This is a genomic window from Flectobacillus major DSM 103 (assembly GCF_000427405.1).
In the GTDB taxonomy this organism is placed as follows: domain Bacteria; phylum Bacteroidota; class Bacteroidia; order Cytophagales; family Spirosomataceae; genus Flectobacillus; species Flectobacillus major.
In genome coordinates, this window is record NZ_KE386491.1 from 1 (window position 1) to 57,671 (window position 57,671).

The following is a 57,671-nucleotide window of genomic DNA, read 5'->3' on the forward strand; positions in this document are numbered from 1 at the left end:
TTTCTAATTTTTCCCTACAATAAATTTTACTATTTTTGTGGCTTGAATTGGCCCAAATCCAGTCATTACTTTTTTAAAAAAGTTAAATGATTCATTAACAGAGGTTTGCCTTTCAGACGTCTGAATTATCGCCATTACTTTTAAAATTTTACCCCAACCATGCAAACCGAAACAAGGCAAGTGTGGGCTAAGTGCCTCGAAATAATACGCCATGAAGTAAACGAGCAAAGCTTCAAGACGTGGTTCGAACCCATAGTTCCTCTTAAAGTAGTAAGTAACACATTAACGATTCAAGTTCCTAGCCAGTTTTTTTATGAGTGGCTAGAGGAGAACTATGTGCATGCCCTTCGCAAAGCTATTGATTATACGCTTGGCCGAAATGGTATGCTAGAATATTCTATTATTGTAGACAAAGGAGACCGTAAAAATCCTCCTATTGCCTTGAATGTTCCTAATCAAAAATCTACTACACCGCCACCTGTACAAAGACGACCAGAACCTAACCTGTACGAAAGCCCATTTCAGTTAAAGGACTTGGATTCACTGGAGTTAGATTCGTATCTGAATGCACATTATATATTTGATAATTTTGTGGAGGGCGATTGTAACCGTCTAGGGCGGTCGGCTGGTATGGCTGTAGCACAGCGTCCGGGGGTAACGTCATTTAACCCTCTGATGATTTATGGAGGGGTTGGTTTAGGAAAAACGCATTTGATTCAGGCGATTGGTAACTATATCAAGGATACGCAAGCCAATAAGTTTGTTTTGTATGTATCGTCCGAAAAGTTTGTGAATCAGTTTATCAATGCCATTCGGAACAATACCTTGCAGGCATTTACCAATTTCTATATGCAAATAGACGTATTGATTTTGGATGATGTGCAGTTTTTGGCAGGAAAAGAAAAAACCCAAGAATCATTCTTTCATATTTTCAACCACTTGCATCAGTCGGGAAAACAGATTATTATGTCGTCCGACCGCCCGCCTCGTGATTTGGCAGGTATGCAAGACCGTTTGCTGTCACGTTTCAAGTGGGGCCTTACGGCAGATTTGCAACAGCCTGATTTTGAGACACGTATTGCAATTATTCAGAAAAAATTACAGGCCGATGGTATTTATATCAAAGATGAAGTTATAGAATATTTGGCTCATAGTATAGATACAAACGTCCGTGAAATGGAAGGTGTGATTGTATCGTTGATGGCACATGCATCGCTTAACCGCCGTGAAATAGATATGGAATTGGCAAGGGCTACCCTCAAAAATATTGTGGTCGACAATGAAAAGGAAATTACCGTTGACAACATCCTCGATGCTATTACAAGTCATTTTGATGTTACTTTAGCAGATTTGAAGGGAAAAAGTAGAAAGAAAGAAACTGTATTTCCAAGGCAAGTAGCGATGTATTTGATGAAGGAATTTACAAGTTTGCCGCTCAAGTCTATTGGGTATCATTTTGGTGGTCGTGACCACAGTACGGTAATCCATGCGGTACAAAATATTAGTGTATTGATAGAGTCGGATAAAGAAGTAGAGAAAACTATACAGAAGTTATATAAACATTTTAACAGAGTACGAGTAAGGTCATAATCCTATTTTGTAGAGAAACAACAAAAGCCGTTTGGTGTGAAGATTCCACTAAACGGCTTTTTATTTGGTAAGAGCTAGCAACTTTTCAGATATAGTGATTATTTTTGTTATATTCCCACAAGTGTAAGATATTATATAATGTTTGCTCTGAAACTATGAAGAATATGACTACCTATTTGAAATATAGAATAAACACCAAAGTACTAATTGGTAGTTTGGTGGTATTGACTTTGTTCAATGACAAACTTTTGGCCAACGATGAGGCCGTACCTCAGCCTGTTGAGGTTATGAATATGCTGGATAATCCTAAGAAAAAACTCAGGATAAAGCTGGTATTGCGTGAAGAAGAAAGAGGCGATTCTACTCAAAAAAAAGGTATTTTTGCCAAAGCCAAAATGATTCTAAATGCTATCTTAGATTTTTCGGACAACCCGCCTCTGAAGCTACAAGTAGGCTATGAAGACAAAGTAAAAAAACAATAGCATTCGCTACTCTTACCTACATTGGGTAAATCCATGTGCCAATATATTCCTATTTAAGAATTCAATTGAAAAAACTCCTCTTTAAAGCTTAGCAGCTTTAGCTGAAATTGTTAATTTTGCAGACCCAAAGGGTGCAATATGGCATTTTTGGGTAATACTAGCAAAATCGATGGAGTAGTTTTAAACTTCAGTAAAAGGGGTTTAGAATATCAAATATTATAAGTACATGGCCTTTTTGTAAGGTTAATTATAGAGAAATAATGCAAGAGAAAATTCAAGAAATTCATCAGCAAGTAGCTGATTATCAAATCGACAATAAGGAACAGCTTGAGGCTTTTCGTATTGCTTATGTTGGTCGTAAAAGTGTTATTGGCGAGTTGTTTGATGGCTTGAAAAATGTTCCAGCCGAGCAACGTCGTGAGGTAGGACAGCAGCTGAATACCTTAAAGGATTTTGCACAAAATAAATTCAATGAATTTCAGGCATTGGTCGAAGCTGCTTCTGAAAGTGCAGTAAGTGTTGAGTTTGATTTGACATTGCCTATTATTCCGCAAGAAAATGGAACATTGCATCCGTTGAGCGTAGTACGAGCAAGAATCATTGAGATTTTTGAGAAAATGGGCTTCAATGTGTCGGATGGCCCCGAAATCGAAACCGATTTTTATAACTTTACTGCCTTGAATTTTGCTGAAAATCACCCAGCAAGAGAAATGCAGGATACCTTTTTTATCGAGAAAAAAGGCGGAAATGTTGCCGACGATGTATTGTTGAGAACTCATACTTCAAATGTACAGATTCGTTTGATGCAAGATAAAAAACCGCCTTTGCGTTCGATTATGCCAGGGCGTGTATACCGCAACGAAGCTATTTCGGCCAGAGCCCACTGCCTTTTTCATCAGGTAGAAGGCTTGTATATCGACAAAAATGTAGGTTTCAAAGACCTGAAAGATACCTTATATCACTTTGCCAAAGAAATGTTTGGTAAAGATACCAAAGTGCGTTATCGCCCTTCGTATTTCCCTTTTACCGAACCTTCTGCCGAAATCGACATTACTTGTTTGATTTGTAAAGGAAAAGGCTGTAATGTTTGTAAATATTCGGGCTGGGTAGAGATTGCTGGTTCGGGTATGGTAGACCCTAATGTTTTGGAAAATTGCGGTATAGATTCAAAAGAATATACAGGATTTGCCTTTGGTATGGGTATTGAACGTATTACGATGCTAAAATACCAAATCAAAGATTTAAGATTATTTACCGAAAATGATGTTCGTTTCCTTCGTCAATTTGAAGGAATCTAAGGGATATTTTTTTAAGTAATAACTTAAAAAAGACCTCGCAGGAATAAGCCTGTGAGGTCTTTTCATGTTTGCGAATAATCAGCAATTTACTTTTCTAACTCGGAAATTTACATGAAAAACAGATTAAAATATCGTTTTTAACACATTTTAACGGATAGAAGGGCAATTTCACCAAGGGTTTTCGCTATTTTTGATTTTTAAACAAGCGTATAATCCCGTTTATTAGGTGTAGTATAAAAATTATCAACACCATTGACCCTATAACAGATAACGTATTCCCCAATGAACAACTTTAAAAAAATTAATGACCTTGTAGGTTGGGTCGTTTTTGTCATTTCATTAATTATCTTTTCCGCTACTGTCGAACGAACCGCCTCTTTCTGGGATTGTGGCGAGTTTATAGCTTGTGCTTATAAACTTCAAGTACCTCACCCTCCAGGTGCCCCCCTTTTCTTGTTGCTAGGACGTTTGTTTTCGATGTTGGCTGGTTCAGACAATACACAAGTAGCCTATTGGGTCAACATGATGTCTGTTGTTTCGAGTGCTCTAACAATTTTATTTATGCACTGGACAATTGTCCTGATTGGTCGGAAAGTATTAAATAAGAAATTTGATGAACTTACTTTTGGCGAAGCTATTACGCTGTTAGGTGCTGGTGTGATTGGTTCTCTTGCTTATGCTTTTACCGATACATTTTGGTTTTCGGCTGTCGAAGCAGAAGTATATGCTATGTCTTCATTTTTTACGGCATTGGTAGTATGGGCTGCTTTTAAGTGGGAAATTATCGAAGACGAAGCCACAGCCAACCGTTGGTTGATTTTGATTGCTTATTTTGTAGGTTTATCAATTGGCGTTCACTTATTGAACTTGGTAACTGTGCCAGCTTTGGCTTTATTATATTATTTCAAAAAATATCCAAAACCTACTTATGTGGGTGGTTTTGCGGCCTTGTTGATAGGTTTGGTAATATTGGGTGTTATCAACTCAGGTATTATTCCGGGTATTCCATCAATTGCCTTTAGCTTTGAATTAGGCTTTGTTAATGGCTTGGGCTTACCTTATGGCTCGGGTGTAGTTGTATTTTTGGTACTTTTTGTAGGGGCTTTAGTAGGTGGTATTATTTATTCACACAAAAAAGAAAAAGTGGGTTTAAATATCTCATTATTAGCCTTGTCGTTTGTTTTGGTAGGGTATTTGTCTTATGACTTAGCGTTGGTTCGTTCTACTTATAATACGCCTATCAACGAAAACGACCCAAGTAATATCCTTAACTTCCTGAAATACCTTCGTCGTGAACAGTATGGTGAGCGTTCGTTGTTGTTTGGCCCTATTTTTACGGCCGAAGTAGAAAGCGTTGACCAAGGTGCTCCTGTGTACAAAATGCAAGATGGCAAATACGTTGTGTATGACCACAAGCAAAAAGTAAGCTATGCCAAAGATGGCCAAATGTTATTTCCTCGTATTTATTCAAATGCACCACAGCACGTAGAATTGTATAAGGAAATGTTGGGCTTGGCAGAAGGACAAAAACCGACTTTTGGCGACAACCTTCGATTCTTGTTTACCCACCAAATGGGGCACATGTATATGCGTTATTTGCTCTGGAACTTTGTTGGCCGTGAAAGCGACATTCAGGATGCTGGAGTAATAGATTATACCCGTAAGGGCGAGTTGCCAGAGTTGCTTGCTCATAACAAAGCTCGTAACAATTATTTCTATTTACCATTAATACTGGGTTTGTTAGGTTTCTTCTTGTTGTATCGCAAAAATGAGAAAGATTTCTTAGTAACCATTCTGATGTTCTTACTGACGGGTTTAGCTTTGGTTGTTTTCTTGAACTCGCCACCAACAGAACCACGTGAACGTGACTATATTTATGTTGGTTCGTTCTATTTCTTTGCTATTTGGATAGGTTTAGGCGTAATGCAATTGGCCGAATGGTTGTTGAAATTCTTGAAAAATACCACTTCTAGCGGTATTGCTGCTACAGCTCTTTCGGCAATAGTACCTGTTATTTTGATTCAGCAAAACTGGGATGACCACGACCGTAACCACCGTTATCATCAGATTGATTTTGCCAAAAATATGCTTAACTCGTGTGCTCCAAATGCGATTTTATTCACAGGTGGCGACAACGATACCTTCCCACTTTGGTATGTACAAGAAGTAGAAGGTTTCCGTACCGATGTACGTGTTTGTAACTTGTCGTTATTGGGTACAGATTGGTATATCGACCAAATGAAACGTAAAACCTATGAATCGCAGGCATTGCCTATTTCATTGTCTAAAGACCGTTTTATGGAAGGTATCAACGACCAGATTTTATTCTACGAAAACCCTAACGTAAAATCGGGTATTAATTTGTTGGAATACATGAAGCTCGTAAAAGATGACAACGCTGCTATTAAAGTACCTTTGCAAGATGGTACAATGATTAATACAATGCCATCGGAAACGGTATTCTTGCCAATCAATGTAGAGGAAGTGAAAAAATCGGGTATTGTTTCAAAAGAACTAGAACCATTCTTGACAGATCAGATTAGTTGGAATGTAGGTAAAAGTGGTATTATGAAGCCAGAGTTGATTCAGCTTGATATTATTGCTCAAAACGCGTTGAATGGCTGGAAAAGACCGATTTACTTTGCTACAACACTTGCAGGAGGTAGTTATTTGAATATGAAGGAGTTTATGCAGTTAGAAGGGTACGCTTATAGATTGATGCCTTTCAAAATACCAGGAGCAAAAGATGGTTTTGTAAATACAGATTTGATGTATAAAAACATGACTACCAAAATGTTCTGGAGAGACTTAGACAATCCTAAAACGTATTATCACTCAGACTTCTATTTGGAAGTACCTGTAGTAACAGCTCGTTTGAGTTTCTTGCGGTTGGTTGACCAGTTGGTAAGAGAAGGTAAGCTTGCTAAAGCAAAAGCTGCATTGGATTATGAAATGAAGGTATTGCCAGATAAAACAATTCCTTACGACCAGTTGAGTGCCAATTATGTAGCATTATATTTGGCTGCAGGTGATAAGAAAACGGCTCTGCAAATAGCCGATACAATGATGAATCGTAACGATAAAGCCTTGAATTATTATTTTGAAGACCGCCGTGCTAGCGATACCCGTGAAATTCAAAGTGCTTTGTACGAAATGCAGATTATCGTAAATGGCTTGAAAGAGGCAAAATTACCTGAGGCTGTCAAATACGAACAAATGTTTAATCGTCAATTGCAGAAAGCTAGCTCGTAAAGGAGTTCTTGCTGAATAGCAAGTGCGAAATGTTGATTTCAATTACTGATTACATACCAAAGCCCTTGAGCCTAGCTTCAAGGGCTTTTTGTATGCAACGATGCTCGGTATAAAAACTTGTTCAGAAATTGGCAGAGATATTGCTTGAAAAATGTATTTATTCCTAAACAGTATTTTCCGAAATTATTGGTAATAGGGATTAATCAGAAATAGCTTTTCCTGCAACAAAAAAAGGTCATAAATTAAACCCTTAATAGGCAAAATTTATGACCTTTTATTATAGCAACTACCTGAATAGGAGTTGCTTAATTAAAAAAATCTTTCATTTTTTCAAAAAATGATTTGTCACTTTTACTTGGTTTTGGGGCAAAGTTAGGTGAGTTTCTCATTTTCTCTAACATATCCGACTCTTCACGGCTCAGGGTTTTAGGTGTCCAAATATTCACATGAATTAATTGGTCGCCAGTACCATAGCCATTGAGTTCTTTAATACCTTTTCCCTTCAAACGCAATATTTTACCAGCCTGTGTACCTGCCTCAATGGTAATACGGGCTTTTCCACCAATTGTAGGTACTTCTACGCTTGTACCAAGGGCTGCATCTGCAAAATTGAGGTATAACTCATAAATGATATTATTGCCATCACGGTGCAATATCTCATGAGCTTCTTCTTCAATTACAATCAATAAATCGCCAGCAACGCCACCTCTTGGCGGAACATTACCTTTGCCATTCATAGAAAGTTGCATACCTTCGGCTACACCAGCAGGAATACGGATTGGAATAATTTCTTCTTCCAAGACACGTCCTTCGCCAAAACAAACTTCACAACGAGTTTTAATCATTTTGCCTTCACCATTACAAGTAGGACAAGTTGAGCTTGTTACCATTTGGCCTAGCATAGTTTGTTGAACACGACGAACTTGGCCAGCACCGCCACAAGTTTGGCAAGTTTGTAATTCAGTACCATTTTTGGCACCGTTTCCACTACAAGCCTTACAGGTTACATGGCGTTTTACTTTGATTTTTTTCTCGACACCGTTGGCTACTTCGTCTAGGTTGAGCTTTAATTTGATACGCAAATCCGAGCCTTTTCTTGTACGACGACCGCCACCGCCGCCGCCACCAAACATACCGCCAAAAGGACTTCCATCGCCAAATATATCACCAAACTGGCTAAATATGTCTTCCATATTCATACCTGCACCGCCATTGAAGCCACCTCCAGCAGCCCCACCCATACCAGCATGACCAAAGCGGTCGTATTGCTGACGCTTTTGCTGATTAGAAAGTACCTCGTAAGCTTCTGCGGCCTCTTTAAAATTCTCCTCGGCTTGTTTGTCGCCAGGGTTTTTATCGGGGTGATATTTAATTGCAAGTTTGCGATATGCTTTTTTGATTTCTTCCTCGGTTGCTCCCTTGCTTACCCCCAACACCTCATAATAATCTCTTTTTGCCATGATATTCAATAAATAGTGAAAGAATAAGTACTATGCCTTAATTTTCACAGTGGTTTGTTAATTAGCAACTACGACTTTTGCAAAACGAATTACTTTTTCGTTTAGGTAATACCCTTTTTCTACTACATCAAACACTTTACCTTTGTCGTCTTCACTCGGAGCAGGGAACTGCGTAATGGCTTCGTGCAAATCTGGATTGAAAACCTCGCCTTTGGCATTCATCGGTTTCAAGCCCTTGCTCGAAAGCGTATGTTGCAATTTGTTGAAAATCAAGGTAACACCTTCCGAAATCTCACCTTCTTGTGCATTGGCAACGGCACGCTCAATATCGTCAACAACAGGAAGAATATCAGTAATGATACCTGCCGATGCCGATTGAATCATATCGAGTTTTTCTTTCGCTGTTCTTTTACGGAAATTGTCGAAATCCGAATAAAGACGTAAATATTTATCTTTCAATTCTGCTAGCTCGTTGGTTAATGTTTCAATCTGACTAGCTTCTTTATTTTCTACTTCGCTGATAAGCTCTTCTGCTTGGACTGTCTGATTGTCAGTCTCTTGTTGTAAAATTTGTTCTTCTGCCTGTAATTCCTCTTTATTTTCCATGTTAAGTGAACTTTTCGCTTTATTTTTTAACTTCTCAAAAATGCTCAATTTTTTTGCCATTTGATTTTTTCTGCCAAGTTGACAGATTTTAGAATTACAAAGTTAGGGCTTTTATCCTGAATGTCAGAAATCAAAATAGGCTCTTTGCGAAATTTCACGGTTTTAGATAAAATAAGCCTAAGAATAAAGGATTATTTTTGAATAATTTGGATTTTTTCAGAGAAATTACCGGTATTATTTCTAAATATCAGTATATATAGGCCAGATTGAAAACCTCGACAGGCAATACTATGCTCTGTCACCTTTTCTAGGCTGGTTTGGTGTATTGTTTTGCCTGTTAATTCATACAGATGGAGGTCGCCTGTAAAGGGTTTTTTAAACTGTATTTTAATAAAATCACTGGTAGGGTTTGGCGAAATACTAACTAAATCGTTCATTTCTTGTTCGGTTGCCAAAATTGTAAAGGTTTTGGCAGATGCAAGGCTTGTCTGCGATTCGCTAATGCTCGAATATGCCCTAATGCGGTATTGATAAGTGGTTTGGTCTTTGAGTGGGGTATTCAAATACTCCAGCTCTGGGCTATTTACTTGGGCTATGGATGTATAGTTGGTTTCATTTTCGGCCATACGTTCAATAGTATAGTAAGTAGCATTTGCAATATTGTTCCAAGTGAGCTTGATGGCCTCGTGCGAAACCGCTGTTGCTGCCAACGTTGGAGTATTTAATAAGGCTGGAGTTTTGATTTCTATTGAAGCATAAGCCGACTCAGTTTTACTATTTTGCGACTTTAGTCTGTAGGAATAAGTTGTATTGGCCGATAGCCCTAGGTCTTTGTACGTAATAGTGGGTACACTTAAACGGGCTATTTGTGTATATTTGGTATCGCTCGCTGTTTTTCTTTCCAACACAAAAGTACTAGCATTGGTATCGTTATTTGACCAATTGAGACTAATGCTATTATAATAATTGACAGTGGCTGTTAATTGTGGCGTAACTAGCGGGCTGAAAGTTTCGGCTGTCACTTGCACAGATTCCGATTCGGCTTGTTCACCAATAGCCTTTATCTGAATAAGGTATTCGGTATTGTTAGATAGGTTCTTGATTTGGGTTTTGAGGGTACTTGTATTGAAGGTAGTGGTTACAATGAGCGACAAGTCATTTTTTTTCAATACCTGCAAAAGATATGAATTTGCCCCTGTTACAGATGTCCATGAAATATCAATCGTACTAGCCGAATTACCAAGTATCGTAACAGTAGGTGTATCAAGGCTGTTCATGATTGCTACTTCATGAAAAGAGAAGGCTTTTTGCCCAGTAGTATTACTTAAAAAAGGGCCATTAAAAATAGTTCTTGGGTCTTTTGGAAAGTTATTATAAGCGAAATAAGGCGGTAGGTATGTAATGGTGTTTGCCTGCCCTGTGTTTGCTCGCTTTAAATAAACTCTGTTACCCTCTGCTCGGCCTGAAAGGAATTGCTCTGAACTTTGGCCTAAATAGAAAAAGTCTTTTAAGGTAAGGCTAACCCCATCATAACTAATTTCATTAGGCCATTTGAGGGTTTGATTATCGTCAAAAATGAGGGCTATTTCATCTTTTTTAGCACTGGTAAAAAACGCCCTTTTGAGATTAGGGTTACCTGCAATCGATACTTTGTTGGTAGTGTAAAAGTCATTTTCAACCCAGCGAAACGTTTCTGAAGCAATTTCTAAGTAGCCAGTAGTGGCGTAATAGTAACCATAAAAATCAGTAGCTCCTAAAGGTGTGATAGCTTGAATCAAAGGGTAGGTGTTTGCCAACGTTCGCTGAAAATTGCGTAAAGCCCCAGCGTCGTAATTAGGAGTTTTATAAATATCGTTTTGGTAGCAGTAAATTCTAGTAATAGAGGGAAAATCCTTTTGCCAAAGCTTATAAAGTTTGTCAAACTCGCTTTGGTAAATATTAGGGTCATTGGTAGCCTCGATTTCGCCACCCCACCAAAATAGGGCTTTGATGGCGTTACTTGCACCCGCCTTATTCACCTTGTATAATAATCGCCCATAAATACTGCTAATATCGCTAGACCCCGAGCTGATATTCTGGGTTTTGATGCTACCATTTACTTCTGCAACATTGATAATACAGCTTGGAATACCATATTTTTCGGCAATAAGCCTTTGTATTTCAATACCCCAAACGCTAACATAAGGAGCAGCTGTATTGGAAATAAGCCAAGTGGTGTCGGCCAATTGATGTTTTGTGGCGTCGACCATACCCCCAAAACTTCGACAATATTCGTTGGTATAAGCATAAGTAGGAGCAGTACTATTGATGGTTCGCCAAGCTTTGGCATTGCCCTGTCCTTGAATCACAAAAAAATCGCCCGCTACCAATTGCTTGCGTTCGGCCAAAAGTACCGAATCTTTGCCCCCGACAGCATAAAGTTGAATACTATACTCTGCTAATTCAGCTTTGATAGTGGTTGACAATTCAAAATTACTAGCACCAGAGGCATAAGTAATAGCCGTTTTTTGATACTTGTAAGGGCTACCGTTTCGCAGGGTCATCAACGACACATAGTTGTATTGTATAGGCTTTTGTTGTAAAGTAGCCTTTACAGTTATATTTGCCTGATTTTGGGCATTTCTAGCAAATAATTGTAGATTTTGGGGTATTTTACTGAAAGTAACAACAGGGGTGTTATCTTGAGGAATAACATTATTTGCGTTGTATGCTCCAATAGGGTATTGATAAAACGACAACGCTCGCATCCCCGTTTTGTTGGTAACATAAGGCCCAGAATACGGCCATAGTGGGTTACCTTGTGGAATTAGAGATGGTAAATAAGAAATATCTGTAAAGTTGGCACTAGAGGTTAGGTTGAGAATAACAGCATTTTTCTGTACAAAACCATTTTGTATCCAACCGCTATTATTATTGAGGTAAAAGAAATCTTTCATCTGGGCATCTCGGTACACCTCAGGCCATTTTAATACTTGATTATCCTGAAAAATTAAAGCTATTTGAGTTCGTTCGGGATTGGTAAAAAAGGCTTTTTGAATATTAGGAGCATCAATATTGTCGGTACCGGTACTATTATAAAAATCTCGGCCGATGAGGCGGCTAAATTCTCGGGCATTTTGCTGATACCCTTCAGCTGAATAATGTAAGCCATCAAAACCAATCGTTCCAACCGAAGGCACCACCGAAATATTGGCGTATTTAATCCCCAATCTACGTTGTTCTTCACGTACCATTGGAGCTGCGGCTACGCCATTATCAATAATATCTATTTGAAAAAGGTAAAGTTTTTGAATAGAAGGAATATCTAGTTTTAGGTTATTATAAAATTGTTCAAAGTACAAGCTAAAATTGCCACCTTCGCCATAGGCTTCGCTTTCACCCTGTCTGTATATCAATGCCTTTACGTTATTGGCAACGCCAGCTTTTTGTAATCGGTAAAGCATTCGACCGTACCCGTTATTGAGGTCGGCAGGATTTGTTGCTGTACGCGTAGCATGGTGTTGGGCACTCGACCAGTGAAAGCCCCCGTTGATTAAGCAGGTAGGAATACCGTATTTTTCTTGGATAATTTTCTGAAATTCAAAACCCATTGTACCAACACCTGTGCTGTAGGAGTTTTCGTTTGATAAGGCCCATAGGGTATCGGCAGGATTGTAAGGGGTTGTATTGAGTTCGTCAGTGATTTTACCAAATGTTCTGCAAAACTCGTTGGTACGGCTATCGTTGAAAAATGCTGTAGAGTTTGACTGCCCTGTGAGTACATAAACATCGCCACAAACCACATCACTAATGCCCCGAACAAACACAGAATCACCCGTTGTTTTCTTTAGGTAGATTTCAAAGTAATACTCGGCTAGTTCGGCTTTGATGGTGATGGGAGAAAATGCAAATGTCCCCGAATTGGCAGATTGATAAGTAATATTAGCTTTTTGATAAGCATAGCGATCAGCATTACGGTACACCGTTACACTATAGTATGCACCTCCGCTGGTATTGATACTACCTTTGATACCTACCTGTGCTTCATTTTTGGCATTTCGGGGGTACAACTGCTTATTTTGTGGTAGTTGCGTAAAGAAAGTTGAACCTATTTGTTGGGCATGAATAGCACTTAGGGCAACTAAGGAGAGAAATAATGTTATTAGTTTCTTCATAATAATAAAAAATTGCACTTCATTAAAAAAGTACAATACTGATAATAAGGCATTTAGGTTTATTTATTAAGCGTTAATATGATTATAAAGAAATTATAAATTAGTAGCCTAAGAGTAATAGAATGATAGCTTAGAAAAGCATACGTGGATTTATGCAAAGATATTGAAAACATTTTAAATGCCTACACAAAATGAGCAAAGAGGCGTACCTTTGTACACCTAAATAATGATATTGAATGACCGATTTACAAAAAATGCACAATACAAGGCTTATCAAACAAAAAGCAAAAGAGTTAGGCTTTGATTTTTGTGGGGTGTCGAGTGCTACATTTTTGGAAGAGGAAGCCCCAAAGTTGGAACAATGGCTCAAAGCCAATAGGCACGGCGAAATGCGTTATATGGAAAATCATTTCGACAAGCGGCTCGACCCTCGATTGTTGGTAGACGATGCCAAATCGGTAGTTTCGCTATTATACAACTACTTTCCTGCCGAACGTTTACCCGAAGGCGAAGATGATTTGAAGCTGTCTAAATATGCTTATGGTACCGACTACCACTTTGTTATAAAAGATAAACTCAAATTGCTATTGACTTTTATTCAAGATACAATCGGAGAGGTAGGAGGTAGGGCTTTTGTAGATTCGGCACCTGTGATGGACAAAGTTTGGGCCAAAAAATCTGGTTTGGGCTGGGCTGGTAAGCATAGCAATCTTATCAACAAGCAAATGGGGAGTTTTTTCTTTATTTGCGAACTTATCATCGACCTAGAACTGATACCCGACGGCCCCGTCAAAGACTATTGCGGTACTTGTACACGCTGTATAGATGCTTGTCCAACCGAGGCTATTATCGAGCCTTACACTGTCGATGGCTCAAAGTGTATCAGCTATTTTACTATCGAACTCAAAGAGGCTATTCCCCTTGATATGAAAAGTAAGTTTGATAATTGGATATTTGGTTGTGATGTTTGTCAAGATGTATGCCCGTGGAATCGCTTCGCCAAACCACACCAAGAGCCACTTTTTGAAATACACCCACAACTAAAAGATTTTAGCAAAAATGATTGGGAAGAAATAACCGAAGAGGTTTTTAAGGTAATATTTAAGAACTCGCCAGTAAAACGTACCAAACTAGCTGGATTAAAACGAAATATTGATTTTGTGAAATAAATAAAAAAAGCAACAATCCAAGGGAAAGTTGCTTTACTCATTTTCTAATATACCTTATTATAATGAATTTCTAAGAATGATTTGCATAGGCATTTGTGAACTCATTCGTTTGCCTTCTAGCACTACCGAAGCGGCCAATTTGCCAACTTCTTCCAAAGGACTCGAAATTACCGAAATACCCCCTGCTAAAATTTCTTTGTAGCATGAGTCATTCAACGAAATCAAGCCAACTTCTTGTCCGAGTTCAAAACCCTTGGTACTGGCTGATTTAATGGCTAATACCAAGTCGGCATCGTCCATTGTCAAATAAGCATTACCTTTTTCAACTTCTTCTCCTTCAAGGCCATCTAGTACTTGGAAGTCGAAGCCATTATTTTCGCAGAAATTGCGGAAACCTGTAATTAACTCAGCATCGAAGTATTCTTCTTCTGTCAATACCAAGTTAAGGGTATGATATTTTTTGAAAATCTCTAATTGGCTTTGCATTACTTTACAAATCTCTTCGCCCGAATTGTTGAGGATAGAAGAGTTTGTGCCATTGAGGTTTTGCAGAGACTTGTCTAAAAGAATTAATCTTTCGCCCGAAATTTTCTTGAGACATTTGATATTTTCTTCGTTTTCTTCAATCAAGTGTGGCATAATCACATAATAGTGATAATTGCCCAAATGGTTGTTGATAATTTCGCGGAAATTGTCGCTTTTGTAGTTATAAGTAAAAATATCGACAATCACTTCTTTGCCAGTGGCATTCACGAAGGCATTAAAAATAGCCTTATTACTTTCGGTAATTTTACCCACCAAGAAAAAAACCTTTGTTTTCTTTTGAGCCGATTTACCAGAAATAAAATATCCTTTTCTAAAGATAGACGTAATTACACCCAATCGGTGCAATTCGGCATAAGCACGTTCGACAGTATCACGAGAAAGATAACATTCTTCGCTGGCTTCATTAATAGACGGTAAGCGTTCGCCTGTTTTGAGTACACCAGCCTCAATATCCGCCAAGAGGGAATTAACCAGTTGTTGATATTTAGGGGTTTTTGAGTCGTGCTTAATTTGAGCAAATTCTACGAAAGTCTTCATCATACAGATTTTAATGATATAGTATTTATAAGGTATTGGGCAAAAGTCTATTTTCAATAGTATCAAAAAACTGGGTTATCAAATATTACTTTATTATATACTGATATTTTTTTTAGCACCTTTTGAGCATATTAGAGGTAAGACAAAAAAGGGTTTTGGACGATTCTAGTATTTTCTACTCAGATTAGATAAATACTGATTTTTTATGATAAAATCCAGTTTTTTGATGATTCAAAGATACCAATAGCAATCAAGATTGTGTTAGGACAAGTCTGTCAAATCCTAGTACATATCTTGCAAAAAGTGCATAAATACCCACTAATAGGACGATTCTTGCAGGTTTTGTTATAATTACACCAGTAAAATTCAGAAAAGAGGAATGAAATGAAAACTAAAAAATACAAATAAGCATATTGTACTTTTTTGATATAGTTCCTTTAAAGTGAGAATAGCTCTTGAGGCTCAAGGCAGTTTTACATTACGATGAAATACCAACTGATTTACCATAAAATAAAAACACATGAATTTGATTGTTAGAGATATATATGAATCATATATTTGGGTTAAATAATTGAAAAACAAACTATTATCATTTTTGCCTTAATTCTCAACTTTTATAAACCCTGAATCATGTATGAAAAAGTCACACTTATTTTTTCTCTCCATTTTGTTTTCTTCACTATCTATTTATGCTCAGACCAAAGCAGATTCGGTGATGTATCTGGCTCCTTATGTAGTTGTAGGCCCCAAGTCGAGCCAAGTTAATATTATAGGTAATTATGGCCTGTATGTACCAAAGGGAGTTCTTACCGAAAAAGTAAGGGTTGCTGTAAAAAATACTTCTGGCTGGGCAGATTATGTATTTAAGCCAGAATATAAGCTTTCATCTTTGGACAAAGTTAAGAGCTATATAAAAGAGAACGGCCATCTTCCTGATGTTCCAAGTACTGAAACTGTTCTAAAAGATGGTATTGATATAGCTGATAATCAAAGACTGCTTTTACAAAAAATAGAGGAAATGACTCTGTATATTCTTCAACAGGAAGATAGAATCAAAAAGCTGGAGTATTTGGCTACAAAGAAAAAACATTCATATAAAAAAAATAAGCGGAATCATTTGTAACATAAGTAGTTTGTCATTTTCGGTATAGAGCCTCTCGTAAGATCAATAGATTAAATTTTTAGAAGAATACCCCAATATAATAGTAGTGGGTATTGTTTTACTCGAAATTAATAGTTTTCGAGTAGGGTTGCTATTTGTCTAAGTGAGAAAGAAAGCTCTAAGCCCACTCCTTTAATAATCTTATATTTCAGCGATATGAAACAAATACTTTTACTTATCCTCAGTCTGTTAACAATTGTTGTTAAAGCACAAGAAAAGTCTACTAAAGATACAAGCCTTGTTCCTTCTACATTGGCTACTTGTTCACAAACATTACTGGGATGTAATTTTAATAACTGGCCTAATCCATTGAAAGGTGAATCGATTACATACCCAGCTCCTGTAAATGGGAACTGTTATGATGGCTCGGCTGCAACCAAATGGAACTGTATAACCACCAGAGCTAATCAAACATGGTTTTATGTACGAATCTTGACGAGAGGAAACATTCGGTTTGTGTTTAATAACTCAAGTAATGTAGATGTCGATGGTGTATTATGGGGGCCTGTGGCCAATAATGATTTGGCAAATGCTTGTAGTGTAACAGAAACAACCCCACTGGTGTGTGACTATAACGCAGACGCTAGAGTGGAATTACCTTGTACAACGCATTCTTCCTTGTGTGGAGGTTCATTGAGTGGAACAATACCTGTAGAAGTAGGGCAAATCTATGTTTTGTGTATCTTAAATTATGCAAACAGGCCTACCAATATAACTTTGAGCCAGCCATTGAATGGGTCTGTTTATTATTCGCAAGAGTCGCTTGATTTTCAAATAGAGCATTTTAGAATTAATAATGGAAACAAAGCCGACAGAGTAAGTTTACGACAAGCAAGTACAGAAGATAACGGTGTTTTTAAGGTATGTGCAGATGGCTCTACTTCATCATTGTTTAAGGTAACAACAACCAAATCAAACGTAAAGGCAAGAATTAGTCAAGACCCTACAAAAGCTAATACAGCAATGTATGGGGAGTTTACGGAGGCAACATTTAACAATGGGGTGTATGAGTTTACGTATAAGCATCCAGATTATCTCAATAGTTTTTCTACGTATCTCCAATTAAATGTAGAATTATATGAGCAGAGTACATCTACACGAGCCCTCGCTTCGTATCCTTTAAGGATACACCCCGCACCGTTGCTCATGGTACATGGGTTATGGTCCAATGGCACTCCAATAGACGATTCAAGTTTTGAAGTTTTGGAGGGAGAATTGAGCACTTCTACAGCATATAGTATCAATACCAATGAAATAGTTACAAAACTATATCGACAAGCTGATTATAGGATTTCAAATGATGCGTCTTTTAGTACAAATGATTGGGTTGTTCCTGTTTATATAGCTAGTTTTAAAGACTACATTCTCAAAGAAGGGTACTCGTTTAGTAAAGTGGATATAATTGGGCATAGTATGGGAGGTATACTGTCAAGGTTATACTTGCAAAGTAGTCGATACAGTAATGATATTCATAAACTTATCACATTGAATACGCCTCACTCAGGTTCTCAAGTGGCCAATTTCTTATCAGACCCTCTTAATACTGGTGATGCCTTATGCGAATTTGTAAGAGATATGCTGAGTGGTAATCCTCAAGCTGCAACATGCCAAAGTGGGGCGATTAATGATTTGAAGGTTAATAGTGATGCCATTAGGGCACTTAATAGTGGTGCAGGTAGGATTAAGGTTGTTCCTTCACACGCAATAGCTACGACGTTTCCTACTAGTCAAATTTTGAGGGGACTCTCAAGAGTTCCTAAAGTTGGGATGATGGCAATGCTATTGAATATAGGTATATCTATCATATTCAATGGCGAAGATAATGATGGAATTGTAGCATTAAGCAGCCAAAAGGGAGGAGTCATTACGACAGCTCAATCGACTCCAAGTATGATAACACCTCATAGCTCACAAAGTAATAATAGTGTTCGTAATCAAATAAAAACCTTACTTACTACACCAACATCTAGTAGCATATTCACCACAGCAGGTTTTAACCCACCTACATTAGTATACAGTACACCACCACCAGAAAATAGAAACCAATTAGCTACCAATGCTACCATGCAGATAATTAAGCCAGCCAATGCTGTACGTGTAAATATCGGAGGAAGTTTAGGTTTTGAGATAACTTCCACCAATATTGTTGAAATAAATGCCATTATCAATTACGATGAAGACGAAGTGATGTCTTATAGTGCTACAGGTAATACCGCCAATTTTACATTACCAATTGACAACGGCTTCTCAATAGGGCCACACAGTGTTCTTGTTATTGGTAAAACAGCTACTGGAGAAACAATAAGACAACGTATCAGTTTTGAAGTTACCAATTGTGTTAGTCAGTATAATCCATTGAATGGTAATCTTACAAATTCGTTTTATCAAGCAGATAATTTAATTATTACCAATGGCAAAATTCCATTTGGGCAAAATATTCAAATGAGTGCAGGCCAATATATTGAGTTTATCCCAGGTTTTGATACAGACCCTTATACAATTTTGAATACTAAAATAGGAGGATGCAGTAATTAGCAATACTTTTACAGAAGAAGCTCCTTAGTTATAAAGGTAATAAATCTTTGTAGCTAAGGAGCTTCTTCTGTTGGTAGGTATGAGGTAGTAGTTTATCGAATTTGTTTAGCACACGAAAATATTTTCAAGAATACTTTCCCGTATTATCCAATGAGCTAGCAAATTCATCAATAACCCTAAAGTAATTGTACAAAATAAGTTTTACTTAGAGTATTTAATACTCAAGTTTATTAGCACCAAAGGTATGCAATCATAAGGTAGCCTTCCTATGTATCACTTTTCAGTCCATAAAATATATAGAATTATCTTTGAGGTACACGGCATAACACAGGATATTAATTGTTTTTTCTAATACAAAATTTACATCAATAATGTTGACAGGCATATACCTTGTTTGAATAACCTTGGCCTAAAAGAGAACCATACTGTTGTCTACATTGATTCATAAAACATAAGCTATTTGAACGTGACAAATCCACTAACTGAAACAGAGAACAATACTTATACTACTACTTTGAAAATCCTACTGGTTTTTAATCGTCTTAGTGATTTTAAAGATAAAATTTACAATAGCTTCCTCGAAGAAATAGACGGGAAAGCCAAGGTAGATGTGTATGTGCAGCCTATAAGCCCACAAACAGCCTCGCATTTCGACCAAGTGATTCGAGAAAAGGTTGTGGACTATGATTTTGTGGCTATCATGTTGCATGCTGTGTGTTTGAACGAAGATATACTGAAAACACTCAATAGTATTCCCAAAGAAAAATTGCTAATTTTGGATAAACGAAACGAGTTTATTCGTGGCGAGTATGCCTGTGTCTACCAAGATTTCGAGCAAGATATTTTATCAGTTTTACAAACAGCACAGCCGCTTGTCAATAAATACAAGGCAATCAACATAGTAGTAGATGAGCCTACCAATTTTTCAAAGGGCATTGCCAACGGAATTGTACAATTTTCTCAAGAAAATTCGTTACAGTATAATATATATACCGAGTTAAAAGAAGATATTGTTAGGGAAAAAGAAGCTTATTTGGTGTTGTCAGAACAGTATTTAGTAGATATATTGAAGGTATGTTCCAAAAGAAATTGGTCTGTCGGAAAAAATATAGGTATTATTTCATACAATGAAACACCTCTAAAAGAGGTTCTATTTGGAGGGATTACAGTGGTAACTACCGACCACGAACAGCTTGGGCGTAGTGCTGCAGCTTTAATTCTAAGTGGAAAAAAGGAACATATTCGTAATCCTTTTGTTTTTATTCAACGAAACTCACTGTAAATAGTTAAAATTATCTTACCCGCTTAATATTGCAATTGGTAGTCCCTAAAAGGGAAATAGGCGAAAAAATTTCTCATTTTACCTGTTATCCTTTAAATTGCATTAAGGAGGTTTAAATTAATGAAATTCAGAAGTTTACTGATATTGCTTTTGGGATGTTGCTTGAATTTTATAACCACAGGACAACTGAGGTTTAACCGCATTGGTACACAGCAAGGTCTTTCACAAAGTACAGCATTCAACATATTTCAAGATAGCAAAGGGTTTTTATGGTTTGCTACTTCCGATGGCCTCAACAAATATGACGGTTACAGCTTTACTGTGTACCGCCATACCTTCGACGACCCCAACTCTATTAGTAGTAGCAATATTTCTTGTATTACCGAAGACTACGAGGGCAACTTGTGGATTGGTACAATCAATGGTGGTGTCAATAAACTAGATGTAGCTTCAGGTAAGTTTATCCGCTACAAAGTTGCCAAATACAAATCTAATATCAGCGACAGAAGTATTTCGGGGATTATTGCCACTCGTGACCACAAAATCTGGGCGGCTACTTATGGTTATGGACTTTTGTGTTTTGATATTGCCAAAAATACGGTTTCTTGGCGACTCACCGAGTCGAAGCCGCTGACTACCAACGATATTACAAAATTGTATTACGATAAAAAAGGAAATATTTGGCTGGGTGGCCACTATGGTGTAATGACCGTAATTAACCCTGCTGGTAAAGCTCAGACCTATCGTTTAGAGAACGAATTACCTCCTCAGAAAAACCAAATCAATTGCCTTTTTGAAGATTTGAACGGTGACTTATTGGTAGGTACACGTGGCAACGGACTCTATAAATTCGATTTAAAAACAAAACAATTTACCCGCTTATTATATAACCCTTCGGTAACCGACAAAGAAAATATCATTACCTCGATGGTGCGTGACCGCCAGGGGATTTTATGGATAGGAACCGACAGCGGAGCGATTTTAGTAACCAAAGCCGACTATCAAAATACGACCCATTTGCAGTCAAATCCTGATTCTGATACAGGATTAAGTTCTTTTTCGATTATTTCACTTTTTGTTGATAAAGACGATAACGTTTGGATAGGTACTTGGGAGGGTGGACTTAATGTGCATTATCGAAGACATAGCAAATTTGCTTTGTATCGCCACAAGTCTAATTCTCCGCAAAGTTTGCTGAGCAACAAAGTCACTTCTATTAGTTGCGAAAGCAATGACAAAATCTGGATTGGAAGCAACAATGGGCTAACATTGCTCGATAGAACCAACAATCAGTTTTCGCATTTTATCAATAATCCCGAATCGGCCAAAATACAGAATAATAACGATATTGTATTTCTACAACATGATAGAGATGGCGATATGTATGTGGGCGTTTGGGGTGTTGGCTTGCGGATGTTACGAAAGGGAAGTAGTTCTTTTGAAAACTATACCTATTCTGGTGGAAAATACGGCGCCAATATATCAGCTATTAGTCTTTCGGCTGTTCCAAACAAAGTGTGGTTAGGTACTCAAGGAGAAGGCGTTGTTATTTTTGATAAAGTAAGCAGAACATTTACACCTATTCCCGAGCTCAATACTGTTGGGCGTTTGTACGGTATTCATGTCAACTCGCTTATGGAAGATGCTTCGGGGATGCTTTGGGTAGGCTCGTACAACAATGGGGTATTTACCTATAATCCTCGTAATCATCAAGTACGCCATTTTTTACAAACAGATGTAGAGGGCAGCTTGAGGGGTAGTTCGGCATTTAGGATTTTTCAAGATTCACGAAGACGTATTTGGATAGGTACTAATGGCGGAGGCCTGAATCTATTTGACCCAAAACGTCAAAATTTCAAAATTCTTACCGTAAAAGATGGCTTGCCAAATAATGCCGTAAAAGGTATTATGGAAGACAGCCACCAAAACCTCTGGCTAGCTACTAATGAAGGTTTGGCTGTTTTTGATACCCGAAAATGGAAATTTAAAAACTTTGCCGAGTCTGACGGGCTACAAGGAAAGGAGTTCCTTATCAATGCCTATACCAAAAACCAGCGCGGAGAAATGTTTTTTGGTGGAACGGGGGGCTTGAATGTATTTCATCCCGACAGCCTAAAAGGAAGTAACGAAGTGCCACAGGTATACATTACGGGTTTAAAATTATTTAATAAACCTGTTGAAATAGGCGAAGATTCGCCCCTGAAACAGAGTATTTCGGTTACTAAAGAAATTACCTTTAAGGCTCGTGAAAATGTATTTTCGATTGATTATGTAGCCCTAGATTTTCAGCAACTCAAAAATAACCAATACGCTTACATCCTCGAAGGCTTTGATAAAGACTGGAACAACGTAGGAAAACAACGTACCGCAAGTTATACCAACTTGAACCCAGGAGAATATACTTTTAAGGTAAAAGCTACCAACAACGATGGTGTGTGGAACGAAAACCCTGCAACCATCAAAATCATTGTTTTGCCTCCGTGGTATCGTTCGTGGTGGGCTTTTTTGATTTATGGGTTGATGATTTTGGCGGGTTTGGTTGCCCTGCGAAGAATGATAGAAATAAGGGAACGATTCAAATCTGATTTGCGATTGAAGGAACGTGAAAAGGAACAAATTCGAGAATTGGACCGATTGAAAACCAATTTCTTTACCAATATCTCGCATGAGTTTAGAACACCACTTACTCTTATTATTTCGCCATTAGAACGCTTTTTTGCCGAAAATCCAGACTTGCCAGAAAAACAAAAAGGACAGTTCAAACTTATTCATCGCAATGCCAAACAGTTGCTAAAACTGATTAATCAGCTCCTTGATTTGTCAAAGCTCGAAGCAGGCAAGTTTACACCCGAAATTTCGCAAAATGATATTGTAGAGTTTTTAGAGAAAATAACCTTCTCTTTCAAAAGCTTGGCCGAACAAAAACAAATTGATTTGAAATTCAATGCACCTCTTCATCAATTAATGGCCTATTACGATGCCGATATTGTTGAAAAAGTAGTTACTAATTTGTTGTCAAATGCTTTTAAATATACGCCAGAGAAGGGCAAAATAGAGGTAGAACTTCTACCAGAATTGGGTGAAGATAAAACCGTTGAGCGTATCAAAATTATAGTCAAAGACTCTGGAAAGGGTATTTTGCCTATGCATATCAACAATATTTTTAATCGTTTTTACCAAATTCATGAAAATAGCCAGCCGCAGGTTGTAGGTACAGGTGTTGGACTTGCCCTTTGCAAAGAGCTAACAACCTTGCACCGTGGCGAAATCAGTGTAGCCAGCGTATATGGCGAAGGCTGTACCTTTACGGTGATGTTGCCTGTAGCAAGTCGGGCTTTTGAACGAAACTGGATTAAAGAAACCCAAAAAGAAATAGGAATAGAAAGCCCAACATTGATTACCAAAACGTTGCAAAAAACTAAAGTTAATCCTGATTCGGAAAAACCAATAGTGCTGATTGCTGAGGATAATGAGGAGCTTCGAGAATATATCAAAGAAATTTTTGTGGAAAATTTCCAAGTAATAGAAGCCGAAAATGGCAAATTGGCTTGGGAAAAAGCCCAAGAATTTATCCCAGATTTAATTATTTCTGACTGGATGATGCCCCAAATGACGGGTGTAGAGTTTTGTGGTATGGTAAAAGAAAACGAAAAAACTAGCCATATTCCTGTGATTATTCTGACCTCGAAAAGTAATAACGAAAGTAAAATTACAGGTTGGGAAATCGGGGCAGACGACTATATTACCAAGCCCTTCAATGCTAATTTGTTGGAAGTAAGGGTGAAAAATTTACTAGAGATTCGTCGTAAACTCCGTGAAAGGTTTAGTCAAGAAGTAGAGATACAACCTAAAGAAATTACCCTTAATTCGGCAGATGAACATTTCTTGGAAAAAGCTATTCGGATTGTAGAAGAAAATATTGATAATTCGGCATTTGATATTCAGCAATTGGAGCTTGAACTAAAAATGAGTAATATGCAATTGTACCGAAAATTGAAGAGCTTGACCAACCTTTCTGGCAATGAGTTTATTCGTAATATCAGGCTCAAAAGGGCTGTTCAGTTACTCGAAACTGATACCTATACCGTTGCTGAAATTGCTTATAAAGTAGGTTTCAACGACCCTTCGTATTTTACAAGAATTTTCAAGAAAGAATATGGTAAATCACCTTCGGAAATGCGAGATAAAGTAAAAGAAGCTTAGTCGCAGAGTAAATAGGTATTTCTAAAATATAATTTGAGAAAGAGTAACAGGAAGGAGTACAGCGTTGTTTGTGCTGATTTTTAATAGTAAAAATTATTCTATAGGTGAGTAACTCACCTATAGAATAATACAATACTTAGTTTTCGGGAGTGGCCTTTCTTGATTGTAGCCAGCCTTTGCTTAGGAGTTGGTTTGCCTTCCAAGCTTTTTGCTCAAGCTTCATTTTGTTGGTAGTTTCTTCCGATACAGGACTTATCGTACTCAAGTCAGGACAGCCAGCATCTACCCAGCTAGTGTACCAAAAATCAGCTACACAACGTGACGACGCTAATAAACGCTCGTTGACAGTATTACCCAAACGAAGCGAATAAGCTTTGGCAAATTCTGGCGAATAGTTCTTACGCATTTGTCCAAATCTTTCAGAACGCTTAAACTTTTTGTCTTCACTAAAGCCTACCGAAGCATTAATTTCTTCTTCAAAAACCTGTTTTAACATTATATTCGACTGACGCAAAACTTTCCAAATCTCCTCTTGGGGATTTTTCAGGTATTTAGCTTTATGTTTTTGATAAAGGTTGTAGTCGTTGAGGTGTAATTCTGGAATAGTACTTTCCCAAAGCGAATGCAACCCTCTTTGATTACTTAATTGGCCATCATAATTGATACTGGTATGCAAAGGTACGTGTGCATCCGAAATATAGTGGCCCAAATCGGCGGCATAAAATAGAATACTATCTTTTTGTTTATTTCTAAAAGCATTTGTGAGTTTTTCTTTCAGTAATAATACCTCCCAAGGTACAGTACCATATTTGCGTAAGGTATCTTCCGAGTATTTTTTTACGGCATCTTCCCATTTTTGAGGCATAGTATTAATAGCATCTTCACCAAAAAGGGGGGCATCTATATCAATAAAATGTTTGGTTTCTTCCTTGGGATCATCTTTACGTCGTACATCGGGGCGTACAGAGTTATAGACAATGTAGTCTACATTGGTAGCAAAAAAACCTTGTAGTTTTTTCGGAAGCGAATAAATCGAAATCTGATGAATGGTTCTGTGAGCTAAAAATCCCCACGAACATAGGAACAAGGCCATAATGCCAAATCCTACTAATAAAGGCAGTTTTTTCATTAAATAAAAGTCTGAATCCGAAGATGCAGAATAATTGAAGGGTTTATAAAGATTGTTTGAGCTAAATTATAGTGCTAAGTTTAATTCAAAATACAAAACATTATCGAGTGGATTGAAAGTATAGGGGGGAGTTTCTTGAAACCCTAGCGATTTATATAAGCCAATGGCTTCATGGAGTGTTGTGAGGGTATCTAGTTTCATGGTTTGATAGCCATTTTGCTTGGCAAAACTGATAGCTTCTTGAGCAAGTTTTCGTCCTAACGAGTGCCCTCTGAACGCATTTTTGACATAGAGCCTTTTCATTTCACAAACGCCTTCGGCAATTGGCTTTAGAGCAATACATCCAGCTACCTCTTGGCCATGATATGCCAAAATGATACAGCCTTGGGGTGGAGCATATATCTTTGAAAGTGTTTCTAGTTCTTGCTCAAAACGCTGAAAACATAAATCTACATTCAAGTTTTGGGCATATTCCAAGAAAATATCTTTTACTTCTTGTAGTTCTTCAGGAGAATACTGAATATAACGTAATTGCATAAATCGAATAATGTATTTAATTTTTTGATGAAGGATAGTCTACTGATTAAATCATAGCTTATTTTTGAATATGAAATTACAAGAAATTTTAAGAAAACTCATATCCGATAATGCAATTCATGCTAGGTTCTTGAATACGTTGTCGCTGATGGAAAATACAGGAGCTAGAAAAATTTCTGCTTCAGAGCACAAAACCAAGGTTTCATATATTGTGCTAAAACATGCTGCTGAAGAAGCACGCCATGCTTTTTATTTGAAAAAGCAAATTCAGAAAGTTGGTAAAATAGAGCATTTCGCTACCTACGAGAACGACTATTTGCTGGCACCTTTTGCTAGTTATTCGTACCTCAACCTTTTAGATATACAAGTATGTAAGTACTTGAAAAAGACCTTAAACCTATCGGGTGCTGACCTCAGGTTTGCGGCTTACTTATTGGTAACGTATTCGATTGAAGTACGTGCCGATGAATTGTACCCAGCGTATCAAGAGGTATTGGATGAGGCAAAATCAAAAGTAAATATGCGTTCAATCATTGTTGAGGAAGAAGGGCATTTGGCCGAGATGATAACGCAACTTCAGGCATTTTCAGCAGATTGGCAAATTCACGCTCAGAAAGCCTGTGAATTTGAACAACAATTGTTTGACAACTGGGTGGACGCTATTGGTAAGGAATTAGCCAATTAATAGAGTAGTCTAGGCGTTACTGGGTTGGTATTCAGTGTTTTACTGGATGATGTCAAATGAATTTAATCATAGACATCATCCAATAAAATCTTTTCTAGCAATTGGCCTGATTTAGTTGTTAGAAATATAGAGAAGAAAGCTCATTAGGCGTTCATAAGTAATAAAATCATCTTCAGGAGCACCCGAAATAACCATATATTTGCGGTGTTTTTCGGCTATTTCCAAGAACTTATCACTATTGATAAGTTTGGCCGCAATCATTCCCTTAAAACAACGATGTGTTTGATTATACACATACTTGCAGGTTTTGTTGGGCAAATCATTAAAAATATGGTGAATCGCATTTAGGTTATTGTTTTCGGTCAAAAACACAAAACCTTGTGTATTCAAGAATTCCTTGATTTCTTCACAAATATCATCTAAATCATGTTCTTCAATAATTTTATACCTAAAATATTTGGCATTATTAAACTTCCCAATCGATATTACTAAAGTATTGGCATCGGGCCAGTAGTCGCGGGTGTTGCCCAAAAACTGCTGAGCAATTTGTTCTATTTGTTCGTGGCGACAGCCAAAATTTACTTCAAGCCACGTTTCGCCCTCATAAGTAGTAGCCGTAAAAATAACATTTAGAAAACCAGATGGTGTAAATTTGCGGAATTGCTTTTTATCAGCCATCAAAATAAAGTCGTGCCCGTAAAAAAAATCATGAAGCTTTTCATATAAAGTGATTTCAAATGGCTTGGTTGACATTAGATTAGCAAGTTAGGGTGATTATGAGACCATTTTTTGAAAAAGCACTTCAATAAGTCGTTTTTTTTCAAGTGTAAATGTATAAAAATCTATAACTAAAACGAGATTTACAGAAAGTTTGTTTTATGATAAATTCCAAAATAAATACTAATCAGTCCTAACGGAGAGTATATAACAAGCATGCAAAAAATACTTATTTTATCAGATACACATAGTTTTTTAGATAAGCGTCTTGAGCCTCATTTGGATTGGTGCGACCAAATTTGGCATGGAGGCGACTGGGGTAGTGTTGCGGTTTCGGACACACTTGTAGCCTTAAAACCTGTTCAAGGAGTTTATGGTAATATTGATGATGCTACACTTCGCCAAATTTATCCTAAAATCAATCATTTTACCTGCGAGGAAGTACACATAGGAATGACACATATTGCAGGGGCACCGTCGAAATACAAGCCCGATGCCTTGGAGTGTTTTACCGAGCGTATTCCAGATATATTTGTTTGTGGGCATTCACATATTTTACAAGTAAAAAGAGACCTAAAAAAAGGCAATATGCTGTTTATTAACCCAGGAGCAGCAGGACAACACGGCTTTCATGAAGTACAAACAGCCATTCGGCTAAAAATAGAAGGAAAAAGAATCTTTGATTTAGCTGTAATCGAAATGCCTCGTTCCTCAAAGCATTAGTAGGGTTGACAAGAATAATACAATTGTACTAAATTTGTAGCCGATTTAAGGAAGCCCATTGGTTTTTCTATTCGATGATTTAACACAAAAATTTGTATAACCAAAATGATAACGACATTGGCAGGAGCAGAAACGTTGAATAAAGTAGTTATGCTGGGCGACAAAGTGCTGATTCGTCCGCAAGAAGGAAATAATACCACTCGTTCGGGTTTATTTTTACCACCAACCGTACAAGAAAAAGAGGAAATCCAGAAAGGATACATTATAAAGGTAGGGCCGGGTTTTCCAATACCTGCTGTACAAGAAGACGAGCCTTGGAAAGATGCCGAAAATGTAAGATATATTCCTCTACAAGTAAAAGAAGGCGACCAAGCTTTATTTTTGAAAAGAAATAGCTTGGAGGTTGAAATCGACCATGAAAAATACCTGATAGTATCTCAATCAGCAATTGTGATGATTGTAAGAGAAGATTGGTAAGAATAAATAAATTATTTTAATAAATAATTGAGCCGTAAGTATTTGATAGTTAACTTTTTATAGATGTCAGGTAGAAATTCTCTATTTTTGTTTATAAAATATGGTGTTTTTGGCACAGCATTTGTAAATATTTTAAATGAAGTATTTATCCATATTTTATCTTCCAGCAAGATATTTAATCAAAATGACTTTGGATATTAATGTATTGTAAAGAAATAATAGAGAAAAACTTACTTTTAAGGTTTTTGGCACTACATTTGATACTGTTTTAAATATAAAAATTAAGGTTCGACTCAAAATAAAAAAATAATAGTACAGAAATATAACAGTAAGTATGCCAACTTATTGATTAAAGATTAGCCATTCTTTTTGCCGCCACGAAAGGAGTATGGATTTTGAAAACAAAGTTGCTATCGTAGTTTTATGCTTTGATAGGCTTTAATGTATCAAAATTTATCGCTCAAAATGATAGTTATGGTGTCCTTAGCGATGTCATTGCCATAACTTACCTCATTGCTGTCTGTACATTTTCCATTTATTCGGAAGAAATATCAACATATTTGAAATCTATTTTCAAATAAAAAAATACCGATTTGTACTAATGCTACTTGATAGAATCTATAGGTAGGTTCTAAACAAGAAAAGTAAGTACAGTTGTGCGTCGGCCAGGGTGTTTTGTATACCCAGCCTGTGTAAAAATCTTTACGGTAAGGTTGTTATCTTTTTATTAGCGGCTAACTATTGGCGGATAGTTGTCAACTAAATAAATCGTGTTACCTCCGTATTGGAAAGGGGTTGAATTGGGGATTATTCTGGAGTATTGGCGGATTTCTCTGGTTTTATATAACCCCATTCTTCCTTTATTTCCTTAAAAAATGTCAAATTGCTATTGTTGATTCACTATTGTAGGATAGTTTATTCTTCAGTTTTATTTAAGTTATTATCGTCCTTACTTTATTAGTTATTATCAAGTATGTAATACCTCAACGTATTCGCTATGCTTGTAAAACTAATTACCTAACCCTTAAGATTATAGCCCCGAATTGCGAAAGCTTTTCGGGGTTTTTATTTATTTGGTCTTAACTTTGCTCAGAAATCAACTTATCTCTATGTATATCTCCAACAAAACCGTCATACTGATTATTGGTACTATATTGCTTATTTGCAGTGATATTATGGCCATAATTACTCCCAAAGATTCTATTCCTTCAACACGCGAGTTAGCTCCTGTAACAATCTATTCTTCACGAGTACCCACAAAAGACAACCAACTTCCTGTAGCAGTATCGGTAATAGGCAAAGACCGCCTGCAAGTAGGACAAACCAAAATGTCGCTGTTTGAGTCGTTGACAGCAGTACCGGGGGTGTTTGCAATGAATTCCGAGAACTTTGCCCAAGACCTGCGTATTTCTATCCGAGGGTTTGGGGCAAGAGCGGCATTTGGTATTCGAGGACTCAAAATCGTAATGGATGGTATTCCTGAATCTACACCCGATGGTACAGCCAAGTTAGGTAATATGGACGTAGGTATGGTAGAAAGAGTAGAAGTTATAAAGGGAGCTACAGCAGGAATTTATGGAAACGCTTCGGGAGGGGTAATAAGCCTTATTTCGGAATATATTCCTGAAAAACCATTTGCCGAATTTAGTACAACATTGGGTGCTTGGGGCTTGGCAAGGTATCAGGTAAAAACTGGTGGTACTACAGGAAAGTTTTCTTATTTGGCCAATGCTTCTCGTTTGCAAAGTACAGGATACCGAGATAAAAGTACCCTAGAACGTAACCTTATCAACCTAAAGTTGGGCTATCAGTTTACCGAAAATGCCAAACTAACTTTTCTGGCAGGCTATGTTGATAGCCCCAAAGCAGAAGACCCTGGTGGACTTACCCTAGAGGAAGTTGGTAATAACCGAAGGCAAGCTCGCAAAGCCAATATTGATTACAATACCACCGAAACTTTCAAGCAGGTTCGCCTTGCTATGGTTTATGACCAAAATATTGGCAAAAATCAACAATTAAATATCAGAAGTTTTTATGTAAACCGTGATTTTAATACCAACCAAGGTTTTGAGAATAGTGGACAAATTGCCTTCAAACGAGAATTTTGGGGAGGAGGTGTCGCTTATCAATGGACATTGCGACGATACCGCCTAAAAACAGGAGTAGACCTAGAAAATCAAAGCGATAACCGTCAACGATATGATAATAAATTAGGATTAAGGGGAACTTTGCGGTTGGATCAGCTTGAGGACTTTCGGAATGTAGGACTATATATTTTACAAGAATTTACCCCAACCAAACATATTCGGGTAGCTTTTAATACACGTTACGATTGGGTAAATTTGGAAGTAAAAGACGCATTTTTATCGGATGGGAATCAGTCGGCAACAAAGAATTTCAAGCGTTTTAGTCCAATGCTAGGTATTTCTTATAATTTCAATAACCGAAATACGATTTATAGTAATTTTACTAGCAATTTTGAAACCCCATCGCTCAACGAACTAACCAATAACCCTACAGGACAAGGAGGCTTTAATCCTGATTTGGCCCCTCAAAAGTCTCAGAACTATGAATTAGGCTATAAAGCATGGCTGGGTACAAAAATTAGGGTAGACCTCGCTGTATTCAAAGTAAAAGTACAAGACGAAATTGTACCGTATCAGTTGCCCAATCAGGTAGGACGCACTTTTTATAGAAATGCAGGGTTGTCGACTCGCAATGGCCTTGAACTGGGCATTACCTATAAAATGTTGCCAGCTTTAACGGGGTATTTTAATTATACCTACTCTGACTTTAAATACCAAAGCTATCAGACATTGGCAGGTAAATACGACGGAAATGCCCTTCCTGGAATACCAAACCATAATGTATATTCCGAGATCCGATATTTTCCGAAAACGGGCTTTTTTGCAATAGCTCAGTTTCGTAGTATTAGCTCAATATCGGCCAACGATGCCAATACAGTAAAAGTTGATGGTTATGCACTAGTAAATTTACGTTTGGGTTGGCAAAAACAACTCAAAGGCATTTTGATAGAGCCATTTATAGGAGTAAATAATATCAACAACGCCGTATATTTTGCCAATATCCAAATCAACGCCACAGCAAACAGATATTATGAACCCGCTTCAGGCAGATTTTTCTTTGGAGGACTCAAGGTACGAATCTAAATAAAATGTATGCCGTTTAAAAACAGAGGGTTAGAAAAAAAGTGTACGAATACCCAAAAAGGAACTAAAAATCTTTGGAAAATGCTTATATTTGCAAGCTGATTCTCAAAAAGAAGAAAGATTTTCTTTGAAAATTAGTCAAATTAGGGGGGCGACCGGTATTGACAGCTTGAGCACTCTAATTGTAAGCACGTCGGGAGTAGGGTAGATCTCCTGTTAAAAATCAATCCGAACCATAACTGGCAATACACAGTATGCCATGGCAGCTTAATTCCTAATTTAGGGTAAGTCATGGGTTGCTATCAACTAGGTTGATGCTTCCCGCCACATCCCACTTGGCCAAACTCTGCCGTCAAGGTCTGGGGTGTCGAAATGCAGAGTCGGTTTTTGCTGATGTCTCTGAGCAAAATCTAGTATACCGAGACTACGGGTTATTTTAGGTCAGGCTTGAACCTTGTTAACCTCGACAATTAATCAAGACTAAACGTGTAGAAAGCTATTGGTTTCCTTGTCTGGACGAGAGTTCGAATCTCTCCGTCTCCACTCTAAAAAACCGCTTAATTCTAAGAATTAAGCGGTTTTTTGCGTTTAAATTATGAAAAGATTTTTTTGAAAATTCTATTTTTTAAGCGAATAAATTTTAATACCGTCGATAGATTTTTTAATCGATTATTTAAAATAAAAGTCCCTTTATCGGTATTGATATGGTTGATGCGATGGCCATTGAATGAAGGTTCTACTGTTTTACCTGATTTAATATCAATAAAATCATTCCTCAAATGCAGCTCGTTGGTTACCATATTCGACAGCATTGGTGTATAATACAAGCAATCTTGAAAGTAATAATGTGTTACCTGCGAGTAGCGAGTACTACTGAGGTTTTCGACCTTCGATCCACCATGAATAATATTTGACGACCAAATAAGGGCATCTCCTTTTTTGGCATAAAAATGCTTTTTCTCAAAATCCGAAACATTCATGATACTTTCTATAAAGCTCTCATAATCATTGTATTCGCTATAAGAAGTATCGTTTGGCTCTTTCTTAAAATGGGCGAAATTATATTCGGGCATTTTATGCGATTTGGCATAGTAAAATACTGCCCCATTTTCGGGCGTAATATCTTCTAAAGCTACCCACACACCACACATAAAACGGGCAGGAATAGAGCTAAAGTGAATGGTGTCGGAGTGGGCACGTTGTTGTGTTCCTACCTTAAAATTCAAGGTCTGAAAAGGAATCGGTTCTCTGTCGTATAGCATTTCTAAAGTAGCCAATACTTTAGGATGGCTTGCTACCTGCTTCACACTTTCCGAATACATCCACAAGTCCTGAATTCTAACTTTATCACGATGGGTACTTACAGGAAAATCAAAATTAAAGCCTTTGTTGTCCATTTCGGCTTTGACATCGTCTATCAGCGACTCTGCAAACAAATTTGGAATAACAACAAAGCCATTGGTATGATATTCTAAGGCTATTTTTTGGTCTGCTTCGCTAAGGTTTTTGGTTTTGAGAATTTCATTGAAAAAAGGCGACTCAACCCAAGGTAAGTTCATTTGATGCATAAAGCTATATAGGTTTGATGGAATAAATACTAAAAATTAACCTCTTACAAATATACACAACTAATTGAGGGAATTGGTATTGTATCAATCGAGAAAATATTATAGGGAAATCCCAAAATCTATTTTGTTGGCTAATTGAAAAGAGGTAACCGCTGTATTCTAAAACCTATTTATCTTTACAAAAAAATCCAAAAGCTATGTCTGAATTAATAGAGAAATTTTTACAACAACGAGAGTCTTCAAATTTAGAATTTAAAAGTAAAATAGATAATCCTTTCAAAATTGCTCGTACTTTAGCTGCTTTTGCCAATACCTCAGGAGGAACTTTGTTGATTGGAATCAATGACGACAGAACCGTAAAAGGCTGTACTGAATTGGATGAAATGTTGAAAATAGAGCAGGCCGCCGAGCACCTTATTGTTCCTCCTATTGCTATTAGGTATCGGTCTGAAATGTGGGAAGGCAAGCGTAAAGTATTAATAATAGAAGTAGACGAAAGTATTGACAAACCTCACGAAGCGATTGATGAAAAAGGAAATCGTACCGTTTATGTGCGTGCCAACGACCAAACTACACCTGTAGGAAAGGAAATGTCTCAGATTTTGGATAAGGCCGACAAAGCCGTAGAAAAAGAGATACTCGAACAGCCCAATGTCAAGTACTTAATTATGTATTTGAAGAAAAACAAAAGAATTGCGGCTCGTGAATATGCCAAATTGGTGAATATTTCGGAATATAGGGCCAAAAAGCTCTTAGAAACGCTCACTTACGAAGGTGTTTTGCTAATGCTTACCAAACAACGCCCTCCACAGTTTGTATTGAAATAACGCTAGGTTTAATGAATAATCAGTTTAGTATTAACGATAATTTCTTCGGGGGCTAGTTGAATATCGTTGGGCGTGTTAATAATTTTTAGTAATAAATTGGCTGCTTGCTCGCCCATCGAATAGGCAAATTGCTCGACAGATGCCAGCGGAGGGTTGTCTAAATAGGCTGTAATAGGCAAATTGGCAAAACTCACAAAAACAATATCTTTATTAGGCACAAGTCCTTTATGTTTGCAGGCTTGCATAGCATACAAAGCAACGTAATCATTAAAACAGAATACTGCTTCTGGAGGTTTGGGGCTATTGATTAGCTCCAACATCTTTTTGGTGGTATCCTCCTTACTCAAATCCGATGATTTGATATAATACTGATAAATAGGAAGCCCAAACTGCTTCATGGCATGCCAATACCCCATAAGGCGTTCGTCAGATATTTCTAAACTGGCGGGGCCATTCAAAATAGCTACTCTTTTAAGTCCTTTTTGAGCCAAAAAATTAATTACCTCAAAAGCAGCATCGGCAATATTGCCACGCACTTTATTGACGGGAACATCTTTGGGAACACGGTCGAAAAAAACAACAGGAATACCATAGTTTTCTAACTCTCTGAACTGATAATACTGGGTGGTTTCGGCCGAAATAGAGGCAATTACGCCATCGACCCGGCTACTGATAAACGACTTGATTGCACGAGTTTCACGCTCTAGTTTATCGCGCGATTGGCTGATAACCACATTATAGTTTTGCTCTGAGATAACGTCTTCAATACCTGTAATAGCCTGCGAAAAAAATTCTTCTTTGAGGTGTGGCAATACTACGCCTATTGTAGAGGTTTTATTTTTTTTCAATAAAATAGCAGCAGGATTGGGTACATAATTAAGTTTTTTAGCAACCTCAAAAACCCTTTCTTTAGTACGCAAGCCAATACGAGGGTGGTTTTGTAAAGCTCTCGAAACCGTTGAAATAGAAATACCTAATTCTTGAGCAATTTGTTTGATGGTAACCTGTGTTTTTTGCATACTGTATTTTATTTTCTTTCGCCTCAGACATATATAAGGCCTAAATTACAAACAATTATGTTGAATCCGTTGGGCTTGATTCAAAAAAACATTCATCTTGTGCAAATGTTTGATTATAGGACAAACCCGCATTTATTGGATTTTTGCCAATATTTTCCTGATTTAGAAAACACTGAGGTTTTCTAAATTTCTCAAAAATATCGTCCTTTGAGTAAAAATAATCTCCTTCAAGAATGTACCCTAATTCTATTATTCAAAAATTCACAAGTGTTTTTTTTGCCCAACCAACGTTGGTATTGCGTGCCCCAGGCCGTATAAATCTGATTGGCGAACATACCGATTATAACGACGGTTATGTGTTGCCTGCAAGTATCGACAAGGCTATTTATTTTGCTATTGCCCCACGCCCCGACCGTATTTGTCATCTTGTAGCCTATGATCTAGATAGCGAAATAAAGGTTTCTCTCGATAATTTTACCCAATCTGATATTGCTTGGAGTAACTACCTGATGGGGGTAGTTGACGAACTTCAAAAGGCTGGGTATTCTTTCCAAGGTTTTAATGTAGTTTTTGGTGGAGATATTCCTCTGGGGGCTGGCGTGTCGTCGTCGGCTGCTGTCGAAACGGGTTTGGCTTTTGCACTTAATCAAATATACCATTTAGGTTTGTCGACCATGCAAATGGTAAAAATGGCCAAGGCTGCCGAAAATAATTTTGTAGGGGTAAATTGTGGCATAATGGACCAATTTGCTTCGATGTTTGGCAAAAAAGATGCCGTCATTCGCCTTGATTGTCGTGATTTAAGCTATGAATACTTTCCGATTGAATTGCCCAATCATGCCGTAATTCTTTGTAATTCGGGTGTCAAACACTCCTTGGGCGATTCTGAATATAATACTCGCCGCCAAGAGTGTGAAGAAGCACTACGCATTTTTGCCCAAAATTTTGATAATATTACAAGCTGGCGTGATATTTCTTTTGAAATGCTAGCAACTATAAAAAACCAACTTAACCACACCGTATATCGTCGAGCCAAATATGTAATTGGCGAAATAGAAAGAGTTATAGTGGCTTGTGATGCTCTCAATCAGCATGATTTGGCTACATTTGGCCAAAAAATGTATGAAACACATTTGGGTTTACAACATGATTATGAGGTGAGTTGTCCAGAATTAGACTTCCTTGTAGAACAAACTTTGACCGATTCGGCTGTGATAGGTGCTAGAATGATGGGGGGGGGCTTTGGAGGCTGTACCGTCAATATTGTAGAAAAAGCACAACAAGAGGTGTTTTTACAAAGAATGAAAGCTACATACTTAGAAAAATACCAAAAAGAATTAGTTTGTTATGTAGTAGCACTTACCAATGGCACTGAAATTATCGGATAGATAAGTAATAGCTTGGTATTGTATGTAGATGATTATGGTATTCATCTAGTGGCATAAAACAATCGATAAAACTTGAAAAATGAATTTTGACGAAAATCCTCATAGAAGATATAACCCCCTAACAGACAGCTGGGTATTGGTGTCGCCACACCGTGCTAAACGGCCTTGGCAAGGACAAGTAGAAAAGCTTGCCTCCGATAACCGTCCTGCTCATGACCCTTCGTGTTACCTGTGTGCAGGTAATACCCGAGCCAATGGCGAGGTCAATCCTGAGTATAAAAATGTTTATATTTTTGATAACGACTTTGCAGCCTTATTGGCCGACACCCCTCAAGAAGAATACGCAGATGGCGAGTTGTTTTTAGCAAAATCAGAGAGCGGCGTTGGGCGTGTGGTGTGTTTTTCGCCTTATCATAATCTTACTGTTCCAGAGATGGAGGAAGCCGACATTAGGGCTGTAGTGGATGCTTGGGTAGACGAATACCTACAACTTGGAGCAAAGGACTTTATAAATTATGTTCAAATATTTGAGAATAAAGGTTTTGTAATGGGTTGTTCTAATCCACATCCTCATGGACAGATTTGGGCACAAAGTAGTATTCCCGACGAGCCACTCAAAAAACAACAAGCTCAGCTTAAATATTGGCAAAAGCATCAGCGTTCACTTTTGAGCGACTACATAGCCAGAGAGTTAGAAAAACAAGAAAGAGTTTTGTTTGAAAATGAGCATTTTGTGGCTTTAGTGCCATTTTGGGCTGTTTGGCCTTTTGAAGCAATGCTTATTCCTAAGCGAAAAATGGCTAGAATTTCGGATATGACTTCCGACGAAAGAGATGCCCTTGCCAATGCCTATAAACGTTTGACAGTAAGGTATGACAATCTTTTTGAAACGTCATTTCCTTATTCGGCGGGTATTCACCAGGCCCCAACCGACGGCGAAGAACATGACGAGTGGCATTGGCATTTTGTATTTTATCCTCCACTTTTGCGTTCGGCAACTGTCAAGAAATTTATGGTGGGTTATGAAATGCTCGCCAACCCTCAGCGAGATATTTCGGCCGAAAAAAGCGCGAATATTCTCAGAAATTTATCCGAAATACATTACAAGAACGTAGAATAACAGTCGGTATTTTAGCATGTCAGCAAATGCTATCATTGTTGTTATAATTCAATGATAGCATTTACAGATATGTTTATTTACTAGCTATTTCGGGTTTAAACTTTTCAATTTTGTTTTTGATAGGCTTTAAGCTCATCAGATAAGTATAGATTGCTCCTAAATCTTGTTCTTTCATACCTGCGTACATTGTCCAAGGCATAATAGATTGGAATTCGCCTTTGGGTACTTTAGGTGAATGATAAGTACTGTCTCGGTAAGTTTTAAAGCGAGCTATAAAAGCCTCTTTCGTCCAAGTACCAATACCCGTTTCTTTGTCGGGGGTAATATTGGGCGAAATAAGGAGTCCAAAACCTGGTATTTTAAATTCAAATCCACCTGCAAATTCCATACCTTCTATTTTTTGACCTTTTTCGGCCTTTGTATGGCACTCCATACAAGCCGCCGAAGTAGTTAGGTATTTGCCCAATGCCAAAAGGTCATCGGTATTGGGGCGTGGTGAAGGGCTTGCTTTTTGGGGAATTGTATTGATAATAAAGTTCATCGGAAAGTCGGGTTTTGAAGCCTCTGGTGTATTTTCTATAGGAGATAAGGTTCGTAAATATGCAATAACTGCATAAATATCCTGAGTATCCATTGTTCCATAATAAGAATAAGGCATAACAGGAAAAAGGGCATGTCCATCTTTGCTAACCCCCGACGTGATGGCTCGGTAAATTTCGCCGTCGGTCCAGCTCGATAGGGCAGAAGGGGTAATATTTTTAGCCGTAAATTTCCCAGGAAAGCCTAGGCGTTGGTCAAAAACTTCGCCTCCTTTACCTTCTGTGCCAGTAATTGGCGGGGCAGCAAACAAGCTGTAGTCACGGGTACTGTGGCAGTCGATACAAACCATAACATGATTGGCTAGGTATTGGCCTCGCTCAATCATTGCAGGCGTAGCATGAATGGTGATTTCGGGTGCTGGGCCAACATTGGGCAAGCCCCAAGATACATAACCAAGAATGCCAGCGATGGCAATAATGATAAATCCTATTACTAGGAAACCGATTTTGAAGACTTTTTTCATAGTTGTGAATAGCTGATAATCAAATGGATATAAATAGAGTTGTTCCAATTTCTTGAAAAAAATACGGTACTCCAAAAATTACAGGAGAAAGTTATGGAATGGTTAATAAATGTAAAAAGCAGACTCAGAAAGTCTGCTTTTTACGACTAAAAAAATGTATAAGTCTGAATAACAGCTTATTGCTGTATAAAAGTGTTTATCTAAAATTGGAGTTAACGTTTAATATGCAGTTATGGTAAAAACGGATGTATTATAAAAGCCCAATTCTTTGTGAAAATTCATCTAAGTCATTTTCGGTAAAATCTAAATGTGTCACAAATCGTACTTGATGCTTGCCAAAGGTAGCTGCTTTGATTCCAATATTAGCTAGTTTTTGTACATATTCTCCTGAAAGAATAGCATTGTTGAGCGTGAATATCACAATATTGGTATCTACAGGAAGTACTTCAATTACCTCAGGGCGACTCGCAATAAGCGTGCCGATAGTACGTGCTTTGGCATGGTCTTCTTTGAGTCGGGCAACATGATTATCGAGGGCGTAAATTCCTGCCGCAGCCAAATACCCAGCTTGTCGCCAGCCACCGCCCCAACGCTTGCGTACTCGACGAGCTTTTGCGATGAAATCTTTTGTTCCTAACAAAACCGAACCTACAGGAATACCCAACCCTTTCGACAAACATATCGAAATAGAGTCAAAAAGTTCTCCGTATTGCAAAGGCGTTTCGTTGGTTTCAACCAAAGCATTGAATAGTCTAGCCCCGTCAAGGTGCAATGCCATATTATGTTTTTGACAAAGGGCTTTTATTTTAGCGATTTCAGTAATATCGTAATACGCACCGCCGCCTTTATTCACGGTATTTTCTAAAGATACCAGCCTCGACATAGGGTGGTGGAGGTTATCGGGTTGTATAGCATCGGCAATTTGTTCGGCTGTGATTCGGCCACGATTGCCGTGAAGTAAATTTACCGAAGCCGACGAGTTGGCAGCTATACCACCACCTTCGTATAAATAAATGTGCGAAAGAGCATCGCAAATAACTTCATCGCCTTGGTTTACATGCACATTGATGGCTATTTGGTTGGTCATTGTTCCTGAAGTGCAAAATAAGGCCGACTCATAACCAAATAACTGTGCGGCTTTTTGTTCTAATTGCTTGACGGTAAAATCTTCTTCAAAGACATCGTCGCCAACTTCTGCATGAAACATAGCATCGAGCATAGCAGGTGTTGGCTTGGTAAAGGTATCGCTACGGAGTTCTAATGGGCGAAAAGTGGTCATATTAAGTTTGTTGATACAACTAAGTTTACGAAATGATTGGAAAATCTTAACTTACAATTTCGGCAATTTACTTAATTTTGAGTTTGGGTCACAAATCTGTTCTTGAAAATCCTCTTTTTAATCATTCACAAATCTTGAAACAACAAACTAAAGCATATCTCTGCCTTCTTTTGGGCGTATTCTGTATAGCGTGGTCGGCAATTTTTGTAAAAATGGCTCACGCACCTGCACTAACTTCTGGTTTTTATCGGTACTTTTTTTGTTTTATTGGCCTTGTACCTATTTGGCTTTACAAAGGTGTTAAAGTACCTAGCAATAAGACGTTGGCATGGATAGCCTTGGGCGGGCTGCTGTTTGTTTTAGATATGTCTTTCTGGAATTTATCGATAGTTCGTACTTCGGCGGGTGTTTCTACACTTTTGGCCAATAATGCTTCTGTTTTTGTAGGGCTAGGAGCACTTTTCTTTTTCAAGCAGACCCTTTCTCGCCGTTATTGGATAGGCTTGGCGGTATCTATGTTGGGTGTTTTTATTGTGGCGGGCAAAGACTTGTTACAAAATCAAAGTGTTGGCGTAGGGCATTTAATGGCTATAACGGCGGCAGTTTTTTATGCAGGTTATATGCTTGTGACTCAAAAAGTACGAGGTACAATCGACACGGTCAACTTTATGGCATGGTCATTGATTCCCTGCCTTGTGCTATCGTGGAGTATTTGTAAAGTACAAGGGCTCGAACTCATTGAGTTTGATACACAAACATGGTGGGCTTTTGTAGGAATGGGTATTATTTGTCATTTATTGGGCTGGTTGTCTATCAACTACGCATTGGGGCATATCCCAGCCTCGGTGGTTTCGCCAACTTTGTTGTTGCAACCTGTACTTACGGCCTTTATTTCGTTTGTATTATTAAACGAAACCCTCCGAGCCGAACAAATTGCTGGAGGGTTTATTGTGATGATGGGTATTTATTTGGTCAACAAAAGAAGTTGAGATTGTAGCCGTTGAATCAGCATATTAATGAGCCTTTTAGTTAGTTCTTCTTCATGGCTAAGAAATATTTGGTATTCATCGAGCGTAAAATAGGCCGAAATAATACCTTCCAAATAATGTTTAAATTTCATGTCTTTTTTCACAACCTGTTCTATATATTGTATCTGCTCTTTTTCGGATAAAGCATAGAATTGTCCTTTCCGAACTACAATATATTGTCTGAAAATAGCTACTAAAAGGTCGTTTTGTAATTTGAGAATCGGCCGAAGGGTTGTATTCTGAAATTGTTCCAATACACTTTCAGTAGGTAATACCTGAGGCAAATTAGGGCGAATAGCCAGTAAGAAATCTCTTGAGTCTTCCATAATTTAGATATAACATCTACAGCCTGAAAAAGTTTTGGAGCTGTTATGCAGCCCCAAAATCAGAACTGTTTAAGATACGAAATCTTGCTGATAATATGCTGTTCTCGTTGGCGACTAAGGTCTGTGCCTATAAAGCCTCGTTGATTGAAAACCAGATAAATATAAGACAAAGGGCGGTATTCCCACGAAAAACGGATATTCCAAGTGTCTCGGTCGCTTTGGGTATTTTTCTGATAAAAACCAATTAGTTGTACACGAGGATTTAAGGCCAAGCGGCTTTCTATGCTATAAAGTTGTACACTTTTAGACTCTTTTTTGTCACCTACTTCTTCAAAACCATTATTCTCAAAACCAATATTGAAAGAAGCATGAGGGGTAGGGGCAATTTTGATAGAAGCTTGAGTATAATCCAATCGACCATTATAATAGCCTCCCATTTCATGATTGAAGAAATAAGATACCTTTTTGGAGGCATCGCTTCCCAAAATAATAGCAACACGGTTGTAACGATATTCTCGTGGCGTAATTTCTATACCTAAAGGGGCAAACACTTCTTCTAATCGTTGATAGTAATTAGCGTAAAAAATACCGCCAAATCCACCACTTTGAAGGTTAATCCATACAGGATTAAAGTTGAGTTGACGCTCGACCAGTTGCCCTGTTGTGGCACTATGATAAAACTCGGTAAAAAGCCCAGGCTCAAAACTCCTAACCCATGTAGGTCGCCATTTGCCTCTGTTGGTCAAATAAAAACCAGGTGCATTCGCAATAACATTGTTGCGTGACACAAAGCCCATTTCGGGGTTATATTTGTCAGTAACAATCGACTGGGTATACCATGCTACAAGATGGTTGTTTTTGTACAAAAACTGGTTGTACCCCGCAAAGCCAGCCGATGATTCGTTGGAGTTTTGTGAAAACATGGCCATCGAATTGAGTGACAGGACATTCGACAAGCGGAAAAATCCATCTACCGAGCCTGTAATATTATTGTAAGCCTCGGTATTTTTGACAGTGATCAAAGTACCAATACGATTTTGCGAGCCAATGTTTTCAGAATAACGACCTACAAAGAAATTGGTAGCACTCAAATCGTCGGTAGCTCTTTGACGAATAGCAATAGCTCCAATATTTCGTTTTAGTGACCGATACACCATTCTAGCACCTGCATCAATAGCCACAGGCTGGGCGTTATTATCTAGCCCAATGCGTCTGCTAAAAAATGGTTGAATACGCATAGCACCACCAGCTAGCTCCTCGATAGGCGATAATCCAGCTCCAAAAAGCGAGGCGTTTTCTAAAAAAAATTGTCGTCTTTCTGGAAAAAACACCGAAAACCGTGTAACATTATTTACTTGTCGGTCGGCATCGGCCTGAGCAAAATCGGTATTGAAGGTCAAGTCCAAAACCGTATTGGGATTGATAGCCCATTTTATTTCGCCTCCTAGTTTTAGCTTGGTTTGTTTTCCTGGATTTTCGTATTCGCTACCATTATAATTATCATAAGAAAATAAAGTATAAGGAATAAATCGAATGTTAGTAGCCGAAGGCGGAGGTGCTTGTAGGTTGCTCAATGTGCCTGCATAATCCATCCGTACTACACTAAACGACCGAGGATACGGCGACCAAGCGTAAGTGGCATTGGTATAGCGTCGATTTCTAAAAAAATTGATACCCCACGATTGAGCATCACTGGTTTTGGGATAGCGAAGGGTTTGCCAAGGTATAGCTATTTCGGCCACCCATCCCGAATCAGAACGGGCAGTTCTGACACGCCACAGCCCATCCCAATCAAGGTCATAAAGGCGGTCGTCAAAGGCCAATAAGTCTCGTTGTGTACCATAAGGATTAGTAACCATAGCCATGGCATTGCGTTTGTCGTTGAAGCCGTCGATGGTTACGCCAAAAGCATCATGACTTCTTAGCTCAAAATCTCTTTTAAAATCAGGAGCACGTAAGAAGTTTTTTCCAAGCGAATCGTAACAAATTCCTGCGATGTACAAAAAAGACTGATTATATAGTATTTTGACATGGGTAGGGTGCTTGGCTTTTTCACCCTGAAGAGGTTCTACCTCAAAGTCGAGCAGAATAGCCTGTGCTTTTGCCCATTCGCTTTCATCAAGTTTACCATCTATTTTGAGATTTTGTTTTATTGCTTTGGCAGGAATATCTTTACGAGGCTGCTGTGGTGAAAATGTATCTTGACCATAGCTTAAAAAACTGAACAGTGTAAAAAGAAATACAGGTAATAATTTTATCATAAAAAGAGAAGTTTGTGATGTACTTGTAAATGAGAGGTTTGTAGTGCGTAAATGAGTGCAAAGCTAGGCATTAACACTCATAAATTATAGAAGGTTTTGGATAGGCGGTTTTAAATAATTATGAAGGGAAATGCCATTCAACAAGCCTAGTGAAGCTTTTATAATAAATTAGGGACAAAGCAATGCTAAGTCCCTAACCCCCTAACCAAATTAATTTTAATCTTTTAACCAAAAGTTGACATGATTGCTAAAATATCAAAGTCCCTCTTAATATGCCATAAAAGCACTTAGCTGTCAACTGGATTTGTTAAATGAAGTGTAACCAAAAAACTTAGTGCAAAAAAACATACTTATTCTATAGCCCTAAAATTTATTCGCTAAGGACGTTTAAGTACTCGACCAATGACAAATAATAATGACTAAGCAAATAGCTATAGGACTTAGTTGTTTGTCGAAAAAGCGGTTAAAATTAAGTCTGTGGCATATTATATACGATTTATTCCTACTAAATTTGGTTATTAATAAAAACGCACTCACTCTTTTTCGTAAAAAACTTTATCAATCAATTACTTTGGAAACTACTGCTTCACTCAATCCTAATCGAGCACTTATTTTCAATGATATTCCGTTGAAAAAACTCCTTGCACGTCGGGGGGTATATCATACCTTGTTTTGGACTGTCATTTGTATTTATAATACGCTGTATTTAGGGTTTTTAAAAGACGATTACTCAGAAGCTTTCTTTGAATTTGCTGTTAAATTCCCTTTTTATTTGGGGCTTGTATACTGCAATATTTACTATTTTATTCCTAATTTTCTCCTCAAAGGGCGGTATATCCAGTACGTATTGTTGCTGACAGCTGCTACTTTTTTGGCTGTAGCATTTATCCAGACCCTCATTAATCACCTTATTTATATCAATTATTGCCCTGTTGGGTATCGTTCCGATGTGCTTTTCGACCCCAAGCCTACTGTTAAGCGTATGTTCGACATGGTATCTATTTTTGGGATGACAACAGGTATCAAATTGACTAAAGATTGGATTGGAAACCAGGAAAAAATTAAGGATTTAGAAAAACAAAATCTCAAAAATGAATTGGAGTTTTTGAAGTCGCAGATTCAGCCACACTTCTTTTTTAATACACTCAACAACTTATATTCTTTGACGCTCAAAAAGTCGGACCTTGCTCCTGAAGTAGTAGTAAAACTTTCAGACTTAATGAGCTATATGCTATATGAGTCTGATAGTCAGGAAACTACTTTGCGAAAAGAGGTAGAGCATATCAAGAATTATTTAGATTTGGAAAGTCTACGTTTTGGCAAACGTTTGCATCTTGATTTTCAGGTTTTGGGTGAAGTAGAGCAGAAAAAAATTCCACCATTATTGCTATTACCCTTTATTGAAAATGCTTTTAAGCATGGTACATCGCACGAAACAGGAGAAATACACCTGAAGATTGTGTTGCAAGTACAAGCCCAAAAGTTGTTGTTTGAGGTAGTGAACCCTCGTTTTGAAAACCAAAACCCTAGAAAAAAACACAAAGGATTAGGTCTGAAAAATGTAAAACGACGCTTAGACTTGCTTTATGGAAAACAGTACCATTTGGCGATTCAACCAACAGCCAAAGAATATGTGATTAGCCTAGAGCTTCCTTTTGAGGTAGGTGTTAGTAAATCAAAATAAGGCAATAGTGGTAAGCAGTTTACCCAATAATATACCAAAACTAATGAAAATATGAAGTTAAAAACGCTAATAGTTGATGATGAACCTTTGGCATTAGATGTTTTGGAAACATTTATTCAACGGGTTGACGGCTTAGAATTGGTGGGTCGTTGCGAAAATGGGATTCAAGCTTTTAATCTTTTGCAAAAAGGAGGTATCGACTTACTATTTCTAGATATAGAAATGCCTACTTTAGATGGGCTAGAGTTACTCAAAAGCCTTCATAATCCGCCCAAAGTGGTAATTACGACGGCTTATCGAGATTACGCTGTAGAGAGTTTTGAGCTAGACGTTGTTGACTATTTGGTAAAGCCTATTCCTTTTCAGCGATTTGTGAAGGCTGTCAATAAAGTTTTGCAAAAAAATGAAGAAATAGACCTTGTTTCAGAAGCCAATACTTTTAAGGCTGCACAGCCTATCGAAAAGCCCGAAGCTATGTTTATCAAGGTAGATAAGCGAATTGTAAAAGTCTATTTTGCAGATATTTTGTTTATAGAAAGTTTGAAAGATTATATCCGTGTACATACCGCTACTGAGTCGTATGTGACGTATCAAACTATGAATGGTATATGCGAAATTTTGCCACAAGATGCTTTTGCTCGTATTCATAAATCCTTTATTGTAGCGATTCATAAAGTAACGTCTATCGAGGCCAACGATTTGATAGTCAATAGTAGGTCGTTGCCAATTGGCAGAAGTTTTAGAGAAGAAATCTTAGAGAAAATATATCGAACAGGAGTACTTGCTGTAAAGTAAAAGTAGTATTGGTGTTCAAATAAACATGAGTTATCCCGAGTTTTAGGTAATATTAAAAACGCCCTATTTGTGTTTGTTGAGATTTATAAGGTCGTCAACATTGAAGAGGCTTATCAATTGCTCAAATGATAGAAAAATAGGGGTTATTCATGAAAAGGCGTTCGGAAAATTAATTTCGAACGCCTTTTGCATATTAAATGCCAGAGTAACACATCTTTAGCCGCAAAGCATCTTCAAAAATAAACACTCATTCACTAAATTTGGGATAACTCATATTTTATGGACAATAATCTTAGTAAGCTCTCGCAAAAATAACACGACGGCTCGACGGATTACCTGTATAAATACATTTTCCCTCTTCCTCCACGGCATCCAAAGGAATACAACGAATTGTAGCTTTGGTCAATTCCTTGATTTTCTCTTCTGTTTCAGGCGTACCATCCCAGTGAGCCGCAATAAAACCCGGTGTTTCGTCCAAAGTTTTTACAAAGTCATCCCAGCTATCAACCTGAAGTGTATTTTTAGTTTTAAATTCAAGAGCACGGTTATAGATATTCTCCTGGATTTCGTCGAGTAAGTTTTGAATAACCTCCACGATACCATCAATAGCATAAGTGTTTTTTACTTTGGTATCTCTTCGGGCAACTTCTACCGTTCCATTGGCCAAATCTCTTGCTCCAATCGCCAAGCGAACAGGCACCCCTTTTAGTTCGTATTCAGCAAATTTAAAACCAGGGGATTGCTTGTCGGAAGTGTCAAATTTGACAGACACACCAACTTTTTTCAAAGATTTTACAATAGGGTCAATTACTTCAGCAATAGCCGCTAGTTGCTCCGCTCCTTTGAAAATAGGTACAATTACAACCTGAATAGGAGCTAACTTTGGAGGTAATACCAACCCTTCATCATCAGAGTGAGCCATGATCAAAGCACCCATCAAGCGAGTAGAAACTCCCCACGAAGTACCCCAAACATATTCTTGCTGGTTTTCTTTATTTGAGAATTTTACGTCAAAAGCTTTGGCAAAGTTTTGTCCAAGGAAGTGCGATGTACCAGCTTGTAGAGCTTTACCATCTTGCATCATAGCCTCGATACAATAGGTGTCGTCGGCACCTGCAAAACGTTCGTTAGCTGTTTTTTTACCACGTACCACAGGCACAGCCATAAACTGTTCGGCAAAAGTAGCGTACACCTCCAGCATTTGTTCAGTTTCGGCAATAGCTTCATCTTTGGTAGCGTGTGCGGTGTGGCCTTCTTGCCAAAGGAACTCGGCAGTACGCAAGAAAAGGCGTGTACGCATTTCCCAACGCACCACATTGGCCCATTGGTTGATTAGTAAAGGAAGGTCACGGTGCGACTGAATCCAGTTTTTGTAGGTACTCCAAATAATAGCCTCACTAGTAGGGCGAACCACCAATTCCTCCTCGAGGCGAGCATTAGGGTCAACAATTAATTTACCTTTATTATCGGGGTCGTTTTTGAGGCGGTAGTGTGTTACTACGGCACATTCTTTGGCAAAACCCTCGGCATTTTTTTCTTCGGCTTCAAATAAACTTTTTGGCACAAAAAGCGGGAAATAAGCATTAGAATGACCAGTTTCTTTGAACATATCATCCAAAGCTCTTTGCATTTTTTCCCAGATAGAATAACCATAAGGTTTGATTACCATACAACCTCTTACGGCAGAATTTTCGGCTAAATCGGCACGCTTCACAAGTTCATTGTACCACTCAGAATAATTTTCGCTACGTTTTGGTAAGCCTTTGCTCATTTGTTTTTGTGAATTATTGGTTAATTGTTAATAGTGGACTTTTGCTAAAACAATCATCAATATTAGAATTATGTTAGAATATGGCCAAAATCAACTAAAAATATACAAAAGTAATAGGGGGAAACGTTTATAAAGTAGTCTTATTGTATGAATGCTCTAATAAAAGTAGTTATATGTCTCAATATCAATATTTTGGGTAATTGGAACATTCAAAGATTTAATTTTGTTAATGAAGTGTTAAATATCTTGCAAAGATAAGTTTTTGTAGTAAGTTTGTTATATGTTTTTTAGGCTAAGTTGGTTATTTTCTGCCACAATCACCATTATTGAAAAAATATAACCTACTGGCAAAGCTCCTACAACCAAAAATTCAAATGATTATGAACCTCCAACATTCTATTAAACTTTTATCGGCCACAGTGCTGATGAGTGCAGTTTGGGGATGTAGCACCTCGAATCAGGTGGGCAAAGTATCTTCTCAGAAAGAAGTGTATGATGACCTCTATGCTTCTGCAAGTGATGTTCGCCCTGCTACTTTAGGCGAGCGTGTTTATGGCGAAGAACGCTACAATGAGTATGCTTATAAAAATCCTGAGTATAGAAACAGCCAGTCGTCAAACAATGAAGGAACAGATGAGTATTATTCACAAAATTGGATAAACTCTCGTCAAGTATACCAAAATACTTCGCAAAACTATTACAGCCAAAATTATAACCCTTATAATTCATATAACTATGGAATGAACAATTGGTATGCCAACCCGTCTATTTCCTTTGGATTAGGATTTAGCCGTTGGAGTCCATTTGGGTATTCGTCTTTTGGTTATTATGACCCATTCTATGCTTACAGTTATGACCCTTGGGGCTGGTCGAGTAGCAGATGGATGTATGGTTATAATTCATGGGGCTACAGTCCGTACGGTTTTTATGACCCTTGGTCGTATCGTTATGGTTACGGGTATGGTTTTGGAAATACCTATTTTGTCAACAACAATTACGGTAGTGGTGTTACAGGTGCTGACAACAATGTTGTAAACAGGCCTCGTAGCCGTCAGGCATATTCAAATTCGGCATATAATAGCGATTTTAATAACTCAAGAGGCTCAGGTGGTACAAGAGGTAATAGAGTAGGCTCGGATATTACTAATAATAACGATTACTATTCTCGCCCAGCTAGAAGTGGCAACTCTTATAGCACAGGTACAAACAGTACTGGCACAAGAGGTAATAGTTACTCAAATGGCCGTAATAGCTCTTGGGACTGGTCGTCGGGCAATAGCAACAATAATCGTTCTACCAATTCTACTTCATCTTGGAGTAACTCTTCAAGCGGAGGCAATAGCAGCAGCGGAAGTAGTAGTGGCGGCGGTGGAGGCGGCGGTGGTCGTTCTCGTGGTCCAAGATAATATTAACATGAGATTAACAAATGATGGCCTTGCAAAGATGTACTTTGTAAGGCTTTTTCTCGTTAATTAGATATTAAATTTCCAAAAACAAACATCTTTAGCTTTATTCGTCTTTTGAATAAGAATTGAGTGGGGGAAAAGTTTATACTAAGTGTCCTATGAAAAATCTTATTGTAATGAAAATTAAAATTTTTGCATAAGCTATGAAATATATTAATCGTATTGCCTTTGCCTACCTGATGCTTTGTGCAGGAGGAAGTTTTGCCCAAGATAACAATTATGATGCTTTATCAAGACTATTCTCGCAAACAGTGCCAAGTGGTTCGGCACGTTTTCAGGCTATGGGAGGAAGCCATTCAGCACTGGGTGCAGACGTAAGTTCTACTTCTGGCAACCCGGCGGGCTTAGGATTTTATACTCGTTCCGAGTTTAGCTTTACACCTGCATTTCAGAGTATTAGTAATGGTACTTCGTACATCGATACCAAGAAAACCAACACCAGTACCGACAATTTTAATATTGCCAATATTGCGGTAGTATTTGCAGGAACTGATCCCGAATACAAAAATAGCTGGCGAGGCAATTGGTCTATTTCTTATAACCGTCAAAACACGCTCTACAATAAAGTTAGTTTTGCTGCTCGTAATACCCAAAGCTCGATGATGGATTACTTTGCCGATGTTACCAATAGAGATATTAATAACAATGGAGTAACCTTCAACGACTTGAAAGATGGACTAAATTTTGATGCTCCTAATTTTTTGTATGCAAGTGATATGTATTATTGGTCGTTTTTGATTAATCCTCAAGGTAACCCATTTGCTGGAGCAGAAGCAGGTAAGTCGGTTGACCAAAAATATGATTTTGAATCTACAGGACGTGTGAGCCAATGGACAATAGGATATGGAGGAACAGCCAATGAAAAATTGTATTTAGGGTTTTCGTTGGGTATACCAAGTTTTAGATACGAAACTCGTACTAATTACTCAGAAAGTATTATTAATTATGAGGCTATTCGCTCGTTTGATTTTACTAAAAACTTAACGACAAGTGCCAGTGGTTTAAACTTGACATTTGGGGGTATTTATAAACACAACAATATGGTTCGTTTTGGAGCATCTATTACAACACCAACATGGTATAATATAGATGAGTCGAGTTCGTCGTCACTCAAAGTGGATGTTGATGCAAGTAAGTCGGGAGGTATCGAGTTATCGTCGAATGTGTTGGATGGTAATAATACAATTGCCAATCGGTTGTTGGCTTTGGGTTATGGTATTGCACAAGCCAATGGTACGAGTTATATTACCAATGTGCCACGGTTATCAATAGCTCCTTATGATGTCAACTATCAGTTAAGAACGCCCTTCAAAGCCAATGGCGGGGTAGCGGTATTTTTTGGTAAAAAAGGCTTTTTATCGGCCGATGTCGAATATGTGGGCTATCGTAGTATGAAATTGAGTACATCAAGCAATGATGCGGCCTTGAGTGGCGATTTGGCTTATTATACTGATAATATCAAAAGACAATATAAAAATGTAGTAAATTTTAAGCTCGGAGGCGAGTTTCGTGAAGGCATTTTTGCGGCACGTGCAGGTATTGCTTATTATGGCGATCCTTATGCAACTACATTTGATAATGAGTCGATTAATCGCTCTCAGATGGTGTATTCTGCTGGTGTGGGTATCAAAACCAATACTTTCTATATAGATTTGACAGGAATGTACAGCCAAACCAAACAGGCTTATAACCCTTATGTATTGGACGATTCAGCTAAGTTTGCTACAGCTACTATCAACAACTCTTGGGTAAAAGGCTTAGCTACTTTTGGTGTTTATTTCTAGAGGTTATTTTTCAACAAAAACATGAGTTATGTATGAGTGATCACTCATGTTTTTGTTGAAAATAAATTACATTTTCATTTCATCCAAAAGCCACAATAGTTGCTCTACATCAATACTACCATCAACTTTTAAGTCGGCACGCATATAATCTGGTAGGCGTGCTTCGTAGCGTTTTCGGATATCATCTAGCAATGCCATATTATTCGATTGCTTATTGATGAGAGGCCTATTGTTGGCATCGGACATCTTGATGCGTTTGGCCAAATCCTCGGGCTGTACATTCAAGAATATACTAATACCCTGAGCCTTGATAAAGTCCATGTTATCAAAAAAACAGGGAACTCCACCACCAGTAGCAATCACGACTTTTTGGTTGGGGAGGAATTTTTTGAGAATCATACTTTCTACTTCACGGAAATAATTCTCGCCCTTCCATTTAAAAATCTCTGGAATAGATTGGTTTTCGTGGCGTTCTATAAGCTCATCCATATCTACAAATTGGTAGCCAATAGCTTTTGCCAGCTGACGACCCAAGGTGCTTTTACCAGAAGAGGGCATTCCAACTAAAAATATATTTTTCATGTATCTATTTCTGCCTACCCCAAACATGCTAGTATACTAGTTATGACTAGGCTGCTAAAGGGATTTTATTGTAACTTTTCCAAGACTTCTTCTTTAGATGGCGTTGCGTTATGCGACCATTTTCCTTTTACTGTACCATCTTTTAGCAACCAAATAACAGGGTTAGCTCTAGCAATGGTTTTTAATACCTTAACGTCGGCACTTAATACAGGGATAGCTAATTTTTGTTCGGAAACAAACTTTTGAACATCGCTGTCGGCCGAGCCTGTTACAAGCCAAACGGTAACGTCAGACCCCTTCAAACTTTGGATTAAACTTCTGATTTTATCAAAATGTTCAGTATGGGCTTTTTGTACAAAAGGACTAACAATCATTAATTTTTTTCCTACAAAACTTTCAGCTTTATAGTCAATCGAGTCACCATTACGATACAAATTATAGTCGGTAATACGAGCTTTGGCCTCGTCTTCATTGAGCTGAATCATTTGTTTGAATTTCCATGTGGTATCGGTTGGATATTCGTTAAATTCTTGCTCTTTGCCATTTTTCTCCATAATATACTTAAACTTAGGTGTTTCGCTAGGCTTCATGTTTTCGGCAATATTTTCGCCAATAGCATAAGGCAAGCCATCTTGTACAGGCAAATAGCGAACTGCATAAATGCCAAGTAATAAGCAAAATACACTAGAAATAGCTACAACAGAGCCTGTTTTTTTATCGGCAAAAATATGGCGTTGCCACAAAATAATTAAAATAAAGAACAGTAAGACCATATCCTTGATAAACGATGTCCAAGGTTTTAGTTTGATGGTTTCTCCAAAACAACCGCAGTCGGTTACTTTATTGAAATATGCCGAATAAAAGGTAAGAAAACCAAAGAAAATTACTGTGGCTAGCAATACCCAAGAGGCTGTCTTGAGTTTATATTGTACCAATAAGCACACCCCAAGCACCAATTCTAAGGCACATAGAAAAATCGAAACATACAAGGCCAAAGGAACCCAGAAATGCCAAAATCCCGCCATCCAAGGAAAGTCTGTAGCAAAAACATCAAAATATTCTTCTAATTTGATTTCTGTTCCTACTGGGTCGTTGAGTTTGATTAGTCCTGAGAAAATAAAAATGATACCAACGAAAATCCGAGAAAAATGAGCAATAAATTTCATGATAGAATGGGGTTCAAAAATAAGAGCTAGGGATTGATTATTGACAATAGCTATAGTATTGCCATGAATTTACAAAAATAACCAAGACCATGCCACAATTCTGTTAATGAACTGTTAAAGCAATTTTTATGAGCTGTATTATTGTTGTTGCTGTTGTTGTTGTCCCCAACCCATTTGGATAAGACAAAAAACGGCATAATTAAGCATATCTTGATAGTTGGCTTCTACACCTTCCGAAACAAGGGTTTGTCCTTGATTATCTTCGATTTGTTTCGTTCTAAAGATTTTCATCAAAATCAAATCGGTCATCGAACTTACACGCATATCACGCCAAGCTTCGCCATAATCATGATTTTTGTTCATCAAAAGTCCAAGTGTTTTGGCTACTTGTTGGTCGTAAAGCTCGCTTAACTCTGTTTCCGAAAATTCCATTTGAGTAGAATCGGTAAGGGCATTCTGAATCATCGCAATGATACAGTAATTGATAATACCAATAAATTCACCTTCAATACCGTCGTTTACCTTCTGTACCCCTTTCTCTTGGATAGACCGAATACGTTGTGCCTTAATGAAAATTTGGTCGGTTAAACTTGGCAAACGTAAAATACGCCAAGAAGTACCATAATCTTTATTTTTTTTCTGGAAAAGCTCTTTACACACAGATATTACTTGACGATATTCGATTTCTGTTTTTGTCATTAGCATAATAAAATAAGGACAGTATACTAAAATGTCCAGGTAGGTTGTTGGATATATTCTGCAAAAGTATTGCTTTTTGACCGAAATTTAAACTTTGAGACAGCTCAGCAATAGCATTTAGTAAGAATGAAGCATTTGGTATCTTCTTATGATAGGCGTAATAACCCTTTGCGTGTATATCGATTAAAGGTGTAATTTTTGCTATTATAGTTGTAAAGTAAGCTGAACAGAAAAAAGCTCATTTTCTGACACAATAGCCAGATTGTGTCTATTAGGATACAATAGCTCAAGTCGCTTTTGAGTATTTTGTAATCCTATTCCACTAGCAGCTCTCTTTGGTTGTTGGGGTAATTTATTGTTGCGTATCTCCACATACAACATTGATTTTTCTACCGAAACGCTAATTTGTACCCACGCTTTTGTTTTGGCAATTACGTTTTCAACGCCATGCTTGAAGGCATTTTCTACTAAGTTCAATAACAACATCGAAGGAATTGTGTCTTTTTCTCCTATATTTTCGGTATCAAAACCAATTAAAACCCTATTCCCATAGCGTATTTTAGCAAGGTCAAGATAATCCGTAATATGCTCTAGTTCGTTTGATAATAGTATCAGATCAAAAGACGACTCATAGAGTGTTCGTCGCATTAAATGTGATAATTTTAAGATAGCCTCCAAAGCCCTAGCATCGTTTTGTAATACAAGGCTATAAATACTATTGAGATTGTTAAAAAAGAAATGGGGATTTAGCTGATTTTTGAGCTTATTTAATTCCAATAAAGAGTTATCTCTTTCTAAAGTGATTATTTTGATAGAGGACTCGTAATATGACTTTCCGAATTTGATAACCAGCGGAAAAAGTAGTTCAAAAAAAGTATCAAAAAGGTAATAAAATGAAGGATGATTTCCCAGAAAAGCATTTTTGAGTCCATTTTGAAAGAAATTAGTACTAGCGTAGTAGGTTTCGCTATGGACATTAATTTGCCCCAATTTCAAATATGCCCCAATACTATAATAATTAATGAGCGTAACCAAGGCATAGTAAACTATGCACAATGCCAATAAGGGCAGATATTTCTTTTGAAATAGAAGAGGAATTCCCTTGTAGGCAATACCGTAAAAAGCCAGAATATTGATGCAAAAATTAGAAAACCCCGTAGGCAATATCCTGCCAGAAGTGAGGCTTTCTTGCAGTACGATAAACCTAAGAAAAAAGATAATTGCCCAAAACAAAATATGTAAAAACACGCTTAAAGCTGGAGGATAAGTCAAGTGGATAGAGCGATGGCGATACATACTAATTAATGGGTTTGATTCTTTGTAATACTCTTTCTCGAAATTGTAGTCCTATCTGAAGTTTTGTATCATTTTCTAGTTCAATGACATTCCCCTCAATAGATTTTACAGCGTCTATTTGTACAATATATGATTTATGAATTCTGAAGAATAGCTGTGAAGGTAAAAGGCTTTCTACCTTTTTCATAGTAATATGCGTTACGATAGTTTTACCTACGAATGGTACAATCTTGATATAATCGCCAAGTCCTTCTATATACAAAATATTGTCAAAGTCTATTCGGGTAATTTTACCATTTTCTTTTACGTAAAACTTGGTATCTTCCTCTCCTTGAGATTCTTCCAATATTGTGGGTATACTGCTAGCCGAATTATGTAAAAGAGTTATTTTATTAATCGCTTTCAAAAACCTATCAAAAGCAATAGGCTTTACCAGAAAGTCGCCTACGTCTAGGTCAAAGCCTTCAATAGCATATTCCTGATAAGCCGAAGTGATAATCACATAAGGGCGTTTGTGAAGCGATTTTAGCATTTGAATACCCGAAATTTCGGGCATTTTGATGTCAGTAAATACAATATCCACTTCATGTTGGCGGATATATTCTAGTCCTTCCAAAGCATTAGACAATACTATATCTAGTTGTAAAAATGGAATTTTCTCGATAAAATGCTGCATTACTTGTTGGGCGGGCAGTTCATCGTCGATAACAATACATTTAAGAGGATACGCCATATTTGATACGATTGGTTAAGCTGGCTCATAAATTTATATTGACTTCTCCAAAACCATGTTTGTCGATAGCCAGCCCTAGTTTATCGATTTTTTTTAATTTACTATTATTTCATTATCAATTTTGGATTGCTCGAAAATACCATAAATAAGGGCAAAAAGACGATTTTATAACGTTTAAATTCAAAATTAATATGAGATTTCCAAGGGTTTTATTCCTGATTTTGTTTATGCCAAAGTTGGCTTTAGGTCAACTATCAGCGAAGTCTATTGCTACACAGCAAGGGATAGCCATCAAGACACTACTAACCCCAATAGGAGCAAAACGGGTAGTAGGGTTAGGCGAGGGCACACATGGTACCAAAGAATTTAATGATATTCGGGTAGCTATTATTCAAGAGCTTTTCCTCCAAAAAGGCTTTAATATCATTTGTCTGGAAAGTGCTTATGGTGGAGGTTATTGGCTCAATCAAATCATCAATTCTAATGAGGATATTAAACAAGCCATGAAACAGCACCTAACTTCGATTTGGCAAACCCAAGAAATAGAAGCCTTGTTGCTATGGATGCGGCAGTATAACCAAACTCATAACAAGCCCATAACATTGATGGGTATGGACTGGAATTATATAGGAGGTTCAGGTAAAATCGTAAAGGAATTTTGTGAGAAAATAGGTACGTTAAAAACCTATGCCAACCAGCTAGAGCAATGTACCCTCAGGCAAGATACTGCGTGGGAAAAGCAAAATGATACTACAGCCGTACTGAATATGGCCGATATTATTCTGAATGCTTCAGAAGGGTATACTCTTACTGTCAAGATTGACAGTATTATGAATACAAAGCATGAATATCCTTTGGCTTTGAAAAATGCTTTACTTAATTGTAAACATGGGTTTTATGTATTGTATCAGGCAGGGAAAAAGCAAGAAGCTTTGTCAAGAGATGCCATGATGGCCGATATGGTATTGGCTGTATTAAACCAGCAACCCAATGCAAAAATGGCTATTATGGCTCATAATGGCCATGTGGCCTACAAAGCATCGGAGTATTTGCAAGGTGATGCCAACCCTGGAGGGATGGGGTATTTTTTACGAAAAAAAATAGGGAAGTCGTATTATGCAATAGGCACAACCACCGTAAAAGGAACTTATAGTGCTACAACAGATTTTGTAGATACCCATACCAATCAATTTCGGCCTTATCGCTTAAATAATCCTATATCAACCTCTTGGGAAGCTTATTTTGCCCAACAAAAATCAAGTATTTTTTGGATTGACGCAGGGGCGGGTTTATTGAAAAATAAGAAAAAATCATTTCGGTTTATTGGCTATCGGCCAGAAAATCAAGATAGTTATACCGAAGAAGCCAGTTTTGACACCTACTTCGATGCCATGCTGTTTCTCAGAGAAACTACTGCTGCTAGGCATTTATTTTAACAAACCCAGTAAGGCTAAAATACCTACTTCGTACTATCTTTGTGGTTTATAACAATCCTGATTTTGGTATGACGCAGATAATTAATTGCAGAGGAACACTTGTCGATTTAGTCCAGCCCCGTATTATGGGTATTATGAATATCACACCTGATTCCTTTTTTGAAAGAAGCCGCTTTTATACTACTGATGAAATTTTGACCCAAACCGAAAAAATGTTATTGGCAGGTGCTACCTTTTTAGATTTGGGAGGGCATTCAACACGCCCTGGGGCATCGCCAGTAAGCCAAGACGAAGAAATGAGGCGAGTTGTGCCTGCAGTCGAACAGATTTTGGCTCGGTTTCCTGAGGCGTTAATTTCTATAGATACCTTTCGGGCTTCGGTGGCCAAAGCTTGTGTCGAGGCTGGTGCTGTTATGATTAATGATGTTTCGGGGGGCTTGCTCGATACCCAAATGTACAAAACCGTAGCCAGCTTTGGTAATGTACCTTATGTATTGATGCACATGAGGGGAACCATCGAAACCATGACGCAAATGACCCAATACGATAATTTGGTATTAGATATTCTCGACGACTTACAGCAAAAAGTAGCTCAGCTCAGGGCTTTGAATCAGCGTGATATTATCCTTGATTTGGGTTTTGGGTTTGCCAAAAATATCGAACAAA

42 protein-coding genes and 1 other RNA gene (1 of these 43 running past the window's edge) are annotated in these 57,671 nt (G+C 37.7%); 24 read left to right on the forward strand and 19 right to left on the reverse strand.

Annotation, left to right across the window (positions count from 1 at the left end):
* Positions 1-159: 159 nt before the first annotated feature.
* From dnaA to FLEMA_RS0101980, 4 genes are all read left to right on the forward strand, one after another.
* Complete coding sequence (dnaA, locus tag FLEMA_RS67210) at positions 160-1,590, forward strand: chromosomal replication initiator protein DnaA (RefSeq protein ID WP_044170618.1); 1,431 nt, start codon at positions 160-162, stop codon at positions 1,588-1,590.
* Positions 1,591-1,745: 155 nt separating this feature from the next.
* A complete protein-coding gene (locus tag FLEMA_RS0101970; RefSeq protein WP_144080029.1) occupies positions 1,746-2,072 on the forward strand; it encodes a hypothetical protein in 327 nt (108 codons plus the stop codon).
* 260 nt (positions 2,073-2,332) lie between these two features.
* The gene (gene pheS, locus FLEMA_RS0101975) at positions 2,333-3,370 is read left to right on the forward strand and encodes a phenylalanine--tRNA ligase subunit alpha (RefSeq protein WP_026994002.1); all 1,038 of its coding nucleotides are present in this window, start codon (positions 2,333-2,335) and stop codon (positions 3,368-3,370) included.
* Between the two features lie 282 nt (positions 3,371-3,652).
* Positions 3,653-6,622: a glycosyltransferase family 117 protein gene (locus tag FLEMA_RS0101980; protein ID WP_026994003.1), complete on the forward strand. Its 2,970-nt coding sequence runs from the start codon at positions 3,653-3,655 to the stop codon at positions 6,620-6,622.
* Between the two features lie 305 nt (positions 6,623-6,927).
* Here the strand turns inward: FLEMA_RS0101980 and dnaJ are convergent, their stop codons facing one another.
* The 3 genes from dnaJ to FLEMA_RS0102000 form a co-directional block, all read right to left on the reverse strand.
* Complete coding sequence (dnaJ, locus tag FLEMA_RS0101985; RefSeq protein WP_174395954.1) at positions 6,928-8,085, reverse strand: molecular chaperone DnaJ; 1,158 nt, start codon at positions 8,083-8,085, stop codon at positions 6,928-6,930.
* A gap of 54 nt (positions 8,086-8,139) precedes the next feature.
* On the reverse strand, positions 8,140-8,688 hold the full coding sequence (locus tag FLEMA_RS0101990; RefSeq protein ID WP_026994005.1) for a nucleotide exchange factor GrpE: 549 nt from the start codon (positions 8,686-8,688) through the stop codon (positions 8,140-8,142).
* A 191-nt stretch (positions 8,689-8,879) separates the two neighbouring features.
* Positions 8,880-12,842 (reverse strand): sialate O-acetylesterase, encoded by a 3,963-nt coding sequence (locus FLEMA_RS0102000; protein ID WP_044170620.1) that lies wholly within the window; start codon positions 12,840-12,842, stop codon positions 8,880-8,882.
* Between the two features lie 236 nt (positions 12,843-13,078).
* Here FLEMA_RS0102000 and queG point away from each other — a divergent pair, with 236 nt between their 5' ends.
* Positions 13,079-14,011, forward strand: a complete 933-nt coding sequence (gene queG, locus FLEMA_RS0102005; RefSeq protein WP_026994007.1) for a tRNA epoxyqueuosine(34) reductase QueG — start codon at positions 13,079-13,081, stop codon at positions 14,009-14,011.
* A 57-nt stretch (positions 14,012-14,068) separates the two neighbouring features.
* Here queG and FLEMA_RS0102010 read toward each other — a convergent pair whose 3' ends face one another.
* On the reverse strand, positions 14,069-15,097 hold the full coding sequence (locus tag FLEMA_RS0102010) for a GntR family transcriptional regulator (RefSeq protein WP_081681237.1): 1,029 nt from the start codon (positions 15,095-15,097) through the stop codon (positions 14,069-14,071).
* A 631-nt stretch (positions 15,098-15,728) separates the two neighbouring features.
* Between FLEMA_RS0102010 and FLEMA_RS75850 the strand changes: the two genes are divergently transcribed.
* The 4 genes from FLEMA_RS75850 to FLEMA_RS0102035 all read left to right on the forward strand — a co-directional run bounded on the left by FLEMA_RS75850 (position 15,729) and on the right by FLEMA_RS0102035 (position 24,276).
* Positions 15,729-16,217, forward strand: coding sequence for a hypothetical protein (locus FLEMA_RS75850; RefSeq protein WP_026994009.1), 489 nt, complete (start codon positions 15,729-15,731; stop codon positions 16,215-16,217).
* A gap of 195 nt (positions 16,218-16,412) precedes the next feature.
* Positions 16,413-18,791 (forward strand): esterase/lipase family protein, encoded by a 2,379-nt coding sequence (locus FLEMA_RS0102020; RefSeq protein ID WP_026994010.1) that lies wholly within the window; start codon positions 16,413-16,415, stop codon positions 18,789-18,791.
* 466 nt (positions 18,792-19,257) lie between these two features.
* Positions 19,258-20,073, forward strand: a complete 816-nt coding sequence (locus FLEMA_RS0102030; protein ID WP_026994011.1) for a substrate-binding domain-containing protein — start codon at positions 19,258-19,260, stop codon at positions 20,071-20,073.
* A gap of 120 nt (positions 20,074-20,193) precedes the next feature.
* Entirely contained in the window at positions 20,194-24,276 is a 4,083-nt protein-coding gene (locus FLEMA_RS0102035; protein ID WP_026994012.1) for a two-component regulator propeller domain-containing protein, read from the forward strand.
* A gap of 136 nt (positions 24,277-24,412) precedes the next feature.
* Here FLEMA_RS0102035 and FLEMA_RS67220 read toward each other — a convergent pair whose 3' ends face one another.
* On the reverse strand, positions 24,413-25,405 hold the full coding sequence (locus tag FLEMA_RS67220) for a zinc dependent phospholipase C family protein (RefSeq protein WP_044170623.1): 993 nt from the start codon (positions 25,403-25,405) through the stop codon (positions 24,413-24,415).
* Between the two features lie 66 nt (positions 25,406-25,471).
* Positions 25,472-25,942, reverse strand: a complete 471-nt coding sequence (locus FLEMA_RS0102045; RefSeq protein ID WP_044170625.1) for a GNAT family N-acetyltransferase — start codon at positions 25,940-25,942, stop codon at positions 25,472-25,474.
* Between the two features lie 70 nt (positions 25,943-26,012).
* Between FLEMA_RS0102045 and FLEMA_RS0102050 the strand changes: the two genes are divergently transcribed.
* On the forward strand, positions 26,013-26,627 hold the full coding sequence (locus tag FLEMA_RS0102050) for a hypothetical protein (protein ID WP_026994014.1): 615 nt from the start codon (positions 26,013-26,015) through the stop codon (positions 26,625-26,627).
* Positions 26,628-26,738: 111 nt separating this feature from the next.
* Here FLEMA_RS0102050 and FLEMA_RS0102055 read toward each other — a convergent pair whose 3' ends face one another.
* Positions 26,739-27,380: a hypothetical protein gene (locus tag FLEMA_RS0102055; protein ID WP_026994015.1), complete on the reverse strand. Its 642-nt coding sequence runs from the start codon at positions 27,378-27,380 to the stop codon at positions 26,739-26,741.
* A 180-nt stretch (positions 27,381-27,560) separates the two neighbouring features.
* On the opposite strand from FLEMA_RS0102055, the gene FLEMA_RS0102060 reads away from it, so the two are divergent.
* The 4 genes from FLEMA_RS0102060 to ssrA all read left to right on the forward strand — a co-directional run bounded on the left by FLEMA_RS0102060 (position 27,561) and on the right by ssrA (position 32,260).
* A complete protein-coding gene (locus FLEMA_RS0102060; RefSeq protein WP_026994016.1) occupies positions 27,561-28,067 on the forward strand; it encodes a metallophosphoesterase family protein in 507 nt (168 codons plus the stop codon).
* A gap of 105 nt (positions 28,068-28,172) precedes the next feature.
* Positions 28,173-28,544: a co-chaperone GroES gene (locus FLEMA_RS0102065; protein ID WP_044170627.1), complete on the forward strand. Its 372-nt coding sequence runs from the start codon at positions 28,173-28,175 to the stop codon at positions 28,542-28,544.
* 1,109 nt (positions 28,545-29,653) lie between these two features.
* Positions 29,654-31,714 carry a TonB-dependent receptor family protein gene (locus tag FLEMA_RS0102070; RefSeq protein WP_026994018.1) on the forward strand — a complete coding sequence of 687 codons (2,061 nt, stop codon included), beginning with the start codon at positions 29,654-29,656 and terminating at the stop codon, positions 31,712-31,714.
* A 147-nt stretch (positions 31,715-31,861) separates the two neighbouring features.
* Positions 31,862-32,260, forward strand: a transfer-messenger RNA (tmRNA) gene (ssrA, locus tag FLEMA_RS76490).
* Positions 32,261-32,307: 47 nt separating this feature from the next.
* Here the strand turns inward: ssrA and FLEMA_RS67225 are convergent.
* The gene (locus FLEMA_RS67225) at positions 32,308-33,282 is read right to left on the reverse strand and encodes a phytanoyl-CoA dioxygenase family protein (protein WP_052353914.1); all 975 of its coding nucleotides are present in this window, start codon (positions 33,280-33,282) and stop codon (positions 32,308-32,310) included.
* Positions 33,283-33,479: 197 nt separating this feature from the next.
* Here FLEMA_RS67225 and FLEMA_RS0102080 point away from each other — a divergent pair, with 197 nt between their 5' ends.
* Positions 33,480-34,109, forward strand: coding sequence for an AlbA family DNA-binding domain-containing protein (locus FLEMA_RS0102080; protein ID WP_026994019.1), 630 nt, complete (start codon positions 33,480-33,482; stop codon positions 34,107-34,109).
* 8 nt (positions 34,110-34,117) lie between these two features.
* On the opposite strand, the gene FLEMA_RS0102085 is transcribed toward FLEMA_RS0102080, so the two are convergent.
* Positions 34,118-35,128 carry a LacI family DNA-binding transcriptional regulator gene (locus FLEMA_RS0102085; protein ID WP_026994020.1) on the reverse strand — a complete coding sequence of 337 codons (1,011 nt, stop codon included), beginning with the start codon at positions 35,126-35,128 and terminating at the stop codon, positions 34,118-34,120.
* Positions 35,129-35,361: 233 nt separating this feature from the next.
* On the opposite strand from FLEMA_RS0102085, the gene FLEMA_RS0102090 reads away from it, so the two are divergent.
* Positions 35,362-36,516: a galactokinase gene (locus FLEMA_RS0102090; protein ID WP_026994021.1), complete on the forward strand. Its 1,155-nt coding sequence runs from the start codon at positions 35,362-35,364 to the stop codon at positions 36,514-36,516.
* A 79-nt stretch (positions 36,517-36,595) separates the two neighbouring features.
* Positions 36,596-37,636, forward strand: a complete 1,041-nt coding sequence (locus FLEMA_RS0102095; protein ID WP_026994022.1) for a UDP-glucose--hexose-1-phosphate uridylyltransferase — start codon at positions 36,596-36,598, stop codon at positions 37,634-37,636.
* Between the two features lie 73 nt (positions 37,637-37,709).
* On the opposite strand, the gene FLEMA_RS0102100 is transcribed toward FLEMA_RS0102095, so the two are convergent.
* Together FLEMA_RS0102100 and FLEMA_RS0102105 are read right to left on the reverse strand one after the other, a co-directional pair.
* Positions 37,710-38,699: a c-type cytochrome gene (locus FLEMA_RS0102100; protein WP_026994023.1), complete on the reverse strand. Its 990-nt coding sequence runs from the start codon at positions 38,697-38,699 to the stop codon at positions 37,710-37,712.
* A 250-nt stretch (positions 38,700-38,949) separates the two neighbouring features.
* Positions 38,950-39,978, reverse strand: coding sequence for a threonine aldolase family protein (locus FLEMA_RS0102105; RefSeq protein ID WP_026994024.1), 1,029 nt, complete (start codon positions 39,976-39,978; stop codon positions 38,950-38,952).
* A 134-nt stretch (positions 39,979-40,112) separates the two neighbouring features.
* On the opposite strand from FLEMA_RS0102105, the gene FLEMA_RS0102110 reads away from it, so the two are divergent.
* Entirely contained in the window at positions 40,113-40,967 is an 855-nt protein-coding gene (locus FLEMA_RS0102110; protein ID WP_144080030.1) for a DMT family transporter, read from the forward strand.
* Here FLEMA_RS0102110 and FLEMA_RS0102115 read toward each other — a convergent pair.
* Both FLEMA_RS0102115 and FLEMA_RS0102120 read right to left on the reverse strand, forming a co-directional pair.
* Positions 40,943-41,332, reverse strand: coding sequence for a hypothetical protein (locus FLEMA_RS0102115; protein WP_026994026.1), 390 nt, complete (start codon positions 41,330-41,332; stop codon positions 40,943-40,945). The genes FLEMA_RS0102110 and FLEMA_RS0102115 overlap by 25 nt on opposite strands.
* Before the next feature lie 59 nt (positions 41,333-41,391).
* Entirely contained in the window at positions 41,392-43,593 is a 2,202-nt protein-coding gene (locus FLEMA_RS0102120) for a carbohydrate binding family 9 domain-containing protein (protein WP_026994027.1), read from the reverse strand.
* Positions 43,594-44,164: 571 nt separating this feature from the next.
* On the opposite strand from FLEMA_RS0102120, the gene FLEMA_RS67230 reads away from it, so the two are divergent.
* Positions 44,165-45,277 carry a sensor histidine kinase gene (locus tag FLEMA_RS67230; RefSeq protein ID WP_052353915.1) on the forward strand — a complete coding sequence of 371 codons (1,113 nt, stop codon included), beginning with the start codon at positions 44,165-44,167 and terminating at the stop codon, positions 45,275-45,277.
* Between the two features lie 51 nt (positions 45,278-45,328).
* On the forward strand, positions 45,329-46,072 hold the full coding sequence (locus FLEMA_RS0102130) for a LytR/AlgR family response regulator transcription factor (protein WP_026994028.1): 744 nt from the start codon (positions 45,329-45,331) through the stop codon (positions 46,070-46,072).
* 292 nt (positions 46,073-46,364) lie between these two features.
* Here FLEMA_RS0102130 and proS read toward each other — a convergent pair whose 3' ends face one another.
* Positions 46,365-47,843 carry a proline--tRNA ligase gene (proS, locus tag FLEMA_RS0102135; RefSeq protein WP_026994029.1) on the reverse strand — a complete coding sequence of 493 codons (1,479 nt, stop codon included), beginning with the start codon at positions 47,841-47,843 and terminating at the stop codon, positions 46,365-46,367.
* Positions 47,844-48,223: 380 nt separating this feature from the next.
* Here proS and FLEMA_RS0102140 point away from each other — a divergent pair, with 380 nt between their 5' ends.
* Together FLEMA_RS0102140 and FLEMA_RS0102145 are read left to right on the forward strand one after the other, a co-directional pair.
* Positions 48,224-49,249 (forward strand): hypothetical protein, encoded by a 1,026-nt coding sequence (locus FLEMA_RS0102140; protein WP_026994030.1) that lies wholly within the window; start codon positions 48,224-48,226, stop codon positions 49,247-49,249.
* A 203-nt stretch (positions 49,250-49,452) separates the two neighbouring features.
* Positions 49,453-51,093 (forward strand): hypothetical protein, encoded by a 1,641-nt coding sequence (locus tag FLEMA_RS0102145; RefSeq protein WP_026994031.1) that lies wholly within the window; start codon positions 49,453-49,455, stop codon positions 51,091-51,093.
* Between the two features lie 66 nt (positions 51,094-51,159).
* On the opposite strand, the gene FLEMA_RS0102150 is transcribed toward FLEMA_RS0102145, so the two are convergent.
* From FLEMA_RS0102150 to FLEMA_RS0102170, 5 genes are all read right to left on the reverse strand, one after another.
* Positions 51,160-51,675: a shikimate kinase gene (locus FLEMA_RS0102150; RefSeq protein ID WP_026994032.1), complete on the reverse strand. Its 516-nt coding sequence runs from the start codon at positions 51,673-51,675 to the stop codon at positions 51,160-51,162.
* Positions 51,676-51,740: 65 nt separating this feature from the next.
* A complete protein-coding gene (locus FLEMA_RS0102155; RefSeq protein WP_026994033.1) occupies positions 51,741-52,841 on the reverse strand; it encodes a BT_3928 family protein in 1,101 nt (366 codons plus the stop codon).
* A 138-nt stretch (positions 52,842-52,979) separates the two neighbouring features.
* Positions 52,980-53,540: a DUF1599 domain-containing protein gene (locus tag FLEMA_RS0102160; protein WP_026994034.1), complete on the reverse strand. Its 561-nt coding sequence runs from the start codon at positions 53,538-53,540 to the stop codon at positions 52,980-52,982.
* A 204-nt stretch (positions 53,541-53,744) separates the two neighbouring features.
* Complete coding sequence (locus FLEMA_RS75855; protein WP_052353916.1) at positions 53,745-54,836, reverse strand: sensor histidine kinase; 1,092 nt, start codon at positions 54,834-54,836, stop codon at positions 53,745-53,747.
* Position 54,837: 1 nt separating this feature from the next.
* On the reverse strand, positions 54,838-55,569 hold the full coding sequence (locus FLEMA_RS0102170; RefSeq protein ID WP_044170633.1) for a LytR/AlgR family response regulator transcription factor: 732 nt from the start codon (positions 55,567-55,569) through the stop codon (positions 54,838-54,840).
* A 191-nt stretch (positions 55,570-55,760) separates the two neighbouring features.
* On the opposite strand from FLEMA_RS0102170, the gene FLEMA_RS67240 reads away from it, so the two are divergent.
* Positions 55,761-57,005 (forward strand): erythromycin esterase family protein, encoded by a 1,245-nt coding sequence (locus tag FLEMA_RS67240; protein ID WP_081681240.1) that lies wholly within the window; start codon positions 55,761-55,763, stop codon positions 57,003-57,005.
* A 68-nt stretch (positions 57,006-57,073) separates the two neighbouring features.
* Positions 57,074-57,671 carry the 5' portion of a dihydropteroate synthase gene (gene folP / locus FLEMA_RS0102180; RefSeq protein ID WP_026994036.1) on the forward strand. It continues 239 nt past the right edge of the window, so 598 of the gene's 837 nt are visible here — the first part of the coding sequence; it begins with the start codon at positions 57,074-57,076; its stop codon lies beyond the right edge, outside the window.

Coding starts and splice junctions, on each gene's coding strand:
- FLEMA_RS0102070 (WP_026994018.1), top strand. CDS start 29,654: ATGTATATCTCCAACAAAACCGTCATACTGATTATTGGTACTATATTG.
- FLEMA_RS0102160 (WP_026994034.1), bottom strand. CDS start 53,540: ATGACAAAAACAGAAATCGAATATCGTCAAGTAATATCTGTGTGTAAA.
- FLEMA_RS0101970 (WP_144080029.1), top strand. CDS start 1,746: ATGAAGAATATGACTACCTATTTGAAATATAGAATAAACACCAAAGTA.
- FLEMA_RS67225 (WP_052353914.1), bottom strand. CDS start 33,282: ATGCATCAAATGAACTTACCTTGGGTTGAGTCGCCTTTTTTCAATGAA.
- FLEMA_RS0102065 (WP_044170627.1), top strand. CDS start 28,173: ATGATAACGACATTGGCAGGAGCAGAAACGTTGAATAAAGTAGTTATG.
- FLEMA_RS75855 (WP_052353916.1), bottom strand. CDS start 54,836: ATGTATCGCCATCGCTCTATCCACTTGACTTATCCTCCAGCTTTAAGC.
- FLEMA_RS0102045 (WP_044170625.1), bottom strand. CDS start 25,942: ATGCAATTACGTTATATTCAGTATTCTCCTGAAGAACTACAAGAAGTA.
- FLEMA_RS0102120 (WP_026994027.1), bottom strand. CDS start 43,593: ATGATAAAATTATTACCTGTATTTCTTTTTACACTGTTCAGTTTTTTA.
- proS (WP_026994029.1), bottom strand. CDS start 47,843: ATGAGCAAAGGCTTACCAAAACGTAGCGAAAATTATTCTGAGTGGTAC.
- FLEMA_RS0102105 (WP_026994024.1), bottom strand. CDS start 39,978: ATGACCACTTTTCGCCCATTAGAACTCCGTAGCGATACCTTTACCAAG.
- FLEMA_RS0101980 (WP_026994003.1), top strand. CDS start 3,653: ATGAACAACTTTAAAAAAATTAATGACCTTGTAGGTTGGGTCGTTTTT.
- FLEMA_RS0102155 (WP_026994033.1), bottom strand. CDS start 52,841: ATGAAATTTATTGCTCATTTTTCTCGGATTTTCGTTGGTATCATTTTT.
- FLEMA_RS0102035 (WP_026994012.1), top strand. CDS start 20,194: ATGAAATTCAGAAGTTTACTGATATTGCTTTTGGGATGTTGCTTGAAT.
- FLEMA_RS0102130 (WP_026994028.1), top strand. CDS start 45,329: ATGAAGTTAAAAACGCTAATAGTTGATGATGAACCTTTGGCATTAGAT.
- pheS (WP_026994002.1), top strand. CDS start 2,333: ATGCAAGAGAAAATTCAAGAAATTCATCAGCAAGTAGCTGATTATCAA.
- FLEMA_RS0102060 (WP_026994016.1), top strand. CDS start 27,561: ATGCAAAAAATACTTATTTTATCAGATACACATAGTTTTTTAGATAAG.
- FLEMA_RS75850 (WP_026994009.1), top strand. CDS start 15,729: ATGAAAAAGTCACACTTATTTTTTCTCTCCATTTTGTTTTCTTCACTA.
- FLEMA_RS0102055 (WP_026994015.1), bottom strand. CDS start 27,380: ATGTCAACCAAGCCATTTGAAATCACTTTATATGAAAAGCTTCATGAT.
- FLEMA_RS0102085 (WP_026994020.1), bottom strand. CDS start 35,128: ATGCAAAAAACACAGGTTACCATCAAACAAATTGCTCAAGAATTAGGT.
- FLEMA_RS0102050 (WP_026994014.1), top strand. CDS start 26,013: ATGAAATTACAAGAAATTTTAAGAAAACTCATATCCGATAATGCAATT.
- FLEMA_RS0101990 (WP_026994005.1), bottom strand. CDS start 8,688: ATGGAAAATAAAGAGGAATTACAGGCAGAAGAACAAATTTTACAACAA.
- FLEMA_RS0102100 (WP_026994023.1), bottom strand. CDS start 38,699: ATGAAAAAAGTCTTCAAAATCGGTTTCCTAGTAATAGGATTTATCATT.
- FLEMA_RS0102080 (WP_026994019.1), top strand. CDS start 33,480: ATGTCTGAATTAATAGAGAAATTTTTACAACAACGAGAGTCTTCAAAT.
- dnaA (WP_044170618.1), top strand. CDS start 160: ATGCAAACCGAAACAAGGCAAGTGTGGGCTAAGTGCCTCGAAATAATA.
- FLEMA_RS0102010 (WP_081681237.1), bottom strand. CDS start 15,097: ATGATGAAGACTTTCGTAGAATTTGCTCAAATTAAGCACGACTCAAAA.
- FLEMA_RS0102170 (WP_044170633.1), bottom strand. CDS start 55,569: ATGGCGTATCCTCTTAAATGTATTGTTATCGACGATGAACTGCCCGCC.
- FLEMA_RS0102020 (WP_026994010.1), top strand. CDS start 16,413: ATGAAACAAATACTTTTACTTATCCTCAGTCTGTTAACAATTGTTGTT.
- FLEMA_RS0102095 (WP_026994022.1), top strand. CDS start 36,596: ATGAATTTTGACGAAAATCCTCATAGAAGATATAACCCCCTAACAGAC.
- FLEMA_RS0102140 (WP_026994030.1), top strand. CDS start 48,224: ATGAACCTCCAACATTCTATTAAACTTTTATCGGCCACAGTGCTGATG.
- FLEMA_RS0102115 (WP_026994026.1), bottom strand. CDS start 41,332: ATGGAAGACTCAAGAGATTTCTTACTGGCTATTCGCCCTAATTTGCCT.
- queG (WP_026994007.1), top strand. CDS start 13,079: ATGACCGATTTACAAAAAATGCACAATACAAGGCTTATCAAACAAAAA.
- FLEMA_RS67240 (WP_081681240.1), top strand. CDS start 55,761: ATGAGATTTCCAAGGGTTTTATTCCTGATTTTGTTTATGCCAAAGTTG.
- FLEMA_RS0102090 (WP_026994021.1), top strand. CDS start 35,362: ATGTACCCTAATTCTATTATTCAAAAATTCACAAGTGTTTTTTTTGCC.
- FLEMA_RS0102000 (WP_044170620.1), bottom strand. CDS start 12,842: ATGAAGAAACTAATAACATTATTTCTCTCCTTAGTTGCCCTAAGTGCT.
- FLEMA_RS0102145 (WP_026994031.1), top strand. CDS start 49,453: ATGAAATATATTAATCGTATTGCCTTTGCCTACCTGATGCTTTGTGCA.
- FLEMA_RS67220 (WP_044170623.1), bottom strand. CDS start 25,405: ATGAAAAAACTGCCTTTATTAGTAGGATTTGGCATTATGGCCTTGTTC.
- FLEMA_RS0102150 (WP_026994032.1), bottom strand. CDS start 51,675: ATGAAAAATATATTTTTAGTTGGAATGCCCTCTTCTGGTAAAAGCACC.